This is a genomic window from Methylobacterium tarhaniae, assembly GCF_001043955.1.
Classification (GTDB): Bacteria; Pseudomonadota; Alphaproteobacteria; order Rhizobiales; family Beijerinckiaceae; genus Methylobacterium; species Methylobacterium tarhaniae.
Genome location: NZ_LABZ01000145.1, coordinates 1 through 57671 on the forward strand (window position 1 = coordinate 1; position 57671 = coordinate 57671).

The window sequence follows — 57671 nt, forward strand, 5'->3', positions numbered from 1 at the left end:
AAAACCTAAGCGCGGCGGTATTAATCCACCGTTAGCCTCGAGATTCAAGTTCAACCGATTATAACCTTGCGCACCGCCAATACCAGAACAGCAACAGAGTGAATAATTGCCTTTAACAGTTATTGTACCCGATACAGGACTGCTCTTGCCAATTATTATTACCGACCCTAACGACCCGCAGAAATTAATTTTAAGATCCAAGCCAGACTGCTGCTCATCGTAAACAATAATATTTCCGGACCCGCAATCACCTAACACTTCTATCCCGCAATCTAGGCGTGAACAAGCATGTACACGATGCACTTTGATCGACTTGAATACAGGCGCGCTCAGATCAGGCTGGAAGGGGGGAATGAGAGCAGCAATATCAGCCGGCAGCACATCCGACAGCATGCTTAAGACTGCGCCCGAGTTCATGTCAACGAACCTTGCGAGATTAAGCTCAAAACCTTCACATATATTTGTTGCGGGCTGAGTTGAAGTTGGACTTCGACGCATGATTGCCGCTCTTGCAATTTATCAACATCAAGCAACCTGCGTTTGCTCATCTGTCACCTGTCACTAAGTTTGGAGTAGGCCTGTCTACCATTTACCGCTTGGTCGAGATGCAAAACAGGAGGGTCAAACGCCAGTTCGCAGCATCAACGTTCCTCATTAAGAGCACCTATCTAAACCGCCTCTGCGCCAGCAGTTTCAATCACTTAGCGGGCGCGAAAACCGGTTGTGTTAGGAGTTCTAAGCATTCGCCCCCACAACTCCTGGCGAGCTCCGTCCGAGCGCTTGGTTCCCACCTTCCCTGTGTAACGGCAAAGCGTCGGCCCAGTCCAGAACAGAGGCGCGCGGTTGAGACACAAAGACATTGGCTATCATCCTCGTCTGCGCCCGAATGGTACGTTTCAACGGCTATATACCTGAGGCAGACGCCAGAGATCGAGCGGTCGCACCCCAAAATCCGAAGCACAACATTAGTACTATTTCCGGAGTCGAAGTTGCTAAGCCGGCTTCGAAAGATCGAGGTCAGACTTGTACTCTTCTTCGTCTCCAACGCAAGTAGCGTTCTCGATCGCGTCAATTAGCTCAACAACTTTTCGCGCCACAGCTCCGGTGAAATGGGCTTTCTCGATCAATTCGAGCAGAATTGCACGATGATCTTCTTTGTCGATAATCATTATTTTACCCTATTTAGTGGATGACAGCCAGCTTTCTTTCTGCTCCGCTACTATCTTTGACTAATATATAACCAGCCACCTCAACTGAAGGCGACGCCTGGAACGTACCAAACTGTACTAAGCCAGATCCCGTAGTTCTCAGCATCAGGCCAGCATTCTCGCCGACGGCTTCGATTGCGGGCGATGCTCCTTCTGAACTGCTACTAATCAGCAACCATTTAGAAGATTGGGCGTCACCTCGGAACGCCATGATAGGCCTTCCATTCGATCCAAGATAATCTATCCTATCGTTACTAAATATCTGCAGAACGGACCCAGCAGCATCGGTGACATCCGATCTGATCGCAGCGCCAAGTCGACCATCTGGAACGTACCATGCAACAGCATGCCCCTTAGCCATTCTCAACGCGTTCGCGGTACCTACCCGGCCATCCGTTCCTGTAATTGCGTCAGAACCGATTATTATGCCCGCGTTCCAGGTGTGCTTATTTTTTAATACGACAAGGGCAGCGTTGCTTGGATTTGCTGGCTTTCCACCGTAGGCATCATCTCCACCGGCTGCAAGCCAGACACCATAGACACCGTACGTCAATCGATAAGGATTAGAAGTGTAATCGTTACCTTTGTTTTTGGCAGCTACTTCAAGTCCATATGACTGAGTAGGGGACGTGGCCTCGTGTTGTACGTCAGCATAAAGAGCCCATCCAGGACGCCTGCGACTGCCATCTACCACAACGAACCCACCTACTCCCACCGAAGCAGCGTTGCTTAAATCATCGCTATCCGAAACCCGGGACATACCAACCACGGCTAAACCGCCACGATCCTGCATGACAGCAAATTGTGCATCTCTGGGCGCCCAAGAAGCTCCAAATGATCCATTCGGAAGCCAAGTAGAGTTGCCACCAGCACGACTGGTTGGCATTTCTGCTGCCGCCCCAACGAAGACCCGACCGGGAAATCTTGTAGTTGTTGGTATTTTACCATCAACATCAGACCAGAACGGCGCGCGTTCAGCACTCTGCGATCGAGAGTCACGTGCTTTAACGGAAATTGGAACGCTTATAGATCCTCCCACAAGACCGGAAATAAATGTGCGTCGTGACCCAGGCATAACTTGACCCTAAGATTGCGCCAGATATCTGTTGTATTCACCAACATAATACTCATAGCCTTCTCTATGCGCGGTTAGCAAGTCGCGCATCGCCTCTGCTTCTTCAGTCGAGGCTTTACCGGAGAGTATATCAGAAATTCGGTGAGGCTTCGGACCGTGAAAATGAACGATACGCGCGTCCTTATTAATACCCTGGAAGGGGCGCCAATTCATAGTTGCTGGCAATACGTCCCACTTACCTTCTAACGCCATATTAATAATTGTTTGATCGTATGAAAAATTCTTTTTATGATAGAAATTATGCTTTCGAGCTATGTCAATAATCATATCACGAGCAGCTTTAAAGCCGGTTTTATTAATGATCATTACCCCGCTGTTAAACGTAGACCCAGGTTTTACAACTATTCCCTCTGCGACTGTCTCCCCACATGCGGCGACGATCGGCGGCTTTGGATTCATATTCTCAACATCGCCAGTAAACATAACGTCGCAATCCGTGTACAAGAAAAATTCATCGTCAACGTGTTCAGGTGAGTACATGCGCAGATAGGCGCCGGCCGCATGCTCCGGAGTGAACGGTGTACCAGCATTTGCATTCGTGGTTTCGGCAGAGAACAGTTCTTGTCGAAATGGAACACAGGTTCTTATAATTTTAACGCCATTCGATCTAAGCCAGCTTAAAATCGGCCTTTCTCCATTTCCATCAAATAGACAAATAGGCTCTAACTTAGTTTTTTCTCGCGCTGAAATAACCGCAACTTTTATCATGTCGCGAAACCATTCCGCCGATCTTTCATCAAAACTGAATACCCATTGCCTAATTTCTAAGTTATTCATTCGATTTCTCGCGCTTGCCGCAGAGACTACTGTCTGGCGGTAGTTGAATGATAGAACAGTTCCTTGCCGGAGTGCAAGCAGTGCCTTTGTGGCGATCAGCCCCCACGGGGTGGCCCGAGTGGAATGTTAGTGGACAGTGGGCTGGCGTCACAGACGAAATCACGGCCAGATGAGACGGGGCAAACCGCGTGCCGAAGATGTGAGTAACGGGAAGGCCGGACGGATACAAGAGCTTACTCCAGGATCAACTACTGCTCGGTCTGGAAGTGCTCTGGTCGAATGGGAAAAGCTGATTGTCCTGCACGAACACCCCGCGGACGCCGGCTTCGGCAAGGACGTTGGCCCAGCAGGCCTCGGATGATTAGCCGTTGTGTTCGTCGATGTGCTTCAAGATATTTCATCACGAGCTTCTGATGTCCTTAGTGTCAGTCGGAAATGCCTCCCCCTAATTGACAACTCCACGCTAAAAATCGTGTTACAATCACACCATGGACTATTTCTCACGAAGGCCGTGTCCTACGCGGTCGAATAAGGGTCCTAGAAAATAGTCGATTGGTGTTTGCTCGCCAGTCGTTATCACGACCTCGGCCGGCATGCCGGGCTTTAGTTTGTCCTTAATCTCGGTCGGAATAGCGGCGGAGCGAACGGTCACCTCACCTTGGAAATAGATATTCTGTGGATTTTGCGGGTCCGTCAGCCGGTCGTAGGAAACGGATCTCAACTGCCCGTGCATGTAAGGCACGCGGCGCGAGTGATAGCTCGGAAAACGAACTTCCGCCTGCAGCCCCTCCGAGACGGAGTCGATGTCGGCAGGCGAGATCTGCACCGTCACGGTCAGTTGGTCGCCCGTTGGGGCGATCTCGAGCAAGGGGTCACCCGGCCGCACGACTGCGCCGAGAGTGAAGACCTTGAGCGCCTGGACGATACCGGTGCGCGGCGCCCGCACCTCCACCCGCGTGAGGACGTCTTGCGCCACCCGCTCCTTCTCGTTGAGGTCCGACAGTGTCTTGCGCACATCGATGATGTCGGTCGAGACCTGCTGCAAGAACTGCTTCTGCGCTTGGATGATCGTGAGCTTGGTTTCCTGGACCGCCTGCGCACCCTTTTTCGAGTCGGAGGCGGCGCGGTCAATGACGCCCAGCAGGCGGTACCGCTCACGCTCGAGGGGCGTGACGCGCGACACCGGAACGAGTTGCTTGGCCAGCAGCTCGTTCAGTCCGCGGAGTTCCCGATCGATCGTCACTAATTGCTGCTTGGCGACCTCGCCATCGTTGGCGAGCGCCCGCAACTCCTGCTCCGTCTGGGCGATCTTGGCATTGAGCACGTCGATCTGCGAGCGCAGATAGACCTGCCGCTCGCGCATGTTGCGGGTCTGGTCCTCGAGTGCCCGCACAACGGCGGGGTCGCTGCGCTGCGCAGCAAGCTCGTCCGGCAAGGTGATCGCGAAGGTCTGATCGCGCTCGGCGAGAAGACGCGCCTCCTGGATGCGGGCGGCGATCAGCTGACCGCGTAGGGTGTCCAGCGACGCCTTCGCCTGCGTGTCGTCCATCCGCATCAGGAGCTGCCCCTCCTGGACGGAATCCCCATCCCGGACGAGGATATCCCGGACGATGCCGCCTTCGAGGTGCTGAACGGTCTTCTTGTTGGTTTGCGCGACGATCACGCCGGGGGCGATCGCCGCGCTCTCAAGCTTGGCGATCGTCGCCCAGCCGGCGCCGCCCCCGAAGGCGACGAGAATCAGCCCGTAGGCGGCCAGGACAGGTTTGCGCCAGTCCGTCGCGATCGGGGGAGCAGAGACGTGTACCAGGGAAGTCATCGCCCAATCTCGTCAGGAGGTTTGTGCCAGGCTGGGACGTAGCATCGGCGCCGGTCGGTCCGCCTTGGGCTCGCTCGGGGTGGGTTGCGGCGTGAGAACCTCGTCGCGTGTACCGAAGCGCGACACCGTTCCGTCCTTCAGCACCAGGATGTAGTCCGCCAGCGTCAGCACGTTCGCCTTGTGGGTGATCAGCACGCAGGTCGTCCCACGACCCTTCAGGACCTCCAGCGCCTGCGCCAGAGCCGCCTCACCCACCGCGTCCAGGTTCGAGTTCGGCTCGTCCAGAACCACCAGCGCCGGGTCCCCGTAGATCGCCCGCGCCAGACCGATCCGCTGCCGCTGTCCGCCCGACAGCGCGCTCCCGCCCTCCCCCACATCCGTGTCGTAGCCCCGCGGCAGCTGCTGGATCACCTCGTGCACCCCCGCCAGCTGCGCCGCCGCCAGCACCGCCGCATCGTCCACCGGACCGAACCGCGCGATGTTCTGCGCGATCGTCCCCGACAACAGCTCCACGCTCTGTGGCAGGTAGCCGAGATGCTGACCCAGCGCATCCGCCTCCCAGTGCTGCAGCTCCGACCCGTCCAGCCGCACCGCCCCCAGCGACGGCGCCCAGATCCCGATCAGGCAGCGCACCAGCGTCGACTTGCCCGCCCCGCTCGGACCCACCACCGCCGTCACCGTCCCGGCCGGTAGCGAGAAGCTGACCTGGCTCAGGATGAAGTGCGGCGTCCCCGGTGCCGTCACCGCCAGCCCCTCGACATCCACCCGCCCCTCCGGACGCGGCAGCGCCATCCGAGGACCGACGCTCTCCGCCGCACGGAACAGCGCCTGCAGCCGACCATAGGATTGGCGCGCCCGAAGGAAGACCGGCCACTGGCTGGAGGCCGACTGGACGACGCCGATGCAGGCGCCGCCGATGAACATCACGGCGAACATGACCCCGCCGGAGACCTGCCCCTGGATGGCGAGGTAGGCCGACAGCGCGACGAGGCCGAACGACGTGAATTGCTGCCAGAACTTCAGGACGGTGGCGATCGCCTTCGACAAATGGGCGGCCGCGAGCTGCCAGCCGAGGGCCTGGCCATGGGCCGCGAGCCATTGCACCCGAAAGCCTGGAACCATCGCCATGACGTGCAGGACCTCGGCCTCGCGCGAGGCGGTGTCCAGCAGCCGCTGGCTCTGCGCCGCGTGCTGCGAGGCCCGGTCGAGATTCGCGCGGTTGAGGAACTCGTTGAGCAGCGCGAGCACCAGCACGACGACGATCGCCGCCATCATGGCGAGGCCGAGCCACACGTGCAGCGAGAAGGCGACGACCACGTAGATCGGGATCCAGGGCAGGTCGAAGAGCGGGGCGATGGCCTGGCTCGCCGTGAACTGCCGGACCGTCTCCAGGTCGCGGAAGGCGTGCATGGTGTCGAGGCGGCGCGTCTCCAGGGTCTCGGCATAGACCAGGTCGTAGAGGTCGCCGGCCACCTCGCGGTCGAGCGCGATGCCCATGCGACGCAGGGCCGAGTCCCGGCAGGCGCTCAGCAGCGCCGTTGCGGCACAGGCGAGCAGGAGCAGGACCGTCAGAGAGATCAGCGTGTTGATGCTGCGCGTCGACAGCACGCGGTCGAAGACCTGCATCGTATAGATGACGGTGGCGAAGCTCAGGAGGTTGAGGAGGAGGCTGAACAGGCACAGATGCACCAGGGCCGGCCTCACGGCCTGAATCCCGCGGTCCAGGGGCGTGTCGCCCTTGTGTGGCCCGCGCCGTTTCGCTTTGCCCCGTGTCAAATCCGCTCTCCTCACCGGTACGCCTCACGCTCCACCCCCAGGGTGGCTCTTCTCAGCGATCCGTAACCTCGTGCCAACGGCAAGCATCCGGTGCGATGCAAGTCGCGGCCCACTCGGCGCATTGTTTCTATCTTGTGGTGCAGGTCCGGCGGTCTTCGGCGCGGCCTCCTATCATACATCATTTTATGACATGACCAAGGAGCCAACGGCTCGACTTGAGGTGATCCGGCCACACCGGTCCGGCACGACGGAAGCTCCCTCCCGCTGGACGGTCACCGCATCGCGCCGCCATCAGAGGGAGAGGATCAGCTGCCGCCACGATTCCCGCCCTTCCGCGCGGGCGAGACGTCGTTCGGCGATGATCGCCGGACCATACCGGCTCAGCGCGTCGCGGCGACGTCGGTCGCCCAGCAACCGGCAGATCGCGTCGGCCAGGGCGTCCGCGTCGAAGAAGTCGACGACCTCGGCCTCGTCGCCGGTCCGGATCAGTTCCCGCGTCGGGGTCGTGTCCGAGATCGCCATCGGACATCCCAGCGCCATCGCCTCGAGGGCCGACCACGACAGGACGAACGGGTAGGTCAGGTAGGTGTGAACGCTCGTCCGGCGCAGGAGCTCGACGTAGCGCGGACGGTCCAGCAACCCGAGGAAGTGGACGCGCCTCGAATCGAGGCCGTGCCCGACCTCCGCCAGCAAGGTCTCCTTCCAGGTCCGGCCGTCACCGGGCGGCGGGCCGTATCCGCCCTGCTCGGAGCCGATGATGCGGATATCCGCCGCCGGGTTCTGTCGCAGGATTCGGGGCACGGCCCTCATGAAGGTGTGGAAGCCGCGATGGGGCTCGAGATGCCGCGCCGCGAAGGTCACGACGTTCTCCTCACGCGCTGGAACGGGGCGACCGATGCCGCCCGCCTCGGATGTCGGGGGCACGATGCCCTCGTGGATGATCCGGATGCGCTGGTGCAGGAAGGCCGGAAACGTGAAGCGCTGCCAGATCGTCGGCGCGACACCGATTTCCGCATCCTCCAGGCTCGCGAGGGTGATGGCATTGCGGGCCCGCATCCGGTGCAGGATCTCGGGCGTCGCGGGCGGGAATTCTGGGTCGAAGTTCACCTCTCCGCCCTCGCGGAGGTAGTAGTATTCGCAGTAGCAGACCAGCTTTGCCCGCGGGAACAGGTCCTTGAGGTAGAGAGCCTCGCCCCAGCCCGGATGGGCCACGATGACGTCGGGCACGAACCCGTCGTAGCTGAGCGCGCGGGCCGCCGCCGCCGCCCCGGCCGCCATCGCGGCGCGCGTGGTCAGGTCGTCGAGCACCATGTCGCCGGTATGCTCGATCAGGGCCGGCGTGTACTGGCGGTACCGCAACCCCCGACGACGGTAGGGGTTCATGCCGATCCCGGCGAGCTCCACATCGCCCCGCTCCTCGAGCGCTTCGAGCACGGCGACGAGCTGGGACGGGAACGTCTGATGGACGAGGAGAACACGCAACGCCATCGGTCCCGCGTCCTCAAGACTCACGGATGAGATCGGCGAAGGCATCGTCCTGGCTCGTCTCCGACGCCAGCGCGACCGCCCAGAGGTCGTAGCGAAGCCCGCGCCGGACGAGCACTTTCGGAAATCCCGCCTCGAGCAGCAGCCGGACCAGCCGCTCGGCGGTGAATGCGGTCCGATGCGCCATCAAGTCGAAGCCGGAGCGGATCGATGCGCGATGACCGAAGAGCATGTCGAGCGCGGTGATCGGCCCTGCCGGCGAATGATAGGCGGGAGCTTCGAGCTGCCCATTGACCACGAGCCCCGCCACCGCAGCGAGGTCGGGTGTCGTGATCAACGCGTAGCCGTCCCGATCCAGAACCCGACGGAATTCGCGAAACGCCACGGGCACCTCGTGATCGTGGAGGTGCTCGATGTTGTGCGCCGACCATACCGCGCCGACCGTCCCGTCGCCGAAGGCCGAGAGGTCCGTCATCGAGCCGACGAGATCCGGCTTGGTCCTGGGATCGAGGTCCATCCGGATCTCCTGCCAGCTCCCGTCCCGGAACGCCGGGTGCAGCTTCTCGGGCGCGTAAGTTCCGCAGCCGACATGCAGGACGGTGCGGCGCGTTCGCGATGAATCCGGATCTCGCTGCGCACTCAAACCATGTTCCTCCCGGGCGGGCCACACCGGCCGCCACAGCGATAAGCAAGTCTGTGGCCCAGCAAGATGTCCCAAATCAGGCCGCCTCGACGACGGCGTGGAACATGCCGGGCCAAATGACGGCCGTAAACGAAGGAAGGCCGGGCACGAGGCCCGGCCTTCTTTCCCGTCGCGGGAATGCACTCAGAAGCTGTGCGTGTGGTCGATGATCTTGATCGTCTCGGCCGAGTGGTTGGCACCCTCGAGCGACTTGGCGATGTTGATCACCAGGTCCTCGCGCGACATCCCGTGCGAGAGCTCCTTGGTCCAGTTCTCGAGACCGCCCTGGTCCGGCGCCCGTCCCAGCATGTTGTTGTACATGAGCGAGACGAAGGCCGAGTCGGAGAGGTTGCCCGACTGTGCCTGGAACTCGGGGCTGGTGAGGAAGCTGTGGGCGATGTCCTGCAGGCTCATGCCGTTGTCGTGCGCGGCCCACCAGTTGTGGAGGCCGTCGGCATCGGCGTCGCGGTTCAGCACCGCGTCGTACATCCGCGCGATCACCGCTTGGTCCGTGCTGGCGGCGTTGATCATCACGCTGCCGTCACCGAACTTGATGTACTCGGCGTGGTTGATCGTCGTCGTCGAGTTGGACGCGGCGTTGAACACCGTGACCTTGTCGAGATCGATCTGCGTGGTGAAATTGGACTTGCTGCCGGCGAAGTTGACGACGTCGAAGCCTGCGCCGCCCGAAACGGTCTGCGAGCCGTCCGGAATGACGTTGAAGGTGTGGGGCGTGTAGTCCTGCCCGGCTCCTGAGACGGTGGAGAGCAGCACGCTGCCGGCGTTCGTCGCAGCGCCTTCGATCGAGGCCGTGAAGCTGATCAAGACGTCGGCCCGTGACAACGAGCCGTTGTTCAGAGCGCTCGTCCAGTCCTGCAGGCCCGGACCGTCAGGATCGCGCTCCAGGAGGTTATGATACAAGTTGGTGACGAAGGTCGTGTTGTCGACGCCCGGCCCGAAGCCCTTCGTCTGGGCTTCGGTCGAATTGAGGAACGAGGATCCGACCTGCTGCAGCGACAGCTGCCCGCTGTTATACGCGTCCCACCAGCTGTAGATGCCGTTGGAATCGGCCGTGCGGTCGAGCACCGCCTCGTACATGCGGGCGATGATGGCCTCGTCCGCCGTCGAGGCCTTGACGAAGGTCGACCCGTTGCTGAACTGGACGACGTTGACGTTGGCGAGGGTCGAGACGTGGCCTTGGCCGTCGTCGAGGACGATGCGGTTGTTGCCGTCGACGCTGACGGCGTAGCCGTCATGCGAGTTCGACGCGACGAACCCGGACCTGCCGGTCGACGGCGTCGGGGCCGAGGTCAGGACGACGTTGTTGCCGGACCCGAGGTCGGCATTGACCGTTCCCTGACCGACGATGAGGGTGTCGTCGCCGCGTCCGGTCGAGACGGTGGCATTGCTGGACTGTGAGGCATTGATGATCGCCGCGCCGCCGCCGACCGCGTTGACGGCCATCGCGCCGGTGCCGCCGTTGACCACGGTCGTGCCGGAACCGGTCGTCAGGACCTGGGCGCTACCGGAGCCGAGGGAGACCTCGGTGTTGCCGGATCCGGTGGAGGCGAACTTGAGGTCGCCCGTGCTCGCCTCGACCTTCACCGTACCCGGGGTCTCGGCGAGGATCGTCCCGGCACCCGAGCCGAGCACGACGTTGGCGTCGCCGGCCTTCGCGTTCACCGCGAGCGTGCCGGAGCCACCGACAACGGTGGTGCCGCCCGTGCTCGCCGCCGTGATCGTCGCATTGCCACCGCCCGTCGCGACCGTCGTCGGACCGGAGCCGCCCAACTCGACGTTCATCGACGTATCGTCGGTGACGGCGATGAACCGCTCCTGGTCGCTATTCGACGTGCCGAACACGGTCGAACCGCCGGAATACGTCACGATCGACGATTGCGACGAGTTGGCGATGTTCGTCGGCGCGCTCGAGACGAAGCTCGCCACCGGAGCGGTCGAGATCTCGTTTCCGGCCAGCACCTCGCGCTGCGTCGCCGGCGCATCGCCCGGGTTCGCACCAGTCTGAAACTTCGAGATCACCTTGTTGAGCGCGGCCTGAACCGCAGCGGACGCGGTCGCGCTGGCTGATGCGCTTGGTGTCTCCTGCAAGATTGTAGTCAACACCTGGGCCACAGGTGCGTTATATGCGTCAGCCACGGTATCGCCCCTTGATTATATTATGTTGAACTAATGATTACATCGCCGCCGCAATGCGCGGCGCGCGGAAGATGCGGGCCGGCTTGCGTTGGTGGATCTGAGCGGCCGGCTGAGGAGCGGCCACCGCAACGCGCGGCGCTTCGGGCGCCGGCTTGCGCGCCTTGACCTCGGTGAGCTGCAGCCGCAGGGCGACCAGATGCTCGCGGCCCGTCGGCCCGCGCAGGTCCACCGGGGCCAGCGTCGGGCCGAAATGCGTGCCGTCGCTGAAGCGCGCCTCGACGACGAGGGAGTATTTCTCGGCATCCGCGCCGATCAGGCTGAATGTCACGCCGTTGATGGCCCGCGCCTTCATGCGGGTGCCGACATACTCGCCGACGATGACGTCGGGCATGCGGCCGAGGCCGAGAAGCGCGCAGCCATAGGCGATGTCGACATTGGCCGGACGCTTCGGCCATTGCAGCGAGAAGCCCTCGATGCGAGCCGTACCGTTCGGGTCGCCGAGCCACTCGCCGCCGCCGACGAACAGGTCGCCGCGCCGCTCGACGTGACCGGCCAGCCGCAGGGAAACGGCACGACCGCCGTCATCCTCGTCGTTTTGCGCCGCAACATCGGGCGCCACCGCGAGGGCCGGCCGCCGCGCCGGCGCGGCGAGCGCCGGCACTTCGCGATCCAGCCGGTCCAGTTCCAGGGTCACGGCGTCCGGCTGGTCGCAGCCCTCACCCAGGATGGTGATCAGCACGAGCGCGTCGCTCTCCGCCGTGATGACGCACAGATCTCCGGGCTGACGCAGCACTCCGGCGACAGCATTCGGACTGAAGAGCGTCTTCACGACCTGTGCGTTGTCCGGGTCGACCGACACGATGACGCGCGGCGCAGAGTAAGAGATCGCCGTCGCAACGTAGCGCAGCGCGAACATGCCGCGCGCAACACTCATCGTTCGCACGGAGACCTGCCCGCGCGCTGAGACGGCGCTCTTCACTGGAAGACCCCTTGGTTGCCGGTCTTGGTTACTCGGCTGTTAATCTTGAAGATCTAATCCATCGGAAGCGGTCCCGCGTCAAGCGTCGCCCGGCGTCGAATCGAAGGTTTTTTCGGTCGTGTCCGAGGCGCACTACCGAGGATGGTTAAAACGGGCGGTGTCCGGACTGTTTCCTGCCAGGAGAGGCGACGGCGCCACACTGGTTGTGCTAAGACCAGTGGATCACGATCACTCGCCTCCTGACTCGGCCCTCTCCTGGTGAACTGCGATGTCCGGCACAGTGCGCGCCCTGCAGCACAAAGATCCCGCACTTATTCATCCTTTAATTGAATATCCTGGGATCGGCGACAAGTTGATCATGCCGATCGTAGCCGTCGAAGCGAGGGCTCTGGCCCAGCATTACCCCCTCGTTTGGCGCCGCACCGGTGATGTGTGTGAATTGGCCGCCCTCGTCAGTCTTTCTGCACCGCACAAAACGAGCCTGGACGAAGACATGACGCGGGGGATCCCTCTGCCGTTGCTAATGGGAGCTTATCCCTTGTCTGTAGCACCCGGGGTTTTTCCGGATTCGCGAGGTGTCGTGCTGATCGAGGAGACTGTCGCCGCGTCCTCTCGACCCGGAATGCCGGTGTTCTTGGACAACGGTGCACCATCCGCCGAGGCAGCTCATCGCCTGCGCGCGCTCGAAGTCTTCGCCAGTGACTACGCCCGCACGGCAGTTTATTCCCGCGTGCTCGCTGAGCGGGAATTGCTGGTCGACTGGCCGCTCCGCCTTCAGATCGGGGACGAGGGGGTCGAGATCGAGGGGCTTTGCGTCCTCGCCCATCCTCTCGCCCGCGGCGAAGCCTTGCAGGCCCTGGTGGCCGAGCACGGGTTCCCGTTCGCCGAGCTGGTGACGCTGCACGATCTCTCGTTGTTCAACATGCAGCGGCTCGTCGACCGCCACCGACGGACACGTCCCGAACGCGCCGGCGCCGCCGCGTCCGGAGCGCGCGACGCATGAGCCTGCCCCTCGTTCCCTTCCAGCCTGATCGCCTGCAGAACCTGCGCTGGAGCTTCCCGTCGCAGTACGGGTTCGCCCGCGACCTGCTCTTCGTTCCCCTGATCCCGACGGAAGTCCTCCGCGTCGCCCGCGAGTACCCGATCGGCTTCCACCGCACGGAACAAGGCTGCGAGGTGGTCGCCTATCTCGGGGACGCGGACGGACGGGCGAATCGCTTCGTCGACGCGCAAGGGCGTTGGACGGGCGGCTACGTCCCGTTCTGGCTGCGCGTGCGGCCCTTCATGCTCGGGGCATCCGGCGCGAGCGTCCTGCTCGACCCCGCTCTCGTCGGCGTCGCCGGCACCTACGCGTTCACGGAGGATGGAAGCGCCTTCAGCGCCGAGGCGGAGGACGTCGCCCGCCAGCTCGACCGCGTCCAGCGCGGGGCCGCCGCCCTCTCGGCGGCGGTGGCCCTCCTCCTGGAGACGGAGGTCGCCCAGGCAGCAGCCGGGGGTCCCCGGGCCGGCCTTGCCTTCGTCCCGGCCGCACGGCCGGCCGAGGTGCTGTCGAGCGACATGGCGGGATGGTACGCACGCGATCCCCGGGCCGTCGAGCTGGCGATCGCGGCATCCTTCTCGACCGCCTTCCTCCCGGCGACCGCCGAATCACCCGTGACCCTCGACACGGCGCATGCGCCGACGGAGGCGACCCTACGTCAGGCCGCCGTGGCACCGCTCTACGTCCCGACCGCTCTCCCCGCCGACCTCGACTGGCTCGACACCGGCGAGAAGATCGCGTTCTGACGCCACGCACCCACTTTCGAGGGAGGGCGTCCCCGTCGCGGACGCCCTTCTCTCGATTCAGGCTCCGCCGACAGGACGATGGCCTCGCGTGTGATCGCGCGACACATCGCCTCGAACCGCGCTTGGGCGGCGCGTTGGGGCGGCAAGCGAAAGGCCGTGACGCACATTCCACGCGACGCTGCGCGCCCGCCGGCGCTGACGAATTCTACTGTATCGTCGACACAAAACCTGTATCAGGACGCGCCAGTGCGCGAGCGTGTTTCGGCGTGTTTCAGCGTGTTTCGCAGAACGACGAGAGGTGTGCGGGCCGCGACCATCGGACAAATCGGTAAGGGTCTAGTCAATGACTAACATCATCAGTCGCATCAAAGCCAGAAACCGCTCGTCGCGGCCTTCTTCACGAGCGTCCGTCGATGGGATCATCGGGACAAACGTCGTCGGCTGGGCCCTCGATACGCGCGATCCCCGCAACAAGATCATGATCGAGGCGGTGTCGCCGGCGGGCGAGACCGCACGGGCGCTGGCGGATAATTTCCGGAAGGACCTGCTCGAGTCCGGGATCGGCGACGGCTATCACGGCTTCCAGATCAGCGTCGCGGGATGGGAGGGCGACCTCTCGGCCATCTCGGTCCGGCGCGTCGATACGGGCGAAGTCCTCGGGCGAACCCCGTTGCCGGTGCTGCGGCCCACGGCCCAGGACGGAGCCGCTTCGTCGCGATGGATCGGCTACGTCGACTACGTCGACGAGAACGCGGTCGTCGGATGGGCGATCGACCGCGAATTGCCCAACCTTCCCGTCGCGATCGAGGTCTGCACGGAGACCGGCTTGCGCACGACCGGCCTCGCCGACATCTACCGGGAGGATGTCGAGCGCCTGGGCCACGGCAACGGCCGGCACGGCTTCCACATCGAGCTGCCGCGGCTCGGTCAGCGCAGCCGCATCACCGTGAACTTCGCATCCTCCGGCGCCTCCCTCACCGAACACCCGATCGACGTGAATCCCGAGGCGGCGCTGCTGACCGGGCGGGTGCCGTCCGCCCTCCGGCGGGCGATGGAGCGAGCCGCGTTCGAGATCGACGCGCGCTCCAAGGATTTGAACGGGTCACGACCCGGGGCATGAGACGCCGCGGCGACGCGCATCCGAGATACCAGTCAGGCGAGCGAACTTCATGACAATCCGGCAAGGCCTAACGGCCGACATGCTTGTCGAGGTGGCCGATCGGAAGAACGATCCCGAGGGCCTCATCACCAAGTACGTGCAGTTCGAGAGCTTCCGGCTCCTGCGCGAGCGCCACCTCCACGACATGTCGGGCACCCTGCAGGATCGGCTCAAGGTCCTGATGTGGTACCTCATCGACTACGTGGCGCATCGCAGCGCCAAGTACGAGATGCCCCTCTCGGCCGAGCAGATCCGGTTCCTCAACCAGCCGATGCCGATCGCGGGCGCGTCCCCGGCCGTGACCGTCGCCCTCTACAACTTCGTCGCGCGCGAACTGCCGAGCCACATCCGCCTCGACCAGCCCGACATCCTCAAGGAAGCGCTGTTCTGGTGGTGCACGCAGAAGGCGCCGATCTCGAAGCTCGACCGCTTCCTCGTCACCGACGAGCAGACGGCTCTGCTGCGCCTCGAAGAGAAGTGGCAAGGCCAGGAATACGCCTTCAACTACTTCATGGCGCGCAGCTTCGAGAACGACAAGGAGCTGCTCGGCCTCGATGGCGGCCGCACGGCCGACCGGGCGGCCTATTTCTATTACCTGCTGCTCAAGAGCTACACGCAGCCTCACATTCAGCGCCTGCTGCCGCAGGACACCATCCGCCGGGTGATGCGGCTCGACCAGGGCGGCGCCACGACCTTCGACCGCGTGCTGGCACAGCTCGCGCTGCCGCCCGGATCGGGAATCTCCGACGGCAAGGCCCTGCGCGAGCGCGGCGAGGCGTTGCTGCGCCAGGCCGAGATCGCGCCGCGGCACGGACCGGATCGCAGCGCGCCCTCGCGGGGATGCGGCGAGTACCTGATCCAGCGGCGTGACCTGTCGGGACCGCGCGAGGCCGGCCTGGCGCTGATCGGCCCGCTGCACCAGACCTCGGGCCTGGGCCAGGCGACCCGGCTATCCTACGAGATCCTCACCACGGCCGAGGCGGTGAAGCCGACCGCCCTGCCCTTCGGCCTCGACAACCCGGCGCCGGTCGGCTTCGCCACCGACCTCGCCATGGTGCCGTTCGACCGGCCGCGCGAGATCAATCTCATCCACCTCAATGCCGAGTCGATCCCGCTCGTCTTCGCCTTCGAGCAGGGCGAGATCCTGTCGGACGCCTACAATATCGGCTACTTCTTCTGGGAGCTCGACAAGCTGCCGAAGTGCCAGCGGCTCGGCCTCGAGCTGGTCGACGAGATCTGGGTCTCGTCCGAGTACAATCGCGAGATCTACGCCCGCAACACGTCGAAGCCGGTGATCAACGTCGGCATGGCGGTGGAGTCGCTGCCGGACGTGAAGCCGGCCTCCTTGAGCCAGTACGGGATCCCGGACGGCGGGACGGTGTTCCTGACCACGTTCGATTCGTTCTCTTTCATCGAGCGCAAGAACCCGATCGCCACCATCGAGGCGTTCCTCGCCGCGTTCCCGGACAAGCGCGAGAACGCGACCCTCATCGTCAAGACGCAGAACAGGACCCGCGTGCCCGACCCCTACCAGGTCGAGCTCTGGAAGCGCATCGATCAGCTGATCAAGCAGGATCCGCGGATCATCCTGATGAACGAGACGCTGCGCTACGGCGATCTGCTCGCCCTCAAGAAGGCCTGCGACTGCTACGTCTCGCTGCACCGGTCGGAGGGCTGGGGATTCGGCATGATCGAGGCGATGCAGCTCGGCTGCCCCGTCATCGCCACGGCCTATGGCGGCAACATGGATTTCTGCACCCCCGCGACGGCCTACCTCGTCGACTACGAGCTCGTGGGCGTGCGGACCGAGGAATACATCTTCGTCGAGCGCGGCAGCCAATGGGCGGATCCGAGCGTCGCGCAGGCGGCGGCGGCCATGCGTCAGGTCGCGACCGACAAGGCGGCCGCGCGGGCCAAGGGGCAGGAGGCGGCCCGGTTCGTCGCGGCGCATTTCAGCGTCCCGGCGATCGCCCGGCGCTACGGCCGGCGCCTGCAGGAGATCCGCGCCCGGGGAGCCGGGTCGGCCACCCTGCAGCGGGCCGTCTAGACCATCGCCCGATCGTGGTGCGGTCGGGCCACACTCTTGGTGCTTGATTTCGGTGCATTGTCTGCGACGAACCGGTATCCGTCTCGCCTGACGTCGCTCCAGGGCCGGGCGGTCGGTTCTCCTCTCCGGAGAATCCGGGCTCGGGGAGCGCGAAGAGATGGTATCTGGATGGTGCGCTGCGGCGCGGTCGCCCCGTTCGCGGCCGGTCCGGCCTGAGGGCATCGGAACACTCGACCGTATGGGGGGCGCGAGCGATCGGCGCCCCTGCTGAGATCGGCAGGAAAGTGAAGGTTATGGCAAAGAAGCGTGCTCTCATCACCGGCATCACGGGCCAGGACGGCGCCTATCTGGCCCAGCTGCTGCTCGAGAAGGGTTACGACGTCTTCGGTGTCGTACGGCGCTCCAGCCACGCGGGCGTCTTCGATCATCGCCTCAAGTGGCTCGGCATCGCATCCGACGTGCAGATCTTCGACGGCAACCTCACGGACCTGTCGAGCCTGCTGCGCATCGTCGAGGAGACGACGCCGGACGAGGTCTACAACCTCGCCGCCCAGTCCTTCGTGGCGGCGTCCTGGCAGCAGCCGCTGCTGACCGGCCAGGTCACGGGCCTCGGTGCCGCCGCCGTGCTCGAGAGCATCCGGACCCGGCAGCCGCAGGCCCGCTTCTACCAGGCCTCGACCTCCGAGATGTTCGGCCTGATCCAGGAGCCGATGCAGAGCGAGACGACGCCGTTCTATCCCCGCTCGCCCTACGGCATCGCGAAGCTCTACGCGCACTGGATGACGGTGAACTACCGCGAGAGCTTCGGCCTGCACGCGTCGAGCGGCATCCTGTTCAACCACGAGAGCCCGCTGCGCGGCACCGAGTTCGTGACCCGCAAGGTCACGGACGGCGTCGCCCGGATCAAGCTCGGCCTGGCCAAGGAGCTGCGCCTCGGCAACATCGACGTGAAGCGCGACTGGGGCCACGCCAAGGACTATGTCCGCGCAATGTGGCTGATGCTGCAACAGGAGACGCCGGACGATTACGTGATCGCGACCGGCCGGACGACGACGGTGCGCGACATGTGCGCGATCGCCTTCGACCATGTCGGCCTCAACCCGGACGATCACATCGTCATCGACCCGGCCCTGTTCCGGCCGGCCGAGGTCGAGGTGCTGCTCGGCAATCCCGGGAAGGCCAAGCGCGTGCTCGGCTGGAGCGCCGAGATCCCGCTCGAGACGATGATCCGGGAGATGGTCGACGCGGATCTGGCGCGCCTGCGCGTCGCCGTCTGAGACCGCGGCGCCCTCGAACGGACTCGTTCGACGGCGCTGGCTGAGCCCGAACAGGTCGGCGCCGATGCGCCGGACGCCTTCGCAGCGGCACGTCGCTGCGAAGGCGCGGCGTTCTATGCTGCGAAGAGTTCGGGCCGGCGCAGCTGCAGGGCCTGGAGCAGGACCAGGGTCTTCATGTCGCGCAGCTCGCCCGCCGCCGCGAGCCGGGCGAGCGCGTCGAGGCCGATCTCCTCGACGATCAGCCGCTCGCCCTCGGCCGCGAGGCCACCGCCCTCGGCGATCCGGTCGCCCTCGCTGTAGGGCGCCAGGTAGAGCCAGATCCGCTCCGAGGAGACGCTCGGCATCGCGTAGGCCTCGACCACCAGTTCGAGCGAGGACAGGCGCACGCCGGCCTCCTCCAGCGCCTCCTCCACGGCCGTGGCTTCGGGCGACTTCCGGTCGAGTCCGCCGGCGGGCACCTCGGCGATCGGCTCGGTCTCGCCCCAGTACAGCACGCCGACCCGGTCCTGGCGCACCAGCAGCGCGCAGCGCCGCTCCGGGTCGTAGGGCAGCACCCCGGCCGCGGCGCCGTGGTGCTCGAAGGCGCGATCGACGGTATCCCCGTGCGCGGTCCGGATCGTCGCGATCCCGAAGGTGTTCCAGCCCTGGTGCAGGACGCGCAGGCGGAAATGCTCGTTGTCGGTCATGCGCTCCCTCTGCACGCGGGCGTCCCGGGCCGCAAGCCGCCCGTCACGCCGGGAGGACGGTGATCTTCGCGGCCGGAATGCCCAGGGCCGAGAGCCTCGTCGCCGCCTCCCCGGTATCGACCAGCACGATGTCGATCGCGTGCTCGAAGGCCAGGATCAGGCGATCGGCGCGGGCGGGCCAGCCGGCGGGGTCCTGGTACACCGCGATTCGCGTCCCCTTGGCCCGCCACTCGGCCAGGAACGGCAACAGGCGCTCGGTCGTCACGAGGAGGGTGTCGAAGCCCGCCAGCGCGCCGCGGACGCTCCGCCATTCGGGATCGTCCGGGGGCGGCAGGTCGAAGCTCTGGCCGAAATAGCGGAAGGCCCCCGCCCCGCTCTCCGGCCAGTCCAGAAGCTCGAGATGCGTCGCACCGGACGGCACGGCGACCAGGCCGGGACCGCGTCCCCCGAGGACGAGGTGGATGTCGGCCGGTGCGCTCCCGGTCGCGCGCAGGAAGCGCGCGGCGGTCCTGACCGCTTCTCCCGGATCGTCCGCCGTGGCGACGGCCAGGCAGGGCCGGTCGGGACGGCGCGCCAGGTTCGAGAGCGGGGCGCCGCCGATCTCCCGGCGCAGCGCCTCGACGATCCCGCGGGCATCGGGCAGGGTCCGCAGCTGCCAGTGCCAGCGCTGCGGCGGCTCCCAGCGCGAGACCTCCTGGCGGCACGTGGCGAGCGTGGCGCGCAGGGCCTCGAGCGCGCGGCCCGGCGCCGGAGCGCCGTCGGGCCGGGCGAGCGCCACGATCGCCGCGCCGGCCGCGGGATCGCCCGGCGGATCCGCGGCGTCGGAGGCCGGCAGCCGGTGGCCGGCTACGGCGGCCGCCGCGATCCCGGTGGCGAGGAGGACAAGGTGGGCTTCCCCCTCCCCTTCCGCGGGCCGGACCGCGATGGAATCGCCCGCCTCGAGACGCAGGACGGCCGCTCCTCCCGCCGCATCCGCGGCGGCCTCGAGGTGGCGCAGGGCGGTCTGCAGCACCTTGGCCCGAGTGAGCGCGGCGACGACGGCACGCTCGCCCCACAGGAGATAGGGAGGAAGCGATGCGTGCTCGGGCTCGGCGAGGGTGCGCCACAGCAAGGCGGCGAGTTCCGTCCCGGGCACCGGCTCGGCCGGTGCCATGGCATCGGTGAACCGCGTGATCACCTCGTCCACCAGCCCGTAGCGGGGATGATGCTGCTGCTCGGCGGCGAGCAGCACCCGCGCGGCGAACAGGTCCGGGTGGCGTCGCCGCAGGCTTTCGAGGAGCAGGGGCCGCTGCCGGGCCGCGTTGCGCACCATGCTCTCGGGCCGGTAGCGGTAATCGAGGCCCATGCCGGGCACGCAGCGGCCGCGAAAGCCGCGCGACCAGGCTCCGAGCCAGAAGTCCCAATCTTCGAAGCCGTCGCGCAACGTCTCGTCGTAGCGCAGGCCGGCATCGAACACCCGGCGGTGGACCAGGGAGCTCGCATCCATGAAGCTGCCCTGGAACACGACGTGGAGCGGAGAGACCGGCACCGCGGCATGTCCCGAGAGGGTGATGCCGAACTTGTTGATCTGGGGAAAGACCCAGCTCACCGTCGCGTCCCGCGCGAGCACGTCGTAGCCCCGCGCCAGCGCGCCTGCGGCCAGGCGGTTATCGGCATCGAGCATGGCGATCGCCGTGAGGTCGGGCCATTGTGCCAGGGCGGCGTCGATCCCGGCATTGCGGGCGGCGCTGAGGCCGCGATTCTCGGTGCGCAGGTAGATCACGCGCGGATCGGACAGGGCGGAGGCGAGGCCGAGGGCATGGGTGTCCGGCAGGGGGCAGCCGTCGTTGACGATGACGACGCGGCAGGCGACCTCGCCGTCCTGGTCGAGCGCCGAGGCGACCGCCTCGACCAGGAATTGCGGCTGGCGGAAGACCGGGATGACGACGGCGATGCGAGGACCGGTCGTCGGCGCGCCGCTACGGGCCGGGCGAGGCGTCCTCACAAGTAGGCCTGCAGCTGAGCGATCACGATCCAGACCGCGTCGTCGGTGTCCTGGGCCGGCGGCTCCGAGGCGATCAGCAGGTCGCGCGGCTCGGCGAGCGGCTCGGCGAACAGGATCGAGACCTCCTGGAGGGTCTCGCCGTCGAGCGTCACCTGCCGCCAGAGCGCCGGGTCGGGCTCGGCCTCCGGGGCAAGCCCGGGCTCGTCGACCCCGAACCAGGCCGCGTGGGTGCGCGGCACGCCCGCCTGCACCCGGGCCCGCAGCAGGACGCCGCGCGCGCCGGCCGGGCAGCCGCCGGGAATGCGTCCCTGCCGGCCGGCGCGGCAGAGGGCGGCGTCGTGCCTGCTCATGAAGATGGCGTCCGGGACCGTCCCTTCCGGCGGCGGCGGCTCGGAGACGATTCCGGCCAGGACCTCGCGCGGGACGGCGCGAAGCGCGAAGGGCGCCGGCACCAGCTCGGCCGGGTCCGGCGTGACGGTCCCGGGCGGGTGCGGCGGCGTGGTGCCGGGCAGAGCCGAGAAGATTCTGAGCGCCAGGGAATGGGGAGCGACGCTCTCGCCGGTCGCCTCGTCGCTGAGCTGCGCCGGGACGAGCGCCTGGTGGCCGCCGAGGGCGAGGTTGGCGCAGCCGATATCCGCCGAGGCCGAATCGACCACCAGCGCGAGCGTGCGCGTCATCCCGTCGAGCGCGCGCGGCAGCCCCAGGCGGACCCAGCCGTCCTCCCGCGGGCTCGCCACCCGCCACTGGGCGAGCGTAGCACCGTCCTCGAGGGCGACGAGCCGGACCCGGAGCGGGGCGAGGGGCCGCTCGCTCGCCGCCACGGCGAGCGCGACCCCCGCCACGCCCGTGCTCGCGACGGGCAGCAGCTGGCGCAGAGCCGCCCCCGGCGTGAGCTCGATCTGGGTCTCGAAATCCGGGTCGCCCGTGGCGAAGACGCAGACGAGGCGCGCGAGCCCGACATCGCCGATGAAGCGGTCGAGGTCCGCGCGGATCGTCGCCAGGGTCTCGACCTCGCCCCGCAGGACCGCGACCTGGCGGGCATAGCTGCTCGCGACCTCGGCCAGGGCCTCCGCCTCGGCGGCGAGGCGCGCGAGGAGGACGCGCATCAGCGCCGCCGCCTCCCCATCGACCTGCATCACCGCCGGCAGGTCGGCCGCGCCCTGCCGCACGAGCCAATCCCGAACCTGCTGCATGAGCGCGAGGCTCGCCGCGGTCGCGAACAGCCCGAGACAGGCGGAGGGCGGGAGCGACGTCGTCAGTTCGCGCCCGTCCCCGCCCCGGTAGACCAGCCGGTCCTGGACGAGGCCGACGACCTCGATCCGCACCACGCCGGCCGGCACCTCGGCCTCGCGCCACGGCACGTCGCCGGCGACCAGGGCACACAGGACGGGCAAGGGACGGTACGGCGGGAGATGGGGCGTCACGGACACGCTTCCTCGGGGGGGCCGGCCGACGCCACCGCCGCTAGGCGCGGAGGCGGCACCGGGCTTCCGGTCATGCGACATCGCCCGCGGCGAAGCGAGACCCGCTTCGTCGGGCCGCGGGTTCGGGGCGGGTGAGAGAGGGCGATCCTCACGACGCATAGGCTCCCGCGCGGCCGGTCGGCACGGCGTCCATGACGCGCCGCCACAGGTCACGGCACTCCGCGCTGGTCACGCCCCGCCAGTCGACCTCGCTCGGGGCCCGCCCCTCGGCGATACTCTGGCCGATGCTGCGCCGCCCGGTGAGCTGACCGTTCCAGAGAGCGGAGGCGAGGTCCGGCAGGTCCGCGCGCAGGAGGCGCAGCTCGGGCGCCTCGCGCCCGAGGCGGCGCGGCGGGACGTCGGTCGGAACGATCAGGAAGGGCTTCTCCGCCTCCCGCACCGCCTCGACGGTCGTGCGCAAGGCCCAGCGGTCGGCGGCGTCGCACTTCGTCGGGATGATGACGAGGTCGGCCGCCTCGACCGCGGCCCGTCCCATCGCGCTGTACCCCGCCGGGGTGTCGATGAGGCAGAAATCGATGCCGTGGCGGCGGGCGGCGCCGACCAGGTCGGTCAGGCGCGCGGTCGAATCGATCGTCACCACGGCGGGCTGAGCCAGCGCCCGCCGCGAGGCCCAGGCGAAGGCGGTGTTCTGGCCCTCGTCGGTGTCGATGAGGACGACCCGCAGCCGCGCATGGGCGAACAGCGACGCGAGCAGGATGCTGACGGTGCTCTTGCCGGCGCCGCCCTTATGTGCGGCCACGGTCAGGACGTGCATGGCGGTTCGGAGCGTTGTCCGATGAAACGAGGCCGCCCGATCGGAGCCCGCCGCCACGCCGTCACGGCTCGGCCCGCGCCGCCGCCCGCCGGGCCTGGATGCGGCGCTGGAGCGAGGCCTTCGCGTTCTCGGAGATCTCCTGCTCGCTCGCGCTCAGCGGGTCGCAGACGGCGTGCAGGCGCGTCCGGTCGTCCTCGCCGCTCTCCGGGCCCTCGGCGATGATCTTGCGCCAAGCGCACGCGATGATCTCGGAGCGCGGCAGCGGCGGGCACCCATCGACGTAGCAGGACGCGAGGGTGCGACGGCTGTCGAGATCGCCCGCGATGGCGTTCATCGTCAGGGCAGCCGTATCGTCCTCGGCGCGCCGGGCCTGGAAGGCGTGGTTGATGATGTAGCCGGTGCCGACGACCGAGAGCAGCGCCGCGCACAAGGCCAGCACGTTGATCACGATGTTCGCGGATCGCGAGTCGACATTCATCACGCAAACCTGACCTGGATCAGAGTGGCCACCGCGACGGCCGGCCCCGCGAAGGATTGCGCCTCGTCACCGCTCTCGCACGGCGGATACTCTTCTGCACGAGGCCTTGTCCTGGTGCAAGCCGGCGGACCGGCCGGGACAGGACTGAGCGGCACCCCGACCGGCCGGTCGGCCCGAGGGCGGGCGACCGGCCGGAACGCAGCGCGCGATCGCGCGCGAGAGGCCGGCCGGCCTCGGCTCACCACTCGTCAAGCTTCACGACCTCCTACCGGTCAGGCTTCATGATTCCCTAATTTCCAAGATCGTTTTCGAGACGTTAGCAGCAAACATTCGTTCAGTTTACGGCATGTGAAGTTTACATTCTCATTTAGATCTAATTCATATTGCCATTTGGTGAGGTTAATCAGATCCTGAGTTGGGGTTTTATTCAGGATGTGGCCTGGTGCCATTCGCTTAACTTTAGATCTCAACCTGTTGGACAGCCGATACCGGCATTTTGCTCTCAACTTCTTCGGAGCAGAACGATGTCGAACCCCACCACCTGGTCCACCCTCGCGAATGTCCTGTCGGCCAAGACCATCGCGCCGGCCACGGCCGATCAGGCGATGTGGAACCTCCAGAACGGCGCGGTCGGCCTCAACGCGACGAACGCCTGGAAGCAGGCGACCGGCGCCGGCGTGAACATCGGGATCTTCGACGACAACGGGCAGCACGCGACGGCGGTGTCGGGCCTCCTCGGCGCCAGGCCGTCGGCCACCGCGCCGATCGGCGTGGCCTACGAGGCCAGCCTGACGGGCTTCCAGGTGATCGGCGTCTCCGGCAGCAAGGTCGCCGCCGCCATGGCGAACGCCGTCAACTTCGACGTCACCAACAATTCCTGGGGCTGGGACGCCGCTCTCTACGTCAACCGCGCGCAGGCCGCCTGGTCGCCGTTCTTCGCCGCCCTGTCGAACGCCGCCGAGCACGGCCGCGGCGGGTTGGGCACCACGCAGGTCGTGGCGGCGGGCAACAGCCGGGCGACCGGCGGCGACACCAACCTGTCGAACTTCTCCAACGACCGTCACGTCGTCACCGTCGCGGCGGTGACCTCCGAGGGCTCCGTCGCGAGCTACTCGAATGGCGGCGCCTCGGTGCTGGTCGCGGCCCCCTCGAGCGGCGGCGCACGCTCCCTCACCACCACCGACCTCGCCGGCACCGCCGGCTACTCGGCAGGCGACACCACGACCCTGTTCGGCGGCACCTCGGCCGCCGCCCCGCAGATCAGCGGCGTGGCCGCCCTGATGCTGCAGGCCAACCCGAATCTCGGCTGGCGCGACGTGAAGACCATCCTGGCCTACGCCGCCGAGCAGCCTGGTGCCATCGCCACGACCACGAACGGCGCGGACCACTGGAACGGCGGCGGCCTGAAATTCTCCAACGATACCGGCTTCGGCGTCGTCGATGCCCGCACCGCCGTGCGCCTGGCCGAGACCTGGACCGGCCAGAACACCTCGGCGAACGAACTCAACCTCAGCGTCACGGCGTCCCAGACGAAGACCCTGAGCGCGGGATCGAGCATCAGCTACACCTTCACCGTCGGCCAGGCGATCAACGTCGAGACCGCCGAGATCACCCTGCAGGGCACGCACGCCAAGGTCGGCGACCTCACGGTGCAGCTGGTCTCGCCGGACGGCACGGTCAGCACGCTGCTCGACCATGACGGCGGCAACACGGCCTTCCAGTCCTTCACCTTCAACTCGAACGCATTCCTGAGCGAGGGCGGCGCGGGGCAGTGGACCCTGCAGATCAGCGAGGGGGCGGGCGCCGCCACCGGAACCTTCACCGGCGCTACGCTCGCGCTGCACGGCGCCGACGCCGCCCTGGCCAACGACGTCTTCGTGTTCACGGACGCCTACGGCACGCTGGGCTCAGGACGGGACGTGATCCACGCCAATTCGGGCCACGCGGTGATCAACGCCGCCGCGACGACGACCAACGACGTCATCGACCTGCATGCCGGCGCGACCTCGACGATCGCCGGGCACGCGATGACGCTCAGCGCCGACAGCGTCGTCACGACGGCCTATGCCGGCGACGGCAACGTCACGCTCATCGCGAACGAACACGGCAACACGCTGGTCGGCGGCCACGGCGCCACCACCTTCGTCGGCGGGGCGGCCAACGACGTCTTCGTGAGCGGCAGCGGCAACAGCGTCGTCACCGGCGGCGGCGGCCAGGACCGGGTCGTGGAGGCGGGCAACTACAAGGATTGGAGCTTCCTCAAGCAGGCCGACAATTCCTGGCACCTGTCCCGCGGCGACAAGACCGACGTCATCAGCGGCGTCGAGCAGGTGCAGTTCAACGACAAAACCGTCCTGATCGACACCCAGGGCAACGCCAGCTCGGCGGCCCTGCTCTACGGGGCGGCGTTCGACCGGGCGCCCGATATCGGGGGGCTCGTCAACTGGACGAACGTGCTCGATACCGGCGCGAGCCTCAAGTTCGTGGCGGATCATTTCATCAATTCGCAGGAATTCATCCAGAACTACGGCACCACCAGCAGCAACGTCGCCTTCGTGACCGACCTCTACGAGAATGCCCTGCACCGGGCGCCGGACGCGCCGGGTCTCGCCGACTGGACGGAGGCTCTGGATCACAACGCGCTCAACCGGGCGGAAGTGCTGATCGGCTTCGCCCTCAGCCCGGAGAACCAGAACAACCACAGCGACACGTTCCACCACGGCCTCGTCCTGGCCTGAGGCCCGAAACGACCGGGCATGGAGGGCCCGTCCAGGGCCCTCCCGCCATCCCTCGCGGTACGGTCCATCCTCCGATCCCCGGCGGCCCGCGACGCTCCCGGTCTCCGCGGCACCGAGCCCCGGAGAGCGGGAGCGTCGCGGCTTTTGCCGGTCCGGTCCCGCGCGCGACGGGCCGGGCGCGCTCCTCGAGGAGGTCTCGGGCCCGTGGGCTCGACCGTCCGTCGATGCTCACGCCGCCGCTTCCTGTGGCCGGCCCCCGCCGGCGCGGCCGCGGATCTCGGCGGCACCGGTCGAGGCGCTTCCCGCCCGGCTCGGCGCAGGCTGGTCGCGGCACGAGGTCGTCGTCGGACCGCGCGGTCGACCATCGGCCTGGATCGGTGAATCGGGTTGTCGAGGCCTTCGTGGCCGGCCCCCGTCAGCCGCTCGTGCCGGCCTCCGCCACCTGGAGGGACGCCAGGAGATCGAGCTGGATGTCGCCCTTCTCGGCGGCCGTCGGGAGGGCGTGCTTGTAGTGGTAGCGGCGCACCTTCATGCGGCCGCTTCCGAGTTCCTCGATCGTGTAGTGGCGAAGTCCTCCCGACTTGACCATGTCGTCGAACGCTTGCCGGCAATCCTTGCGAAACTGCGAGCGTCGCGCGTTGGTGTCGTCGGCTCCGAACAGATCGTAGGAGATCAGCGACGCCAGCATCGTCTCGTCGATGTAGACATGCGTCGGGTTGGAATCGATGAACGGCCAGAAGCTCTTCGCGTATTCGCTCTTGAGCGCGAACTGCACCTCCGCATTGAGCGAGACCATGGCACGGGTGCGGAAGGCAGTCATGACGGTCCGGCCCCAGCGGACCCTGACCTTGCTGTCGAGCCGCACGCCGTCCCATTCGACGCCGTCGATGACGCCCGTGATCTGGCCACGGCCGTGCGGCACCCGGCCCGCCGCGAGCCTGCGCATGACCTCATCGGGATCGCCGTCATAGATCGTCATCGTGATGCTGCGGAGTTCCTCCATGACGTGCACCATCGTCATGACGTTGTTGACGTGCTGCGTCTTGCCCATCGTCAGCAGCAGATCGCGCCAGGACACGACGCTCTCGATGACGTCGATATGCGTGGATACGCCGTCGAGCGTGCCGTTGCCGGGAGCGAGGGGGTTGCGAACCCGGCTGTTGGCGAGCTTACTCTTGAGCCGGAAGAGCGCGTAGATCATGTCGCGGTGGACGGAGCCGAGCTCGCCGCCCTTCACGAGCACGACGGAGTGCCCGGGAACATGAAAGACGCGCTCGATATTCGCGTTCACGGTGCCATAGCGCCGCGGCGCGAAAGCCGAGGTGCGCGTCAGCCGTGCCGGCACCGCGGAGGGATCCTTGCGACCACGCCGGTTGAGCCTCGTCCGCTTGTCGCGCGCGAGCCGCTTCTCTTCCGCCTCGGTCAGCTTCCGATCGTTGTCCAGCTGGTTTTGCATGGCCCCTCCGGCGCCGACAGAGAACACCGAGTCACGAACAGAATTCAAGCGGCAGGAATCGCAGCCCCATGAAATGTGGCGAGTCGAGCCTGTTCAAAACCTGTGTGCGGCCTGTGGAGTTGTGGATAATCTCCAGACTAGCGGGAATCGCGGCCCCGGAATCCGGAACCGCAACCCCAGGACCGGGAACCGCAGCCCCGCGAACCGGAATGGCGGCCCCGCGAACGGCTTGCAAGTTATTGGAATCATTAGGGTGACTCCGTAGACTGTTAAATCGACAAAGAATCGACGAATAGTCGACAGGCTTATCCACAGCCACCTGTCGAAGGCCGCGCTCCATGACAGGCGGCACTTGGGCTGCCGAAGGGTGGCGGATCCGTGGATTTCGAGGAAAACCGCTTTTCACACAAAGGCTAAGACCGGAATCAAAGCCCCACGCACCCGAAGTCGGAGTGGCGACGGCCTCGCATATCGGGGGCGCTTCAAGCTGAAAAGACGCGGTCTGTCAGATCGTTGGCCGGGAAACGCAGCCCCACGACCAGTTCGGCAAGCCGGTGGCGCACCGATCCCGCTGAGACGAGGCGGTCTTCTTGATGACTCAATCGGTTAGGACCACGACGCGTGGACAGGCATCTCGGGAGCGACACGGCATCGAGCCGCGATTGGCGGAACGGCAGCCCCACGAACGGCGCGTGACCCCACACTTCCCCGGTGGATGGATCCGCCGCACAGGAACCGGGACAAGTCCGATCGGTTGCTGGACTCGCTGACGGGAATCGGAAATTCAAGATTCGGCGGGGAGGCAGGGCGGAACGAGAAGACGGGAATTGCTCCCCCACGAAGGGATCGCGGACCGATGGAGACGTGGTCTTCCCGCCGCATCGGGGGATTGGGGGTCGTCCCTGCGAGGAAAGCCCAGGGCTGGCGGCGTCCACGAGCGAGGCGCGGCCGGACCGAAGGTCCGTCGGATCATCCGATCTCGCGGTGACGGCGTAAGTCATTGATGATGCTGGTGGCGCGCGGGAGCAGCAGCCCCACGATCATCGCAGGAGGCGATGGCAAGGATCCGGCTGCGCCGGACGCGAACCGAGACGGCCCCGCGGCTCCCCGAGCGGCGATCTGAGGCAGCGTGGTGCATCGGGAATGACAGCCCCACCACCCGCGAGCAACGTCGTGGCCACCATGCCGATCGGTGCACGGAATGGTCTCGCGAGAGATGACGCCGGACCCGAGCCGATAGTCGTAAAGCATTGTCAGGTCATGATTTTGTTCGGAACGACAGCCCCACGAACCGCCCCTCCCGACTGTGAGCGCACCGCATGGCAGCTTTCGGATGCGGCACAGCCGGCACCCTGCCAGGCGCGACCGCCGTTCTTGTCCGCCGAGAGGGGGCTGGCACATTCGGAAGCGTGCGACCGGCCCGCGGGCGGGAATGATGGCCCCACAACCTGCCACCCGGACCGGCTCTCGGGATAAGCCGTTGCTATCATTGACATTATCTGGGAGCGGGAGCCCCACGAATGCTCCTGGACGCTGGCGCGTCCGCTACCGGGCATGACGCAGACCGTCCGCTCACGTTGCTCAGGCGAGGAGATCGGAAATGCCCCCCACAGACGGAGAGAGCGGGAATGGCAGCCCCAGGAATAGCGGCCCCATGAACCCACGCCTATGAACCCTTGCCCCGCCTCCGCGCGTCCGGCAGCGCGAGCGTCGGACGGCCCTTTTTCCGGAAGCGAATCCATTGGCAGCCGATTCCGGGAGGGGCGGAATAGCAGCCCCACGAAGGACCGTCGGCGCCGCCTTGCCGACGCGGTCAGACGCGCGCTGGGGCCCGCTCCCGGACGCCCGCGCATAGGGGCCTCTGCCCTGCCGCCGATCGCCGGACGCGACACGGCGCCCGCTATATTATTAGTGAATGGATAGTAATATTTATGAATTGGAACCTGTTTCGAACTGGTTCCATCGAACAGCCGGCTCGAACGATCTCACCGTTCAGAACCACCCCTTCAGCTTGAAGTAGACCGCCGGCGCGAGCGCACTTGCGGCGATCACCGCGAGCCCGAACGGATAGCCGAATGTCCAATCCAGCTCCGGCATGTGCTTGAAGTTCATGCCGTAGACCGAGGCCATCAGGGTCGGCGGGATGCCGATGACCGAGACCACGGTCAGCACCCGGAAGGTGTTGTTCTGCTCCATGTTGATGAGGCCCAGGGTGGCGTCGAGCAGGAACTGGACGGTCTCGGACAGGCGCGTCTCGAACTCGTCGAGGGAGGCGACGTCAAGGCGCAGGCTCTCGAAGCGGGCCTTCTCCTCGGGCTTCAGCCAGGCTTCGGCCTCGCCGGCGACGTAAGGGAGGATGCGGCCGAGGCCGAGCAGCGAGGCGCGCAGCTTCGCCAGCGCCTTGCCGCGCCGGCCGATGGCGCGCAGGAGGCGCCGCAGGGCGAGGTCGCGCCGTTTCGGCGCCGCCCCCTCGCGCCGTCCGTTGCCGTTGGCGCTGGTGTCGAAGGTGAAGATCCGGGTCGAGAGCGAATCGAGCTCGTCGCTCATCGTCTCAAGGGTATCGGCCATGCGGTCGATCAGTTCCTCGTTGAGCGCCAGGAACGTCTCGACGCTGGAGGCCGGCCCGTCCCGCTCGGCCTGACGCGCCTTCACGGTGTCGAAGGCGGCGAGCGGCTGGAATCGGACGGTGAGAAGCCGCTCCGGCGTCAGCACGAAGCCGAGGGGGCGCAAGGTGAGGTCGTCGTCGCGGAACGAGACCATCGGGGTGCTGAGATAGAACGCGTCCTTGCGCCGGTTGAGCCGGCGCGAGTTCTGCACCTCGCTGAGGGCCGCCCGGGACGGGACCCGGAGCCCGGTCGCGGCCTCCGCCAGCGCGGTCTCGGCCTCGCTCGGATTCTCGAGATCGAGCCAGGTGCCGTGGCTCGGCAGGGGTTGGGCCGTGCAGGCGTGCCCCTCGGCGACCACACCCTCGGCACCGTGCAGGGTCATCATGGCAGGGTCACCATGGCAGCGTGTTCATGACCGGATGGGCTCCTGCGCGACGGGGACCCCGTCCGATTGTGCCGCGTACGCCACAGGCCAGCGCCTTGACTCGGTCGCGCGGCCCGATTATCTCCACGCCTGCCTTAGCACTCACCTCACGAGAGTGCTAATGCCCGGGTTGGGCCGGTGGCTTCGGCGCCAGCACCAACCGCAATGCGTTCTGCGAAGCAAGAGGGCAGCACATGCAATTCCGTCCGCTGCACGACCGTGTCGTCGTCCGTCGCATCGAGAGCGAGGAGAAGACCAAGGGCGGCATCATCATCCCGGACACCGCCAAGGAGAAGCCGCAAGAGGGCGAGATCGTCGCCGTCGGCCCCGGCGCCCGCGACGAGTCCGGCAAGCTGAACCCCCTCGACGTCAAGGCCGGCGACCGCGTCCTGTTCGGCAAGTGGTCCGGCACCGAGGTCAAGATCGACGGCAAGGACCTCCTCATCATGAAGGAGTCCGACATCATGGGCGTGCTGGCGTAATCGCCACCCCCTGATCGCCCTGCAAGCCTGACGGCGGCGCCCCGACCGGGAGCTGACGCCGGACGGCTTTCCCCTGCAACACCGATCTGAAGTGAGGATTCACCATGGCAGCGAAAGACGTTCGTTTCGCCTCCGACGCCCGCGAGAAGATGCTGCGCGGCGTCGACATCCTGGCGGATGCCGTGAAGGTCACGCTCGGCCCGAAGGGCCGCAACGTCGTGATCGAGAAGAGCTTCGGCGCTCCCCGGATCACCAAGGACGGCGTGACCGTCGCCAAGGAGATCGAGCTCGCCGACAAGTTCGAGAACATGGGCGCCCAGATGGTGCGCGAAGTGGCCTCGAAGACCAACGACATCGCGGGTGACGGCACCACCACCGCGACCGTGCTGGCCCAGGCCATCGTCCGCGAGGGCGCCAAGTACGTCGCCGCCGGCATGAACCCGATGGACCTGAAGCGCGGCATCGACCTCGCCACCCAGGCCGCCGTGAAGGACATCCAGAGCCGCGCCAAGAAGGTGTCGGCCTCGGAGGAGATCGCCCAGGTCGGCACGATCTCGGCCAACGGCGACAAGGACATCGGCGAGATGATCGCCCATGCCATGCAGAAGGTCGGCAACGAGGGCGTCATCACGGTCGAGGAGGCGAAGACCGCCGAGACCGAGCTCGACGTCGTCGAGGGCATGCAGTTCGACCGCGGCTATCTCTCCCCGTACTTCATCACGAATGCGGAGAAGATGATCGCCGAGCTCGAGGACCCCTACATCCTCATCCACGAGAAGAAGCTGTCGTCGCTCCAGGCGATGCTGCCGGTGCTCGAGGCCGTCGTTCAGACCGGCAAGCCGCTGCTGATCGTCGCCGAGGACATCGAGGGCGAGGCCCTGGCCACCCTGGTGGTCAACAAGCTGCGCGGCGGCCTGAAGGTCGCGGCCGTGAAGGCGCCGGGCTTCGGTGACCGTCGCAAGGCCATGCTCGAGGATATCGCGATCCTGACCCAGGGTCAGATGATCGCCGAGGACCTCGGCATCAAGCTCGAGAACGTGACCCTCCCGATGCTCGGCCGCGCCAAGCGCGTCCGCATCGAGAAGGAGAACACCACGATCATCGACGGCGCCGGCGAGAAGGCCGACATCGAGGCCCGCGTCCAGCAGATCAAGGCGCAGATCGAGGAGACCACCTCGGACTACGACCGCGAGAAGCTCCAGGAGCGTCTGGCCAAGCTCGCGGGCGGCGTCGCGGTGATCCGCGTCGGCGGCGCGACCGAGGTCGAGGTCAAGGAGAAGAAGGACCGCGTCGACGACGCCCTCCACGCCACCCGCGCGGCGGTCGAGGAAGGCATCGTTCCCGGCGGCGGCACCGCGCTCCTGCGCGCCAAGAAGGCCGTGGCGGCCCTGTCGAGCGACAACGCCGACGTCCAGGCCGGCATCAAGATCGTCCTGAAGGCCCTTGAGGCCCCGATCCGCCAGATCGCCAGCAATGCCGGCGTCGAGGGCTCGATCGTGGTCGGCAAGATCGCCGACAAGGGCGACTCGGAGACCTACGGCTTCAACGCCCAGACCGAGGACTACGTCGACATGATCCAGGCCGGCATCGTCGACCCGGCCAAGGTCGTGCGCACCGCCCTGCAGGACGCCGCCTCGGTGGCCGGCCTGCTGGTGACGACCGAGGCGATGGTCGCCGACGCGCCGAAGAAGGACTCCCCGGCTCCGGCGATGCCGGGCGGCGGCATGGGCGGCATGGACTTCTAAGTCCGAGCTATCCAGTCCTGAGAAGACGGAAGGGGGTCGCCGCGAGGCGGCCCCTTTCCTTTTGCGCTCCACCGACGAGACCGGCTTGCCGGTTTGGCAAGCAAGCGTACAATATGACTATTGTAGTCATGGGAGAGCGTCATGCGCGAGATCCAGCTTCGGGACGCCAAGGCGGCCCTGTCGGCCGTCGTCGACGATGCCGTTCGTGGAGAGCCAAGCGTCATCACGCGCCACGGCAGACCTGAAGCCGTCGTGCTGTCGTTCGCTGAATGGCAGCGACTCTCGACTGTGCCGAACTTCGGCAGGCTCCTCGCATCATCGGGACTGCGCGACGGCGATCTGCCCGAGAGAGACCGGACACCTCTCCGTGACATCGACTTCTGATGTATCTCCTCGACACCAACATCCTGTCGGAAGGAGCGCCGACGAAAGAGCAGGGTCTTGGGTTTGGTGATTTCGCCGACTGGCTGGAAGCTGCCGCGGATCACCTCTGGTTGTCGGTCGTGACGATTGCCGAGATCGCGGCCGGAATCGAGCGCTCGGTGATCAGGGGCGAAGCGCGAAAGGCGGCACGGTTGCGCGCTTGGCTCGAGATCGTGGAACATCTCTACGGCCCCCGCATCCTGCCGCTCGGTCGCGACGCGGCACGCCTGTCGGGAATCCTGTCGGCACGTGCTCGGATGGCGGGAGCTTCACCAGGTCTTGCCGATGCCGCGATCGCTGCGACGGCCGAACTGCACGGGTTGCGCGTGCTGACCCGCAACGCGAAGGACTTCGCGCCGATGGGTGTTCCCTTCATCAATCCCTACGAGTCGGGCCTGCCGCCGGTTCCCAACGGGCCATGAGCCAGTCCTCTTTGCGGCCGACATCGAGCCGAATGAACCGCCTGTCGATCTCCACGCCGGTCGCCTCGCGCGTCGTGATTGGGGCGTGACCCAACGGGATGGCGTGCCGGCGAGCCATGGCCTCACCCCAGCTCCAGCCTCCCCTGCCGCTCCCCGAGCGCCACACCCTCATGCGCCAGAAGCCACTGCTTGCGGTGGAGCCCGCCGCCATAGCCGGTGAGAGCCGCATTCGCCCCGATCACCCGGTGGCACGGCACCACGAGGCCGACCGGGTTGGCGCCGTTGGCGAGCCCCACCGCCCGCACCGCCTTGTCGCGGCCGAGGCTTCGCGCGAGGGCGCCGTAGCTCATCGTGGTGCCGGCCGGAATGTCGCGGAGCGCGGCCCAGACCCCGCGCTGGAAGGCGGTGCCGTTGGTCCGCACTGCGAGCCGGTCGATCGCGCGGAGATCGCCAGCGAAATAGGCGTCGATCGGCCCCGCGAGCGCCGGCGGCACGGCGGCGTCCTGCAGGGTGAAGGCGGTGCCGTAATGCAGCCGCAGCAGGCGCCGCATCCGCTCCTCGTGGTCCGACCAGTCGAGGGCGCGCAAGGCACCGTCCTCCTCGAAGACCAGCAGCATCGTACCGATCGGCGTCGGCAGGGTTCCGAGGAGGAAGGGGGGCGGCGCGGGCATGGCCACCCGAACTTAACGCGGGCGCGGGGCCGCCGCGACGGACGCGGCGGCCCGTCCACCGCTCAGTCGAGCCAGCCCTTCAGCTCGCGGGCGACGACGTGCTCGATCACCCGCATGCCCTCCGGGCCGTCGTTGAGGCAGGGCAGGTAGGCGAAGTGCTCGCCGCCGCCTTCCTCGAAATAGTGCCGGTTCTCGCCATCCAACTCCTCCAGGGTCTCGAGGCAATCGGCGGTGAAGCCCGGCGCCACGATGGCGAGGCGCTTCACGCCCTGCGCCGCCAGCTCCTTCACGGTCTCGTCGGTATAGGGCTTCAGCCATTCCTCGTTGCCGAAGCGCGACTGGAAGGTCGTGCGCATCCGCTCCGGCGAGTAGCCGAGCGCCTCGCGGATCAGGCGGCCGGTCTTCACGCATTGGCAGTGATAGGGATCGCCCTTCATCAGGTACGATTTCGGCACGCCGTGGAACGAGGTGAGGATGACCTCGGGCTCGAAGTCGAGGGCGGCGAGGTCGCGGCGGATCGCGCTCGCCACCGCCTCGATATAGACCGGGTCGTCGTGGTAGGGCGGCGAGACCCGCACGGTCGGCTGCCAGCGCATCTTCATCAGCGCCCGGAACGCCTGGTCGCAGGCGGTGGCCGAGGTCGCGGCGGCGTATTGCGGATAGAGCGGCACCAGCAGGATCCGGTCGCAGCCCTGGTCGAGGAGCGCCTGGATGCGCTTGTCGACCTCGGGCTTGCCGTAGCGCATGGCCCAGTCGACCACGACACGGTCCCCCATCGCCGCCTGGAGCTTCTCGGCCTGGCCGCGGGTGATGGTCTTGAGCGGGCCCTCGTCGCGCTCGTTGTTCCAGACCGAGGCGTAGTCGCGTCCCTTCGGGCCCGGGCGCTTGGTCAGGATCACCAGGTTGAGGAGCGGCCACCAGATGGCGCGCGGCACCTCGATCACCCGCCGGTCGGAGAGGAATTCCTTGAGGTAGCGGCGCATCGGCCAGTAGCTCGTGCCCTCGGGCGTGCCGAGATTCATCAGGAGCACGCCGATCCGGCCCCAGCGCACGGCCGGGTGACCGGCCGGCAGAGCGCCGGCGCCGGTCTGGCCCACGGGAGTGGCGCCGCGGGCGAGCGCGGCGTTCGGGGTCACCTCGTTCATGATCGTCCGGTCTGCTTGTCGGCCCGGAGGATGGCGCGCCCGGGCCCGTCTGTCTTCGCGTCGGGTGGCCGCCTACATAGCGCAAAGGCCGCCCGAACCAACGTGTCGTGACGCAGCACCGCGGCGCGCCGCGACGGCCCCCGGTCCGAAGGGCCTTCGGCTGCGATTCAGACATTCAACGGTCAAGGTGACCGTGAGACAATGGTGTCTCACCCTGGGCGTTCTCGAGCCCGCCGGAGCCCCGCATGACCTCGCTCAGCCGCCGCCAGACCCTCGCCTTCGGCCTCGGAGCCGGCCTCGCCGGCCTGGCGGGCGGGCCTGCCGACGCGCGGGCGCCGGACATCGACTTCACCCTGGTCCTCGTCAACGACATCTACCGGATGGGTCCGGTCGACGGCCGCGGCGGTTTCCCGAAACTGGCCGCCGTGGTCAAGGCCGAGCGGGCGCAGGGCCGGCCGGTCCTGGTCTGCCATGCCGGGGACACCCTCTCGCCGTCGCTGATGTCGGGCATCGACAAGGGCCGCCACATCATCGAGCTGACCAACCTCATCAAGCCCGACGTGTTCGTGCCGGGCAACCACGAGTTCGATTTCGGCCAGGACATCTACCTGGAGCGGATGCGGGCCGCGAACTTTCCGGTCTTCGCCGCCAACCTGCGCCGGCCCGACGGCGCGCCGGTGCCGGGCACCAGCGACTCGACGATCCTGACCATCGGCGGGATCACGCTCGGGGTGGTCGGCATCGCCCTGCCGGAGACCCCGGCCAAGTCGCAATCGGGCGATTGGGTGTTCGGTCCCGCCGTCGCCACGCTCGCCCGCGAGGCGGCGTCGTTGCGGGCGGCGGGCGCCGAGATGGTGCTGGCGGTCTGCCACACCGACCGGGCGACCGACGAGGCCCTGGTGGCGAGCCGCCACGCCGACATCGTGCTCTCGGGCCACGACCACGACCTGGCCTTGCGCTACGACGGCCGCACGGTCTTCGCCGAATCCGGCCACGACGCCGAATATGTCACCGCCATCGACGTGAAGGCGGAAGGGACCGGCCGGGCGCTGACCTGGACCGCCGCCTTCCGCATCCACGACACCGCCGAGGTCGAGCCGGACCCTGAGGTGCTGGCGGTGGTCCAGCGCCTGGAGGGCGACCTCGCCCGCGAACTCGACGTGCCCCTCGGCCGGGTGACCAATCCCCTCGACACCCGCATCGAGACGGTGCGCCGGGGCGAGGCCGCCTTCGGCGACCTGGTGGCGGATGCCCTGCGCCACGCCGCCGGGGCCGAGATCGGCCTGATGAACGGGGGCGGCATCCGCGGCAACCGGACCTATCCGGCCGACAGTGAGCTGACCCGCCGCGACGTGCTGACCGAAATGCCCTTCGGCAACACCTCGGTGCTGGTGAAGATCACCGGCGCCCAGGTGCTGGCGGCCCTGGAGAACGGGTTCTCGGAGCTCGGCCGCTCCGCCGGGCGCTTCCCGCAGGTGTCGGGTCTCACCGTCACGGTCGATGCCGCGGCGCCGGTCGGCAAGCGGGTCGCCGAGATCCGCGTCGGCGACGCAGCCCTCGACCCGGCCCGGACCTACACGGTGGCGGCCAACAACTTCATGCTGGCCGGCGGCAACGATTACGGGATGCTGGCCGAGGGGCGGACCCTGGTCGGCGCCACCGACGGCACGCTCGTCGCCAACGTGGTGATGTCCTACATCCGCGCCAACGCGCCGCTGACGATCGAGACGGGGCGCATCACCATCCGCCGCCCCTGAGGTTCGATGCCGACAGACGATTCCGTGGCGGGCGCCCTCGCCCGCTTCCGCGCCACCGGGTCTCCCTGGCTCGCCCTGCCGTTCTTCCGGGACGGCAGCGCCGAGCGGGTGGCGGCGGCGGTCGATGCCCGCCGGGAGGCCGGCGCCCGGGTGCTGCCGGCGCCGGAGAACATCTTCAACGCGCTCACGCTGACGCCGCTCGACCAGGTGCGGGCGGTGATCCTCGGCCAGGACCCCTATCCGACCCCGGGCGACGCCCACGGCCTCGCCTTCTCCTATGTCGGCGGGCGCCGGCTGCCGGCCTCGCTCAAGGTGATCCTCGCCGAGATGGCGGAGGAGACCGGCTCCGCGGTGCCGCAATCCGGCGATCTCAGCCCGTGGGTGCGGCAGGGCGTGCTGCTCCTCAATGCGGCGCTGACCGTCGAGGCGGGGAAGTCCGGCGCCCATATGAAGCTCGGCTGGTCGGACCTCACCGACCAGGCGGTGGCGGCGGTCTCGGCCGAGCGCCCGGCGGTCGCCTTCCTGCTCTGGGGAGCGCCGGCCCGCCAGCGCGCCGCCCTGATCGACCGGGCCAAGCACCTGGTGCTGGAGGCAGGCCACCCCTCGCCCCTCAACCGCAAGGCGGATTTCCGCGGCAGCCGGCCATTCGGGCAGGCGAATGCGTGGCTGGAGGAGAAGGGGCTGGCGCCGATCGACTGGCGCTTGACGTAGATTGTTGATCCCGGTCCAGCAACAGTTCTGACATCCTCCATCGTCATCCCGGGGCCGCGCAGCGGAACCCGGGATGACGATGGGAAGCGACGTCTTATACCAACGGCCTAAGATGCTGACGCATCAAATTCGATCTCGGGCAAGCCCGAGATCGACGAGTCCGTTGGACCATCTCGAATGTTCGACAACAAGCCCAGAAGTCCGGGACCTTGGACTCGACGGAAATTCGAGAACGGAACCGAAGGTCGTTTTCTTTCGACCGTTGGTATTATCTCCCCTCCCCCGCCACGAAGGCCAGCGTCCTGCGATGCGCCTCCTCGTCGGTGAACTGCTCCGGCGGCGACTTCATCAGCCAGCTCGACGGGCCGACCAGCGCCCCGCCGATCCCGCGCTCCCGCGCCAGGGCGGCGCAGCGCACCGCGTCGATGACGATGCCGGCGGAGTTCGGCGAGTCCCAGACTTCGAGCTTCAGTTCGAGGTTCAGCGGCACCCCGCCGAAGGCCGTGCCCTCCAGGCGGATATGGGCCCACTTCCGGTCGCTCAGCCAGGGCACGTAGTCGCTCGGTCCCACGTGGATGTCGTCCGGCGGCAGGGCGGTCTCGAGCTGGCTCTGCACCGATTGCGTCTTCGAGATCTTCTTCGATTCGAGCCGCTCGCGCTCCAGCATGTTGCGGAAATCGGCATTGCCGCCGAAATTGAGCTGGTAGGTACGCTCCAGCTTGACGCCGCGCTCGCGGAACAGATGGGCCAGCGCGCGGTGCACGATGGTGGCGCCGACCTGGCTCTTGATGTCGTCGCCGATGAGCGGCAGCCCGGCCGCCTCGAAGCGCTGGCGCCATTCGGGATGCGAGGCGATGAAGACCGGGATGCAGTTGACGAAGGCGCAGCCCGCCGCCAGCGCGGCCTCGGCGTAGAACTCGGTGGCGGCTTGCGAGCCGACCGGCAGGTAGGAGACCAGCACCTCGGCCCCGGCGCGCCGGAGGCTGGCGGCGACGTCCACCGGCCGGGCGGCCGATTCCGGCACGACCGCCTCGAGATAGCGGCCGAGCCCGTCGAGGGTCGGGCCGCGCTCCACCGTGACCCCGGTCGGCGCAACGGCGGCGAAGCGCGTGGTGTTGTTGGGGGGCGCCAGGATCGCCTCGGCGAGGTCGCGGCCGACCTTGGCCTCCGACACGTCGAAGGCGGCCACCACCGTCACGTCCGCCACCCGGTAGCCGCCGAGATCGGGGCTCATCAGGCCCGGCACCGCCTCGCCCGGGCCGGCCTCCCGGTAATAGGTCAGGCCCTGCACGAAGGAGGAGGCGCAGTTGCCGACGCCCGCGATCGCGACCCGCACGCTCTTCTGGCCCACCGCCCGTACTCCTCGCAACCGGTACTCTCACCCACTAAGTAGAACACTCTGGCGGAGTATCGATCCCCGATCGAGCGTGGCCGTCCCGGCCGACGGGCCCTAAGGTGCGCCGGCAACGGGAGGAGACCGCATGGAGATCTTCGACGGGCCGGAGGCCCTGAAGGTGGCGATCGGGCAGGAGATCGGGGTCGGCGAGTGGATCACCGTCGACCAGGCGATGATCGACCGCTTCGCCGACGCGACGGACGACCACCAGTGGATCCATGTCGACCCGGAGCGGGCGGCGCGGGAATCGCCCTATGGCGCCACGGTGGCGCATGGCTACCTCACCCTGTCGCTGGTCCCGCGCTTCATCGCCGGGGTTCGACGCCTGGAGGGTCTGCGGCTGAGCTTGAATTACGGCCTCGACCGGGTGCGCTTCCCGGCGCCGGTGGTGGTGAATGCGCGCCTGCGCGGCCGGGTGCGGGTGGCCGCCGCCCTCGACGTCCCGCCCCGGGGCCTGCGCACCACCTACGGTGTGACGGTGGAGATCGAGGGCGCCGAGAAGCCGGCCTGCCTCGCCGAGGCGGTGGTGCTGCATCACTGGTGAAACCGGTGAACCGTGCGGTTCCTGACGGATTGTCCGGGGGAGATGCAGCGAGGCTGTCGGGATGACCTTGGAGACGGAGCGGCGCGCCCTTCAGCGCGTGGTGGCTGTGGCGGGGCTCGTGCCGGTCTTGGGCGGGCTCTACGGCGTCTTGTTCGGCCAGGCCGGCCTCGGCGGCGGCCCCTTCGACGTCTCGACCGACAGCCACTTCCGCTACCTGTCGGGATTGCTGCTCGGGATCGGCCTGCTGTTCTGGTCGACGATTCCGGGCATCGAGACGAAGACGTCGCTGTTCCGCTTCCTGACGATGGTGGTGGTGCTGGGCGGCTTGAGCCGGCTCCTCGGCCTGTGGCTCACCGGCGTGCCGTCCCTCACCATGCTGGCGGCGCTCGGCATGGAGCTGGTGGTCACGCCGTTGCTCTGCCTGTGGCAGATCCGGGTGGCGAACCGGGCGGGGGAGACGGTTCTGTAAGTCGAGGCGGCCGGCGACCGCGCATCAACCCTCCCCCCATGGAACTCGGGCTTGCCCGAGTTCCACATCCCCTGTGCCCAACTCGGGCAAGCCCGCGTTCCACATCCCCTATGCCCAACTCGGGCAAGCCCGAGTTCCACATCCCTGTGCCCTAGTCGGGCATGCCCGACTTGGGACGGGGGAGGGTTCAGCCACGGCGCGCCTCTCAATCCACCCGCGTCCACATCTGCTTCTTGCAGATCAGCCCGCCGAGCACGCAGCCCGACAGTTCCAGCACGTTCGGCCCCTTCATGGCGAGCTTGCCCGAATAGGTCTTGCCGTCGCGAAAATTGTAGAGCGAGCCCTCCCAGCCTTCGCCGGCCGGGTGCATGTCGCGGGTGAGCGCCACGCCGACGAGGCTGCGGCCGCGCAAGGATGCGTCGGGGTTGTGGACGTCCTTGGTCTCGCCGGCCAGCACCTTGGCGATCGTGCCGCAATAGGCGGCGGCGCAGCGGCTGATGCGGATCTGCGAATCGCCCGCAGGCGTGAGCCACAGGCCGACGGGCTGGGGACCCGCCTGCGCGCGGGCGAGCGCCGGCGCGCAGGTGAGGATCAGGGCGGCGAGCAGGACGGGACGCAACGGCGCGGGCTCCGGAGACACGAATCACGAGTCCCCCGACCTAGCGCCTTCCCGGCCGTCCCGCCATGCGCCCTTCCCGCCATGCGCCCTTCCCGTCATGTGCCCTTCCCGTCATGCAGCCCGGCGCCCGCGTCAGGCGACGAGCTCCGGGAACGGCACGATGGTGGATTTCACCGTCTTCATCGCCATCGCGTCCTTCACCGCCTGCGACACGCCTTCCTGCGTGAAGGGATAGACCGTCTGCATCTCCAGCCACGGATACTTGTCCCGGGCGCGGTAGAGCATGTCGACGCCGAGCGGCAGGTCGTTGCCGGTGAAGGCCCAGGAGCCGAGGACGTTCAGGTCCTTGGAGCAGATCCGGTGCCAGGACGTCTCGATCTTCCCCGCATCGGTGAACTGGCCCATCTCCACGTAGGTGCCGCCGTCGCGCAGGAACTCGATCCCCTCGGGACCGGCGGTCGGGTGACCGGAGCAATCCATGACGAGGTCGGCGCCGAAGCCGCCGACGATCTCGCGCACCGCCGCGATGCGGGCCTCGGGCGTCGTGACCTTGGTGATGTCGACCGTGGCCTCGGCGCCGAACTTGCGGGCGAGCGCGAGGCGCGGCTCCTCCGGCGCGCCGACGCAGATCACCCGGCCGGCGCCCATCTCCTGGGCGGCCGCCACCGCCAGGATGCCGATCGGGCCGGAGCCCTGGATCACCACGGTGTCGCCCCACTTGAAGCCGCCGGCCCGGGTCGCCCGGTTGAAGGCGCGGATGCAGGAGGTCAGGGGCTCGGAGAGGGCACCGAGGCGCAGCGACATGTCGTCGGGCAACTTGTAGACCTTGGTGCCCGGCAGCATCTCCAAGTCGACATAGACGTACTCGGCCCAGCCGCCCCACAGGTGCGGCGCCTTGTCGAAGCCGAGATAGCGCCCGTAATAGACCGGTGTCAGGCACTTGTTGGCCTGCTCCGGGTAGTGGACGCAGTAATAGCAGTGCCCGCAGGGCATCAGCGGCGGGATCATCACCTTGGAGCCGACCTGGAGCGGCTTCTCCATGAAGTCGGCGGTGAACTCCTCGCCCTTCTCGACGATGACGCCGCCGATCTCGTGGCCGAGCGTGAAGGGCCACGGCAGGGGCTTGGGCCAATGGCCCTTGAGGATGTGCTGGTCGGTGCCGCAGACGCCGCAGGCGCCGACCTTGATCAGGGCGGCCTTGCGCGGCACCTTCGGCCAGGGCACCGATTGGATGACGGGTTCCGCTCCCGGGCCCGCGAACGTGGCCACGCGGATCTCAGGCTTGCTCATCGGCGCTTCCTCGATTGGCTGTTTTGGCGCGGCGCGGGACCGCGGGCCGGGTCTTTGCCCGGCCGCCCCTACCCTAGCATCGAATTCGGATTGTGCATCCCAATCGGGCGCGATCGATCCCGGAGGGGCACGATGGCCCAGGTGAACGCGGGGGAGACGAAGGCCGGGGAGACGAATGCGGCAGAGGTGACGGACAGTCGCGGCTGGATCGATGCCGTCCTCGACCGGATCGAGCCGCCGCCGCTCTCGTCCTGGGCCTATGCCCTGCGGATCTGGCTCGCCATGATGCTGGCGCTCTATGCCGGGTTCTGGCTCGAGCTCGAGAGCGCGTCCTCGGCCGCCGTCACGGTGGCGATCCTGGCCCAGCCCCGGCGGGGGCAGGCGCTGTCGAAGGCGGCCTACCGCTTCCTCGGAACGCTCATCGGCTTCGCGGTCGCGATCCTGTTCACCGCCCTGTTCGGGCAGGACCGGGTCGAGATGCTGGTCGCCTTCGCGACCTGGATGGGGCTGTGCGTCTTCGTCGCCAACTATCTCCAGGGCACGAAGGCCTACGGCGCCATGCTGTCGGGCTACACGGTGGCGATCATCGCCATCAACAACATCGACGCGCCGCAATCGGTGTTCGAGTCCGGCGTCGCCCGCGTCGCCGCGATCACCCTCGGCATCCTGTCGATCACCTTCATCAACGACGCGCTCGGCGCCCCTTACGTCTTCCCCGAGCTCAGCGCCGGCATGGCCAAGGCCCGCGACGCGGTGCGCGACTTCGTCCGCCGGGCCGTCCGGGACGGCGATCCGGGCCCGGAGGACGCCGCCGACGCGATGCGCCTGGTGGCCGCGCCCCGCGACGCGATCGGGGTGGTCGGGACGGAGTTCCACGACGGCGAGAACCGGGCGGCGGGGGCGCGGAGCGCGGTGGCGTCCCTGTTCGCCTCGGTGGCCGCCGCCCGCTCCTTCGCGCTGGCGGTCTCGCGCTCCGGCGATCCGGACGACCTGCGGGCCAAAGTGCTCGCCGGCCTCGACGGCGACCGGAACGCCCTGCCCGACCTGATGGCGCGCCTCGACGCGCTGGCGGCGCGCGGCGCGGCGGATCCGGATTCGGTGCTGCTGCACCGGCGGGCCGTCGACCTGCTGCGCCAGGACCGGCTGGCGGAGGATGGGATCGCGGCGCTGGAGACCGGCCGCGAACCGTGGCGCGACATGCGGCTGCCGGTGCATCGCGACTTCCCCGACGCCTTGCGCAACGCCGCCCGGGTGGTCATCACGATCGCGATCAGCGCCGCGTTCTTCGTGCTGAGCGGCTGGCCGGCGACCTCTTCGGCGCTGCTCCAGGTCTCGGCCTTCGCGGCGCTCGCCTCGATCAACCCGAACCCGACCGGCTTCGCCGCCGGGGCGCTCTGGGGCCTGCCGCTCGCCGCGGCCTGCGCCGGGATCGTCGAGTTCGTCGTGCTCGACGGCGGCCAGGGCTTCCCGCTGCTCGCCATCGCGATGGCGCCGGTGATCGTCGCCGCCTCCCTGCTCAGCCTGCGGCCGTCGACGGCAAGCCTCGGCTTCATCCTGCTGGTGTTCTTCCCGGTGGTGCTCGCACCGGCGAACCCGCAGCCCTACAACCCGGAATCCTACCTCAACACCTCCGTGCTGTTCTGCCTGTCGGGGCTGATCCTGTTCCTGGTGATCCGGATCGTGCTGCCGACCACCAATGCCCAGCGCCGGCGCTGGTCGCTCCAGGCCGCCCGGTCCGACGTGATCGAGGCCCTGTCGGGCGAGCCGCAGGAGGCCGACGAGCGGATCTATCTCGATGCGGACCGGGTGGTGCAGTTCGCCGGCTGGGCCGGCACCGCGGGCGCGGTGCGCCGGGCCACCTTGCGGCACGCCTTCGCGCTCGCCGCCCTCGACACCGCCGCCGCCGGGGCGCAAGCTGGCCTGAACCGGCTCGCCGGGGTATCAGCCTATGACGCTGCGGTGCACGAGGCCAGGTCCGCGCTGCGACGGGCCGACGCGGCGGCGTTGCGCGAGGCGGGGGCCGCCCTCCTCGCCGCCGCCCGCGCCGCGCCGGCCGAATCGCGCCGCATCGCAACACGGGTCGTGGCCGACCTCGCCGCCGCGTCCTATGTCGTCGAGGGGCAGGCCCGGGTGCTGCGGCGCCTCGACCTCCGGGGGGCCCGCTAGGCGATGTTTCACGAGCTGACGATCGGCGGGGTGCTGGTCTCCCCCTTCGTCGTCTACGCGGCCCTCGCGCTGGCGATCCTGCTCTGCCTGCGGCCGCTCCTGCGCCTGATGCGCTTCGAGCGCGTCTTCGCCAACCCGCCGCTGGCCGAGGCGGGGATCTACGTGTGCATCCTGGCGCTCTTGATCGTTCTGGTGTGAGGAGAGTGGCGTGGCGGTGAAGCGGACGACCCGGGGCCGGCGTGCCTTGCGGATCCTGGCGACCCTCGTGGTGCTGGTGCTCGCCGCGACCGCCGCCCTGATCGTCTGGCAATATTACGTCACCGCCCCCTGGACCCGGGACGGGCGGGTGCGGGTGCAGGTGGCCAACGTCGCCCCCCAGGTCTCGGGCCAGATCACCGAGCTGCGCGTGGTCGACAACCAGCGCGTCCGCAAGGGCGACGTGCTCTACGTGATCGACCCGTTCGACTTCAAGGTCGCGCTCGATTCCGCCAAGGCCGACGTCGAGAACCGCGCGGCCGACCTCCAGGTCAAGCGCGCCCAGGCCGCGCGGCGCGAGGCCCTGACCACGGTCTCGACCTCGATCGAGGAGAAGCAGCAATATGCCGGCATCGCCAAGCAGGCGGAGGCCGCCTTCGCCTCGGCCCAGGCGCAGGCGGCGCAGGCCGAGATCAACCTGAAGCGCACGGAGGTGCGGAGCCCCGTCAACGGCTACGTCACCAACCTGCTCCTGCGGGTGGGCGATTTCGCCACCACGGGCAGCCCCAACGTCTCGGTCATCGACGCCGATTCCTACTGGATCGACGGCTATTTCGAGGAGACCAAGATGGACCACATCCGTGTCGGCGCTCCGGCGATCGCGGCCCTGATGGGCTATGCCGAGCCGATCCGCGGCCGGATCGACAGCATCACCCGGGGCATCAGCACCCCGAACGCCGCGGCGAGCACGCAGGGGCTTCCCAGCGTCGACCCGGTCTATACCTGGGTCCGCCTCGCCCAGCGGGTGCCGGTGCGCATCCGCATCGAGCAGGTGCCGGCCCATGTCGCCCTGGTGGCCGGCATGACCGCGACGGTCTCGGTCGGCGCCTATGCCGGGCCCGGCGACCGCCTGCGCGACGTGTTCCTCGCCTTCGTCGACCGCCTCGGTCCCAAGCGGCCGCAGGGCGGCGGCGTCGCGCCGGCCGGCGTCACCACCACGGTCGAGGGCTCGCACGACGTTTCGACCCTGCCGGCCCCCGACCCGAAGGCGGGCCCGGGCGCCGAGGAGATCGCGCCGGGCATCGCGCCCGGCATCGACGAGGCGCCGGAGGCCGCCAAGGATCTTCCGGCCAAGGATCTTCCGGCCAAAGATGCCTCGCCCAAGGATGCTCCCTCCAAGGACACGCCAGCCAGGGAGCCGCGCGGCTCGCATCGCAATCAGGGCAACGGCCGCAGCGCACGGGATTGACACGCTCCCGCTTCGCACGGCACAGGAGAGGGGCTTCACCGCGCGCGGGCGTGGCGGAATTGGTAGACGCAGCGGACTCAAAATCCGCCGTCCTCACGGATATGTCGGTTCGAGTCCGACCGCCCGCACCACTCGTCCCGGACGATCCGCGGATTGTTCAGCGTGGCGCCTGGCCACCCGTCGACGGATTCGATCGCCCCCTTCGCCGTCCTGCTGACCTGGTGGCCGCCTCCCAGAGCCTATTCGATTAGTCTCTGCAAATCTGAACCCCTCCTGGCATTCCGGGGCCGCGCAGCGGGGGGTGATGCTGTCGAGCAAGTCAAACAGCCTCTCTTCGGCCACCAGGGGGGACGTGTCGTTCGTCCTCGCCGCTCGGCGCATCGACGGCAGCGCCCGTGCGATGCCGGGCAGGAGGGAGAGCGCCCGGGTCGAGGCGGCCAGCGATGTTCCATCACGGCAGAAGCGGATGCCGCTGCTATCATGGGCCGTCATGATCCGCCGGCCGGCTTGCGGTGCTCGCGGAATGCCGCCGTGATGGTCCGCAAGGTCTCCTTCGTTCGCGCATCGGACAGCGACGAGTGCAGAACGATGTTGTGGGAGGGCAGCGGCGGCAGGCCGAGTTGATCGCCGACCTCCACGGAATCCGACGGTGCGAGCCGGCACGGGAACGGCGCGACCGCGAGGCCCGCCGAAATGGCCGCGGCGTTGGCGGTCGTGCCGCCGACGAAGACCTCCATCCAGGGAATGCCGGCGCGATCGAGCAGGCGCGTCGCCTCGTCGCGCACGGCACAGCAGGGCGAGAGCGTGGCGATCGGCAAGGGTTCGCCCGCATGATGCACGAAACCCGGCGCGGCGAACCAGCCGAAATGCTCCGGCCCGAGGACCTCGCCGTCGCGCCGGTCGTCGTCGCTGCGGATGATCACGGCGTCGAGAGCCCCGCCGTCGAAGGCTTCCATCAGCGCCCAGGAGGTGTCGAGAAGGACCTCGATCGTGAGGGCCGGGTCGAGGGATTTCAGGCGCGCGAGCAGGGTCGGCACCTCCGGCCCCATCACGTGGCTGGCGATGCCGAGCCGGAAGCGGCGGCGCGTGACCGTCAGCCCGGCGACGGCCCGCTCATGCGCGGCCAGGAACTCCCGCGCCGGCGCGATGAAGGTCTCGCCCTGCGCCGACAGCCGCACCTGCCGGGGCGTCCGCTCGATGAGCCTGTGGCCGAGCCTGTCCTCCAGCCGCTTCAGCTTCACGCTGACCGCGCCCTGCGTCGTGCCCAGCGCTTCCGCCGCGCGGGTGAAGCTCCGGTGCTCCGCCACCAGCACGAAGGCGCGGACGGCATCGACATCCAACGTCAGCACGGCGGCGATCCATCATGATTCGTTGTCACTGAAATAGACTGGCATCACGTTGTGTCGTGGTCCAGCCGGAGACATCGTGCGCGGCACCGTCACCCTCGTTGCCGCACCGGGGACGTCCGCGACGAGGGTCCGTCGTGCGACGATGGCCTTTCCGCGCGGCAACCGATCGTCGAGAGGTTGTCCATGTCCGTCCGTCGAACGCCGCGCAACGTCATCGCCCTCGCGGCCGTCTGCCTGTCCGCCCTCATGCTGGGGCTGGAGATCTCCAGCATCCCGGCGATCCTGCCGACCCTGGAGCAGGTGCTTCCGGCCGATTTCCGGGAGCTGCAATGGATCATGAACGCCTACACCATCGCCATGACGACGTGGCTGATGGCGATGGGAGCCCTGGCCGACCGCTTCGGCCGCAAGCGCGTCTTCCTCGCCGGGATCGCGGTGTTCGGGGCCGCCTCCCTCGTCTGCGGCCTGGCCGAGGGCGCAGCGGTGCTCATCGCCGCCCGCTTCCTCCAGGGCACCAGCGCCGCGGCGATGCTGGCCTGCCAGATCGCCGTGCTCTCGCACCAGTTCCGTGACGGCCCGGACCGCGGCCTGGCGTTCGGCTGGTGGGGCATCGTCTTCGGCCTCGGCCTCGGCTTCGGTCCGCTCGTCGGCGGCGCCATCGTCGCCGTCTCGACCTGGCACTGGGTCTTCCTCATCCACGCCGTCCTCGCGGTCGGCACGATGCTCCTCGCCCGGGCCGGCGTGGAGGAATCCGCCGATCCCCACGCGGTGCGGATCGACCTCGCCGGCATGGTCACGCTGTCGGTCGCGGTGTTCTGCCTCGTCTTCCTCATCACCCGGGGGCAGGCCCTCTCGCCGGACGATCCGGCCGGCCTCGTCACGGCCGCCATCGGCGCGCTCAGCTCGGCCCTGTTCGTCGCCGTCGAGACCCGGACGGCCCGGCCGATGTTCGACTTTCGCGCCTTCCGCATCCGGCGCTTCTCGGGCGCCCTCATCGGCGCGAGCGGCATGAATTTCAGCTTCTGGCCGTTCGTGATCTACCTGCCGATCCACTTCCAGGCGGGGCTCGGGCTCGACAGCGTCGGGGCCGGCCTGGCGCTTCTCGCCTACACGCTGCCGACCCTGTTCGTCCCACCTCTCGCGGAGGCTTTGCTGCGGCGCCACGGTCCGCACCGCATCATCCCGCTCGGCCTCTTCACCATCGGCCTCGGCTTCGTGCTGATGCGCACCGCCACGGCGGCCGATCCGGCGAGCTGGGCCGCCATGCTGCCCGGCTGCCTCCTCGCCGGGATCGGCCTCGGGCTCACCAACACGCCGGTCACCAACACCGCGACCGCCGCGCTTCCGGCCGAGCGGGCCGGCATGGCCTCGGGGATGGACATGAGCGCCCGGATGATCTCGCTCGCGATCAACATCGCCCTGATGGGCGTCATCCTGGTGCAGGGCATTCGCGCCGGCCTCGCGCGCCTGCTGCCGCAGGCCGAGGCCACCCTCCTCGACCGCCTGGCCGAGACGATCGCCGCCGGCAACCTGGCGGCCGGGGAGCCCGGCGGGATCGAGCTGGGCGCTACCGCGGCGCGCGACGCGCTGCTGCAGGGCTTCGGCTGGGTGATGCTCTACGGCGCCTTCTGCGCCTGGGCCATGGCGGCGCTCAGCCTCGTCGTGTTCGGCCACAGGACGGTCCTGGTCGAGGCCGAGGGCCGCGCCTGACGGATCGCCGCGGCGTGGGGGGCGGTCCCGGAGGCGGGCTCACGCCTCCGGGACGGCCAGCGCCCGTTCGAGAATCGGGATCACCCGCGCATCCCCCATCTGCGCCACGTTGAAGCGCATCCGCGACCCGGCCGTGTGCGAGACGCTGAACACGTCGCCGGGGGCGAGCACCACGCCCTCGCGCAGGGCGGCCCTCGCCACGGCGGCGGCGTCGCGGTCTCCGGGCAGGGTGCACCAGAGATAGAACCCGCCCCGCGGCATCAGCCAGGGCCGGATGCCGAGCCCGGCCAGCCGCTCGGCGGCCTCGCGCCGGGCCCGGTCGAGGCGCCGGCGCAACGCGTCGAGGTGCTTCCGGTACTGCCCGTCGCCGAGCGCGCCGGCGACCAGCTCGGCCGCGACCGGGCTGACCCCGCCGAAGCTCGTCGCCACCTGGAGATCGATCAGCGCCTCGATCCACTCCGCCTTCGCCACGACGTAGCCGCAGCGGATCGACGCCGAGAGGGTCTTGGAGAAGCTGCCGATCCGGATCACCCGCTCGAGCCCGTCGAGGGCGGCGAGCCGCGGCGACGGCTCGGGCTCGAAGGGAGCGAAGATGTCGTCCTCGACGATTCTGACGTCGTGGGCGGCCGCCGCATTGAGCAGCCGGTGGGCGACGGCCGGCGCGAGGGTGGCGCCGGTCGGGTTGTGGAGGGCCGAGTTGGTGACGTAGAGCCGCGGCCGGTGCGTGGCCGCGGCTTGCGCGAACAGCTCGGGGTCCGGCCCCGCCTCCGTGTAGGGCACGCCGACCACCTTGGCCCGGTGGGCGCGCAGCAGCGCCTGGAAGTTGAAGTAGCAGGGGTCGTCGACCAGCACCGTGTCGCCCGGCCGCACCAGGAGGCGGCAGATCAGGTCGATCGCCTGCGTGCCCGAGCCGGTGAGCAGGACCTGGTCCGGGCCGACGGCCAGCCCCTCGCCGGCGCATTGCCGCGCCAGCAGCCGGCGCAAGGGAAGCGGCCCGCGGGTGGCGCCGTAATCGGTGAGCACCGCATCCTCGGCCCGGGCGAGGCCGCGGGCGGCGCGGCGGAGCGCCGCCACCGGCATCCAGGCCGCCGGCAACCAGCCGCAGCCGGGCTTCGGGATCTCGGGCTCGCCGTCGAGGGATTGCCGGGAGACCCAGAGCGGATCGACCGCCCGGTCGAGCCGCGGGCCGATCTCGGCGAGCGTCGGCGGGGCGGGGGACGCGGCGTAGAAGCCGGATCCGGGCCGGGAGCGCACCACCCCCTCCGCCGCCAGGCGCTCATAGGCCTCGACCACCGTCGAGGGCGAGACGCCCAGGGCGGTGGCGAGCCCGCGGATCGACGGCAGCCTCTCGCCCGGCGCCAGCCCGCGCGCGGCGATCCGTCCCTGGATCGCCGCCATCACCGCCGCCGTCCGCCCGCCTTCGGCCATCGCCTTCATCCCCGACAGTGTGGCTGGGGCGACCCATACAGTTCGGTCTGACCGTATGGGACCGTGCCTTCTGGGGATAGCCCGGCGGCCATATGTCCTTCGCCGGATTCAGAGCTGTTCGAGAGACGAACGATGCAGCGGTCGGCGGACGGGTGGGGCAGCGGGCTCCTCGGGGTGGTCATCTTCAGCGGCTCGCTGCCGGCGACGCGGGTGGCGGTGGGCGGCTTCTCGCCGCTGTTCCTCACCTCGGCCCGGGCGGTGATCGCGGCCCTCCTGGGAGCCGCCCTGCTGTGGGGCCTGCGGCAGGCGCGGCCGGCCCGGTCCGATCTGGCGTCGCTCGCCATCGTGGCGGTCGGCGTGGTGGTCGGCTTCCCGCTCCTCACCGCGCTGGCGCTGCAGCACGTCACCTCGGCCCACTCGATCGTGTTCATCGGCCTCTTGCCGCTCGCCACCGCCCTGTTCGGGGTTTTGCGCGGCGGTGAGCGGCCGCGGGCGGCGTTCTGGTTGTTCTCCCTCCTCGGCAGCGCCGCGGTCGCGGGATTCGCGCTCCTCCAGGGCGGCTCGGCCTCGCTCGCCGGCGATCTCCTGATGCTCGCCGCGATCCTGCTCTGCGGGCTCGGCTACGCGGAGGGCGCGGCCCTGTCGCGCCGTCTCGGCGGCTGGCAGGTGATCTCCTGGGCCCTGGTCCTCGCCCTGCCGGCGATGCTGGTCCTCGCCCTGGCGACCCGGCCGGCGGGCGTGGCGCAGGTCGGCGCTCCGGCCTGGCTCGGTCTCGCCTACGTCTCGGTGTTCAGCATGCTGGTCGGTTTCGTGTTCTGGTATCGCGGCCTGGCACGGGGCGGCATCGCCGGCGTGGGCCAGCTCCAGCTGCTCCAGCCCTTCCTCGGCCTGGCGCTGGCGGGGCTCCTCCTCGGAGAGCCGGTCGCCCCGTCGATGATCGCGGTGACGGGCCTCGTCGTGCTGTGCGTCGCCGGCGCCAAACGGTTCGCGTGATTCGCCCCATCCTGGGCCAGGCCCTGACGGCGACGGTTGACGGTGCGTTTACGGCGTCGTGCGCATCTTACGCACCATGCGTCGTGGCATCGTAGCGTTCTCAGCCTTCACGCTCTTCGGCCTGGGGCTCACCGGATGCGCGCTCAATCGGTTTGAGCAGCGCGAACCCTGGCGGAATCAGGCCGAAGAGGTCTGCCTCGCCCAGAAACTCGTTCGTCCGAGCGAGGACATCCAGCCGATCAAGGAGATCGACGGGCCGGGCGTCTGCGGCATGGTGCATCCGTTCCGGGTCACCCGGCTCGCCGGGGGCACGGTGGTGCTCAAGCAGCGCATGACCCTGGCCTGCCCGATCATCCCGGAGGTCGAGGCCTGGCTCGCCGGCACGGTGCAGCCTGCGGCGCAGATCTATTTCGGCCAGCCGGTGGTCGAGATCAATTCCGGATCCTATGCCTGCCGCGGCCGCAACAACCAGGTCGGCGCCAAGCTCTCGGAGCATTCGTTCGGCAACGCCGTCGACGTGATGTCCTTCCGCTTCGCCGACGGCTACGTGGTGACGGTGAAGGGCGGCTGGCGCGGCACCGAGGCCGAGCAGGGCTTCCTGCGGGAGGTCTTCCTCGGCGCCTGCAACCACTTCACGACGGTGCTGGCGCCGGGATCGAACATCTACCACTACGACCACCTGCATCTCGACCTGGCGCGGCACGATCCCCGGGGCCTGCGCCGCATCTGCAAGCCGCTGATCAAGTACGAGTCGCAGCTGCCGCCCCCCGGCACGCCGCTCTCGCCGATCCGCAGGAAGCCGCCGGCCTGGCAGCCCGCTCCGGACCCGGCACCGATCGACGTCGAGCAGGACGATCCCTACGGCATGACGCCGATGAGCGCCCGGGAGACCGGCTCCCGGGTCGCCCGCGCGCCGTCATCCTCCCCTGCGCCCTCCCCGGCTGCGCGACCCGCGCCGGTCCACGCCTACGCGCCGCCGCCCTCGCCGCGTCCGGCCCTCGCCGCGGAGCCCCGCGCCCTGCCGGAGCCGATGCCGATCGGCAGCCCGACCTGGTCGTCGGGGCCGATCTACTGAGCGTCCCTCAGGCCGTTGCGCCGCCGAGATCCGCCACCACGGCGCGGCGCGCCGCCGCGTCCTCGGCCAGGCGATGGACGTGCATCTCGGTCGCGCCGCGGGCCCGGGCGCGGGTGAGCCAGCCGCGGGCGAGGCGCTCGCGCGGGCTCTCGCCCGCCGCCGCCACGGCCACCAGCTCGGCGGTGCCGTCTCCGTCGCGGCGCACCGCGATCACCACGGCCTCCCCGACCTCGGCCGGATCGTCGTTGAGGGTGTGGATCCCCACCACGTAGCGGCGGCCGGAGCGGCCACGCCAGGCGCTCAGCGGCAGGGCCGGGGTACCCCGCAGGCTCGTGGCCGTCCTCAGGCGCTCCTCACGCACGTCCATTCTCCTCGCGCGGTCGTTCTGGATGTCCCGCATCGCCACCGACCAGGACAGGGCTCGTTTGTTCGCCATTTGTTCCAGCCTAGTTCCGATTCCGGAGGTCCGTCAAGCGCGAACGATCGGAGTTCGGGAGATCTGGAGAGGGAGGGCGCCGGGTTCAAGGCCAGGGTTCCGGCAAGGGCCCGCGAAGGGGCCCGCGAAGGGGCGCGGCGGCCGGGAAACCCTGCCGCCGCGCGCGCTCACCGGCGGTGATGCCAGCCGTGATGGCCCCAGCCGCCACCCCAGCCGACGCGGCGCCACCCGCCGCCATAGCCCCACGGACGGTGCCAGCCCGCCCGGTGCCAGCCACCATAGCCCCAGGGCCGATAGCCCCAAGGCCGGTGCCAGCCGACGCGGCGCCAGCCATAGCCCCAGCGCGGGCCGACCACGACCGGCCGGTAGCCGACGACCGGGGCGTAGTAGACCCGGGGTCCCCAGACGTTCGGGCGGCACCAGCCGCGCCAGTTCCGATGGAAACCGGGGCCGCAGCCGTCGCGCGCCTCTGCGGTCGACGGCGTCCCGACGAGGGCGCCGAGAGACAGGATCGCGGCGCCCGCAGCCATTTTCCAACGCATCATGGCCTCCTGTTGTGAGGCCCATGAAATGCACGAGGCGGCGCGATCGTTTCGAGATTACGAAGAGTTCATGTTCCGATGCGCGCAACCCGTCTACGGCTGTGCTTGCGCGGCGTCGGGGAAGGTATGGAATCCGGATGCCTCGCGGCGGCGGGACGGATCGTCTCGCCCCGTCCCGCTCGGACACCTCATGCCGCAGCCCTTGCGAACGGACGAGTTCGAACGGGCTCGCCAAGCCCCACCGAGCCTTGCGCGCCAGGCGCCGATGCGAAGGCGCGGCGATATCGGAACGAGGTCCGGGATGGGGCCGGGTTCACGCCCCGACGATCGGCATGACCCGAAGGATCACGTTTCCTGTGCCCGCACCGCCCTGCGCGCCTCGCCGGGCTGCCCCGCCTCGCGCACCAGGGCATCCGAGGCGGTCTCGATCCGCTCCTGCAGCTCGGCATAGAACCTGTCCCGGGGCAGGCCCGGCGGGATCACGGGCAGGAACTCGATCACCGCCGTGCCCGGCCGGTAGGTGAGGCGGCGGCGGCCCCAGAACACGCCGGTATTGAGCGCGACGGGCAGGCACGGCACGCCGAGCCGGTCGTACATGTGGACGACGCCGTACTTGTAGGCCGGAGGCGCTCCGGGTGCGCGCCGGGTCCCCTCGGGGAAGATGATCAGGCGCCGGCCATCGGCCATCGCGGCGGCGGCCTCCTCGTTCATCAGCGCCAGGGCGCGGGAGCCCTTCGAGCGGTCGATCGCCACCATCTCGCCGCGCGCGAGGTACCATCCGAACAGCGGCAGCCACATCAGCTCGCGCTTGAGGATGTAGGTGAAGTCGTCGAGCACCGTGACGAGGGCCAGGGTTTCGAGGGCGGACTGGTGCTTGGCCGCCACCAGGACCGCCCCGGCCGGGCGGTGCTCCAGCCCGCGGAACTCGACCCGCAGGCCCACGATGGCGTCGAGCAGCCTCAAGGTCACCCGGCCCCAGGTCTGGGCCAGCCATACCACGCTGCGCCGGGTGGCCAGAGCCGGCAGGCCGCCGATCAGGAACGCGATGGTGACGAGATAGAAGGCGAGGGTGAACAGGATCGAGCGGGCGAGCGGCATGACGGGCGGTACAACGAACCTCCGGGCCGGCGCGGGCGCGCCGCCCGCGTGATGCGGATGGCTCCTCCTTAGAGCATTTCGGCGCCCGCGTAACGGCGATTGCCGGAGCGCTCCGATCGACCTCACGGAAACAGTGCCGGCCAGGGCCGCGGGGCGGATGCCGGAGTGGAAAAAACGTGCTTTAAGCCACGGCGGACCCGCTCGAGATGCGGGAAAACCGTCGGCCCGGAAAGCCGGACCTTCCAGGGAGGATGCCATGACCACGCTCACGCGCCGCCGCGCGCTCCATCTCGCCGTCGCCGGCGCCGTCGCGGGCCCGGCGGTGTTGCGCATCACCCGGGCGCACGCGGCCGAGTTCAGCCTGAAGGCCGCCAACAACACCCCGATCAGCCACCCCCTCACGGTCTACATGACCAAGGCGGCGGACGGGATCCGCGAAGAGACCGGCGGCAAGGTCGACATCAAGCTGTTTCCCAACAACCAGCTCGGCGGCGACACCGACATGCTGAGCCAGCTGCGCTCCGGCGCGCTGGAATTCTTCACCCTCTCGCCGCTGATCCTCGCCACCCTGGTGCCGGCCGCCTCGATCAGCGGCGTCGGCTTCGCCTGGTCGTCCTACGACAAGCTGTGGCCGGCGATGGACGGCGATTTCGGCGCCCATGTGCGGGCGCAGATCGAGAAGTCGGGCCTGTTCGCCTTCGACCGCATCTGGGAGAACGGCTTCCGCCAGACCACCTCGTCGACCCGGCCGATCCTGAAGCCGGAGGACTTCAAGGGCTTCAAGATCCGGGTCCCGCCGAGCCCGATGTGGACCTCGATGTTCAAGGCCTTCGACGCCGCCCCGATGACGATCAACTTCGCGGAGGTGTACTCGGCGCTGCAGACCAGGATCGCCGAGGGCCAGGAGAACCCGCTGACCCTGATCGACAGCGCCAAGCTCTACGAGGTGCAGAAGTACCTCTCGAAGACCAACCACATGTGGGACGGCTTCTGGCTCCTGTCGAACGGCAAGGTCTGGCGCGGCCTGCCGCAGGACGTGAAGACCGTGATCGCCAAGCACTTCAACACGCAAGCCGTGGCGCAGCGGGCGGACATGGCCCAGCGCGCCGGCACGACCGAGCAGGACCTGAAGGCCCGCGGCCTCGCCATCCACGACGTCGACACCAAGGCGTTCCAGGCCAAGTTGCAATCCGCCGGCTTCTACAAGGAGTGGAAGGGCAAGTTCGGCGACGACGCCTGGGCGCTCCTCGAGAAGCACACCGGCCCGATCTCCTGATCGCGGCGACGCGTTCGGGGGCTCAGGCTCAGACTTAGGCTCCGGCGGCGCAGGCCGCCGGGGCCGCGGCGGGGGCTGTCGGGACGGCGCGGCCGAACAGGTACCCCTGCGCCTCGGTGAACCCCTCCTCGTGCACCACCGCGAGCTGGGCCGGCGTCTCGACGCCCTCCGCCACCGTCTCGATGCCGAGGCGCCGCCCAAGCTCGGCGACGACGCCGACGATCGCCCGGCATTCCGGCCGCCCGACCGCGTCGCGCACGAACGACGCATCGAGCTTGATGCGATCGAACGGGAAGGCGCGCAGCCGGGAGAGGGACGAGAAGCCGACGCCGAAATCATCGAGGGAGATGCGCACGCCCATGGCGTGGAGCAGGTGCAGGTCGTCGACGATACCGTCGGTGATGTTGGTCAGCACCGTCTCGGTGATCTCGAGCTCGAGGCGCCGGGGGGGCAGGCCGGTGCGGGCGAGGATCTCGCTCACCGCCTGCGGCAGGCTGCCGTCGCCGAGCTGGCGCACCGAGACGTTGACGCAGAGCCGGGCCGGCTCGGGCCAGGCGGCGGCGTCACGGCAGGCCTGGTCGAGCACCCACAGCCCGAGCACCCGGATCAGGTCCGACTTCTCGGCGAGGGGGATGAAGCGCCGGGGGGAGATCGGGCCGCGCTCCGGGTGTGTCCAGCGCAGGAGCGCCTCCCGGGCGTTGACCGCGCCGTGGGCCAGGCCGATGATCGGCTGGTAGGCGACCGCGAGCTGTCCGGCCGCGATGGCGTGCCGCAGGTCCTGCTCCAGACGCTCCTCGTCGCTGCGCTCGGTCTCCAGCTCCGGGGTGAAGGGCCGCCAGGCGGCCTTGCCGGCGCCCTTGGCGGCGTAGAGGGCGCAATCGGCCCGGCGCAGCATGGCGTCGGGCGTGGTGCCGCCCTCCTCCGCGAAGGCGATGCCGATGCTGGCCGTCACGCGGCGCGGCCGCTGGCCCTCGATCGCGTAGGGTCGGGCGAGCTCGATGAGCAGCCCCTCGGCGAGGGACACCGCCAGATCGCCGGCGCTGCCGGGAAGCAGCAGGGCGAACTCGTCGCCGCCGAACCGGGCGGCGAGGCCCGCCTCCGGCAGCGCCCGCAGCAGGCGTTCGGCCACCTGCCGCAGGAGCGCGTCGCCCGCCTGATGTCCGAGATCGTCGTTGACCGCCTTGAAGCCGTCCAGGTCGAGGAACAGCAGGGCGGTGCCGGCGGGACACGCCTCGTCGGCGGCGTCCTCGTGCAGGCGCCGCCACAGCGTCGCCCGGTTGGCGAGACCGGTCAGGGCGTCGTGGTGGGCGAGCCGGGTGATCTCCCGTTCGGCCTGGCGCTGGCGCGTGACGTCCTCGAAGGTGACGACGAGGGCCCCGGCCGGGATGCCCCGACGCACTACGGCGATCGCGCGGCCGTCCGGCATCTCCGCCACCACGGTCTCGCCGCTGCCGAGCACCGCTTCGTGCCCGGCCAGCAGCGCGGCGCCCGTCTGGCCATCGGCCTCCGGTCCCGCGAAGACGAGGGCCCAGAGCGCCTCGATCGGAGTCCCGATCAGGTCGCGCCCGGCGGCGGCCGTGAACATCT

General features: G+C 68.3%; 48 protein-coding genes, 1 tRNA gene and 1 pseudogene (1 of these 50 running past the window's edge). 23 read left to right on the forward strand and 27 right to left on the reverse strand.

The window, feature by feature from the left end; translation table 11 throughout:
* The 8 genes from VQ03_RS34330 to VQ03_RS20100 form a co-directional block, all read right to left on the reverse strand.
* Positions 1-417: hypothetical protein (locus VQ03_RS34330; RefSeq protein WP_208605527.1), on the reverse strand; the 417-nt coding region annotated here is incomplete at its 3' end.
* Between the two features lie 765 nt (positions 418-1182).
* The gene (locus tag VQ03_RS33165) at positions 1183-2001 is read right to left on the reverse strand and encodes a hypothetical protein (protein WP_157064178.1); all 819 of its coding nucleotides are present in this window, start codon (positions 1999-2001) and stop codon (positions 1183-1185) included.
* Positions 2002-2292: 291 nt separating this feature from the next.
* A complete protein-coding gene (locus VQ03_RS33170) occupies positions 2293-3120 on the reverse strand; it encodes a glycosyltransferase (protein WP_157064179.1) in 828 nt (275 codons plus the stop codon).
* A 493-nt stretch (positions 3121-3613) separates the two neighbouring features.
* Positions 3614-4936: an HlyD family type I secretion periplasmic adaptor subunit gene (locus tag VQ03_RS20080; protein ID WP_048452677.1), complete on the reverse strand. Its 1323-nt coding sequence runs from the start codon at positions 4934-4936 to the stop codon at positions 3614-3616.
* 12 nt (positions 4937-4948) lie between these two features.
* Entirely contained in the window at positions 4949-6640 is a 1692-nt protein-coding gene (locus tag VQ03_RS20085) for a type I secretion system permease/ATPase (protein WP_053078668.1), read from the reverse strand.
* Positions 6641-7003: 363 nt separating this feature from the next.
* Positions 7004-8200: a glycosyltransferase gene (locus VQ03_RS20090; protein WP_053078669.1), complete on the reverse strand. Its 1197-nt coding sequence runs from the start codon at positions 8198-8200 to the stop codon at positions 7004-7006.
* Positions 8201-8213: 13 nt separating this feature from the next.
* Complete coding sequence (locus VQ03_RS20095) at positions 8214-9023, reverse strand: class I SAM-dependent methyltransferase (protein WP_342586470.1); 810 nt, start codon at positions 9021-9023, stop codon at positions 8214-8216.
* A complete protein-coding gene (locus VQ03_RS20100) occupies positions 9024-10562 on the reverse strand; it encodes a DUF4214 domain-containing protein (RefSeq protein WP_157064180.1) in 1539 nt (512 codons plus the stop codon).
* Here VQ03_RS20100 and VQ03_RS33175 point away from each other — a divergent pair.
* Positions 10537-10905: a hypothetical protein gene (locus VQ03_RS33175; protein ID WP_157064181.1), complete on the forward strand. Its 369-nt coding sequence runs from the start codon at positions 10537-10539 to the stop codon at positions 10903-10905. The two genes, VQ03_RS20100 and VQ03_RS33175, sit on opposite strands and share 26 nt — an antisense overlap.
* A gap of 168 nt (positions 10906-11073) precedes the next feature.
* Here the strand turns inward: VQ03_RS33175 and VQ03_RS20105 are convergent, their stop codons facing one another.
* A complete protein-coding gene (locus VQ03_RS20105; protein ID WP_048452680.1) occupies positions 11074-11952 on the reverse strand; it encodes a hypothetical protein in 879 nt (292 codons plus the stop codon).
* Between the two features lie 331 nt (positions 11953-12283).
* Between VQ03_RS20105 and VQ03_RS32105 the strand changes: the two genes are divergently transcribed.
* From VQ03_RS32105 to VQ03_RS20130, 5 genes are all read left to right on the forward strand, one after another.
* A complete protein-coding gene (locus VQ03_RS32105) occupies positions 12284-13018 on the forward strand; it encodes a SapC family protein (protein WP_083468117.1) in 735 nt (244 codons plus the stop codon).
* Positions 13015-13800 (forward strand): SapC family protein, encoded by a 786-nt coding sequence (locus VQ03_RS20115; RefSeq protein WP_048452682.1) that lies wholly within the window; start codon positions 13015-13017, stop codon positions 13798-13800. The genes VQ03_RS32105 and VQ03_RS20115 overlap by 4 nt, the downstream gene beginning before the upstream one ends.
* A gap of 478 nt (positions 13801-14278) precedes the next feature.
* On the forward strand, positions 14279-14920 hold the full coding sequence (locus VQ03_RS20120; protein ID WP_048452683.1) for a hypothetical protein: 642 nt from the start codon (positions 14279-14281) through the stop codon (positions 14918-14920).
* A 91-nt stretch (positions 14921-15011) separates the two neighbouring features.
* Positions 15012-17006, forward strand: a complete 1995-nt coding sequence (locus tag VQ03_RS20125) for a glycosyltransferase family 4 protein (protein WP_245292145.1) — start codon at positions 15012-15014, stop codon at positions 17004-17006.
* Positions 17007-17299: 293 nt separating this feature from the next.
* The gene (locus VQ03_RS20130; RefSeq protein ID WP_048452685.1) at positions 17300-18283 is read left to right on the forward strand and encodes a GDP-mannose 4,6-dehydratase; all 984 of its coding nucleotides are present in this window, start codon (positions 17300-17302) and stop codon (positions 18281-18283) included.
* Between the two features lie 113 nt (positions 18284-18396).
* Here VQ03_RS20130 and VQ03_RS20135 read toward each other — a convergent pair whose 3' ends face one another.
* The 5 genes from VQ03_RS20135 to VQ03_RS20155 all read right to left on the reverse strand — a co-directional run bounded on the left by VQ03_RS20135 (position 18397) and on the right by VQ03_RS20155 (position 23669).
* Positions 18397-18969: an NUDIX domain-containing protein gene (locus tag VQ03_RS20135; RefSeq protein WP_048452686.1), complete on the reverse strand. Its 573-nt coding sequence runs from the start codon at positions 18967-18969 to the stop codon at positions 18397-18399.
* A 43-nt stretch (positions 18970-19012) separates the two neighbouring features.
* Positions 19013-20953, reverse strand: a complete 1941-nt coding sequence (locus VQ03_RS33180) for a glycosyltransferase family A protein (protein ID WP_048452687.1) — start codon at positions 20951-20953, stop codon at positions 19013-19015.
* On the reverse strand, positions 20950-22377 hold the full coding sequence (locus tag VQ03_RS33860; protein ID WP_048452688.1) for a DUF6212 domain-containing protein: 1428 nt from the start codon (positions 22375-22377) through the stop codon (positions 20950-20952). The genes VQ03_RS33180 and VQ03_RS33860 overlap by 4 nt, the downstream gene beginning before the upstream one ends.
* A gap of 148 nt (positions 22378-22525) precedes the next feature.
* A complete protein-coding gene (locus VQ03_RS20150) occupies positions 22526-23191 on the reverse strand; it encodes a ParA family protein (protein ID WP_048452689.1) in 666 nt (221 codons plus the stop codon).
* 61 nt (positions 23192-23252) lie between these two features.
* A complete protein-coding gene (locus tag VQ03_RS20155; RefSeq protein WP_048452690.1) occupies positions 23253-23669 on the reverse strand; it encodes a hypothetical protein in 417 nt (138 codons plus the stop codon).
* A 524-nt stretch (positions 23670-24193) separates the two neighbouring features.
* On the opposite strand from VQ03_RS20155, the gene VQ03_RS20160 reads away from it, so the two are divergent.
* Complete coding sequence (locus VQ03_RS20160; protein WP_053078670.1) at positions 24194-26407, forward strand: DUF4214 domain-containing protein; 2214 nt, start codon at positions 24194-24196, stop codon at positions 26405-26407.
* A 415-nt stretch (positions 26408-26822) separates the two neighbouring features.
* Here the strand turns inward: VQ03_RS20160 and VQ03_RS20165 are convergent, their stop codons facing one another.
* Positions 26823-27863: a hypothetical protein gene (locus VQ03_RS20165; RefSeq protein WP_048452691.1), complete on the reverse strand. Its 1041-nt coding sequence runs from the start codon at positions 27861-27863 to the stop codon at positions 26823-26825.
* 1992 nt (positions 27864-29855) lie between these two features.
* Positions 29856-30854: a magnesium transporter CorA family protein gene (locus VQ03_RS20170; protein ID WP_048452692.1), complete on the reverse strand. Its 999-nt coding sequence runs from the start codon at positions 30852-30854 to the stop codon at positions 29856-29858.
* Positions 30855-31087: 233 nt separating this feature from the next.
* Between VQ03_RS20170 and groES the strand changes: the two genes are divergently transcribed.
* The 4 genes from groES (at position 31088) to VQ03_RS20190 (ending at position 33965) form a co-directional block, all read left to right on the forward strand.
* Positions 31088-31375 (forward strand): co-chaperone GroES, encoded by a 288-nt coding sequence (gene groES, locus VQ03_RS20175; protein WP_048433003.1) that lies wholly within the window; start codon positions 31088-31090, stop codon positions 31373-31375.
* Between the two features lie 104 nt (positions 31376-31479).
* Positions 31480-33120 carry a chaperonin GroEL gene (groL, locus tag VQ03_RS20180; protein WP_048452693.1) on the forward strand — a complete coding sequence of 547 codons (1641 nt, stop codon included), beginning with the start codon at positions 31480-31482 and terminating at the stop codon, positions 33118-33120.
* A gap of 141 nt (positions 33121-33261) precedes the next feature.
* Positions 33262-33504 carry a type II toxin-antitoxin system Phd/YefM family antitoxin gene (locus VQ03_RS20185; protein WP_048452694.1) on the forward strand — a complete coding sequence of 81 codons (243 nt, stop codon included), beginning with the start codon at positions 33262-33264 and terminating at the stop codon, positions 33502-33504.
* Positions 33504-33965: a PIN domain-containing protein gene (locus VQ03_RS20190; RefSeq protein WP_048452695.1), complete on the forward strand. Its 462-nt coding sequence runs from the start codon at positions 33504-33506 to the stop codon at positions 33963-33965. The genes VQ03_RS20185 and VQ03_RS20190 overlap by 1 nt, the downstream gene beginning before the upstream one ends.
* A 122-nt stretch (positions 33966-34087) precedes the next feature.
* Here VQ03_RS20190 and VQ03_RS20195 read toward each other — a convergent pair whose 3' ends face one another.
* Positions 34088-34636, reverse strand: a complete 549-nt coding sequence (locus VQ03_RS20195; protein ID WP_048452696.1) for a methylated-DNA--[protein]-cysteine S-methyltransferase — start codon at positions 34634-34636, stop codon at positions 34088-34090.
* Positions 34637-34698: 62 nt separating this feature from the next.
* The gene (hemH, locus tag VQ03_RS20200) at positions 34699-35781 is read right to left on the reverse strand and encodes a ferrochelatase (RefSeq protein WP_048452697.1); all 1083 of its coding nucleotides are present in this window, start codon (positions 35779-35781) and stop codon (positions 34699-34701) included.
* 245 nt (positions 35782-36026) lie between these two features.
* On the opposite strand from hemH, the gene VQ03_RS20205 reads away from it, so the two are divergent.
* Together VQ03_RS20205 and ung are read left to right on the forward strand one after the other, a co-directional pair.
* Positions 36027-37538 (forward strand): bifunctional metallophosphatase/5'-nucleotidase, encoded by a 1512-nt coding sequence (locus VQ03_RS20205; protein WP_048452698.1) that lies wholly within the window; start codon positions 36027-36029, stop codon positions 37536-37538.
* Between the two features lie 6 nt (positions 37539-37544).
* Positions 37545-38249, forward strand: a complete 705-nt coding sequence (ung, locus tag VQ03_RS20210) for a uracil-DNA glycosylase (protein ID WP_048452699.1) — start codon at positions 37545-37547, stop codon at positions 38247-38249.
* 268 nt (positions 38250-38517) lie between these two features.
* On the opposite strand, the gene VQ03_RS20215 is transcribed toward ung, so the two are convergent.
* Entirely contained in the window at positions 38518-39600 is a 1083-nt protein-coding gene (locus tag VQ03_RS20215) for an inositol-3-phosphate synthase (protein WP_048452700.1), read from the reverse strand.
* Between the two features lie 130 nt (positions 39601-39730).
* On the opposite strand from VQ03_RS20215, the gene VQ03_RS20220 reads away from it, so the two are divergent.
* Complete coding sequence (locus VQ03_RS20220) at positions 39731-40189, forward strand: MaoC family dehydratase (RefSeq protein ID WP_048452701.1); 459 nt, start codon at positions 39731-39733, stop codon at positions 40187-40189.
* A 67-nt stretch (positions 40190-40256) separates the two neighbouring features.
* Positions 40257-40658 carry a DUF4345 domain-containing protein gene (locus VQ03_RS20225; RefSeq protein ID WP_048452716.1) on the forward strand — a complete coding sequence of 134 codons (402 nt, stop codon included), beginning with the start codon at positions 40257-40259 and terminating at the stop codon, positions 40656-40658.
* Positions 40659-40863: 205 nt separating this feature from the next.
* Here VQ03_RS20225 and VQ03_RS20230 read toward each other — a convergent pair whose 3' ends face one another.
* Positions 40864-41277, reverse strand: a complete 414-nt coding sequence (locus tag VQ03_RS20230) for a DUF2147 domain-containing protein (RefSeq protein ID WP_053078671.1) — start codon at positions 41275-41277, stop codon at positions 40864-40866.
* 132 nt (positions 41278-41409) lie between these two features.
* On the reverse strand, positions 41410-42567 hold the full coding sequence (locus VQ03_RS20235) for a zinc-binding dehydrogenase (RefSeq protein WP_048442159.1): 1158 nt from the start codon (positions 42565-42567) through the stop codon (positions 41410-41412).
* 132 nt (positions 42568-42699) lie between these two features.
* Here VQ03_RS20235 and VQ03_RS20240 point away from each other — a divergent pair, with 132 nt between their 5' ends.
* The 4 genes and pseudogenes from VQ03_RS20240 (at position 42700) to VQ03_RS20255 (ending at position 46308) form a co-directional block, all read left to right on the forward strand.
* The gene (locus VQ03_RS20240; protein ID WP_083468118.1) at positions 42700-44733 is read left to right on the forward strand and encodes an FUSC family protein; all 2034 of its coding nucleotides are present in this window, start codon (positions 42700-42702) and stop codon (positions 44731-44733) included.
* A 3-nt stretch (positions 44734-44736) separates the two neighbouring features.
* Positions 44737-44931 (forward strand): DUF1656 domain-containing protein, encoded by a 195-nt coding sequence (locus tag VQ03_RS20245; RefSeq protein WP_048452702.1) that lies wholly within the window; start codon positions 44737-44739, stop codon positions 44929-44931.
* Positions 44932-44941: 10 nt separating this feature from the next.
* Positions 44942-45814, forward strand: a pseudogene (locus VQ03_RS20250) (efflux RND transporter periplasmic adaptor subunit); the annotation flags it as partial.
* Positions 45815-46221: 407 nt separating this feature from the next.
* A tRNA-Leu gene (locus VQ03_RS20255) sits at positions 46222-46308 on the forward strand.
* Positions 46309-46665: 357 nt separating this feature from the next.
* On the opposite strand, the gene VQ03_RS20260 is transcribed toward VQ03_RS20255, so the two are convergent.
* On the reverse strand, positions 46666-47526 hold the full coding sequence (locus VQ03_RS20260) for a LysR family transcriptional regulator (RefSeq protein ID WP_208605528.1): 861 nt from the start codon (positions 47524-47526) through the stop codon (positions 46666-46668).
* 183 nt (positions 47527-47709) lie between these two features.
* Here VQ03_RS20260 and VQ03_RS20265 point away from each other — a divergent pair, with 183 nt between their 5' ends.
* Positions 47710-49236 (forward strand): MFS transporter, encoded by a 1527-nt coding sequence (locus VQ03_RS20265; RefSeq protein WP_048452704.1) that lies wholly within the window; start codon positions 47710-47712, stop codon positions 49234-49236.
* Positions 49237-49275: 39 nt separating this feature from the next.
* On the opposite strand, the gene VQ03_RS20270 is transcribed toward VQ03_RS20265, so the two are convergent.
* The gene (locus VQ03_RS20270) at positions 49276-50664 is read right to left on the reverse strand and encodes an aminotransferase-like domain-containing protein (protein ID WP_048452720.1); all 1389 of its coding nucleotides are present in this window, start codon (positions 50662-50664) and stop codon (positions 49276-49278) included.
* Positions 50665-50796: 132 nt separating this feature from the next.
* On the opposite strand from VQ03_RS20270, the gene VQ03_RS20275 reads away from it, so the two are divergent.
* Both VQ03_RS20275 and VQ03_RS20280 read left to right on the forward strand, forming a co-directional pair.
* Positions 50797-51657 (forward strand): DMT family transporter, encoded by an 861-nt coding sequence (locus tag VQ03_RS20275; protein WP_048452705.1) that lies wholly within the window; start codon positions 50797-50799, stop codon positions 51655-51657.
* A gap of 76 nt (positions 51658-51733) precedes the next feature.
* Complete coding sequence (locus tag VQ03_RS20280; RefSeq protein ID WP_048452721.1) at positions 51734-52732, forward strand: extensin-like domain-containing protein; 999 nt, start codon at positions 51734-51736, stop codon at positions 52730-52732.
* A 7-nt stretch (positions 52733-52739) separates the two neighbouring features.
* Here the strand turns inward: VQ03_RS20280 and VQ03_RS20285 are convergent, their stop codons facing one another.
* The 3 genes from VQ03_RS20285 to VQ03_RS20295 form a co-directional block, all read right to left on the reverse strand.
* Positions 52740-53168: a hypothetical protein gene (locus VQ03_RS20285; protein WP_048452706.1), complete on the reverse strand. Its 429-nt coding sequence runs from the start codon at positions 53166-53168 to the stop codon at positions 52740-52742.
* Between the two features lie 167 nt (positions 53169-53335).
* Positions 53336-53710, reverse strand: a complete 375-nt coding sequence (locus tag VQ03_RS20290; protein ID WP_053078673.1) for a GCG_CRPN prefix-to-repeats domain-containing protein — start codon at positions 53708-53710, stop codon at positions 53336-53338.
* Positions 53711-54055: 345 nt separating this feature from the next.
* Complete coding sequence (locus VQ03_RS20295; protein WP_048452708.1) at positions 54056-54808, reverse strand: lysophospholipid acyltransferase family protein; 753 nt, start codon at positions 54806-54808, stop codon at positions 54056-54058.
* A 256-nt stretch (positions 54809-55064) separates the two neighbouring features.
* On the opposite strand from VQ03_RS20295, the gene VQ03_RS20300 reads away from it, so the two are divergent.
* Entirely contained in the window at positions 55065-56084 is a 1020-nt protein-coding gene (locus VQ03_RS20300) for a TRAP transporter substrate-binding protein (protein ID WP_048452709.1), read from the forward strand.
* Positions 56085-56118: 34 nt separating this feature from the next.
* Here VQ03_RS20300 and VQ03_RS20305 read toward each other — a convergent pair whose 3' ends face one another.
* A protein-coding gene (locus VQ03_RS20305) for a putative bifunctional diguanylate cyclase/phosphodiesterase (protein ID WP_053078672.1) crosses the window boundary here: on the reverse strand, positions 56119-57671 show its 3' portion. 529 nt of this gene lie beyond the right edge of the window; only the last 1553 of its 2082 coding nucleotides appear in the window; its start codon lies beyond the right edge, outside the window — the gene reads right to left on this strand; its stop codon occupies positions 56119-56121.

What these genes read in the sequence shown, in the direction of transcription:
- VQ03_RS33165 (WP_157064178.1), bottom strand. Translation starts at nt 2,001, where the DNA reads ATGCAGGATCGTGGCGGTTTAGCCGTGGTTGGTATGTCCCGGGTTTCG.
- VQ03_RS33170 (WP_157064179.1), bottom strand. Translation starts at nt 3,120, where the DNA reads ATGAATAACTTAGAAATTAGGCAATGGGTATTCAGTTTTGATGAAAGA.
- VQ03_RS20080 (WP_048452677.1), bottom strand. Translation starts at nt 4,936, where the DNA reads ATGACTTCCCTGGTACACGTCTCTGCTCCCCCGATCGCGACGGACTGG.
- VQ03_RS20090 (WP_053078669.1), bottom strand. Translation starts at nt 8,200, where the DNA reads ATGGCGTTGCGTGTTCTCCTCGTCCATCAGACGTTCCCGTCCCAGCTC.
- VQ03_RS20105 (WP_048452680.1), bottom strand. Translation starts at nt 11,952, where the DNA reads ATGTTCGCGCTGCGCTACGTTGCGACGGCGATCTCTTACTCTGCGCCG.
- VQ03_RS32105 (WP_083468117.1), top strand. Translation starts at nt 12,284, where the DNA reads ATGTCCGGCACAGTGCGCGCCCTGCAGCACAAAGATCCCGCACTTATT.
- VQ03_RS20115 (WP_048452682.1), top strand. Translation starts at nt 13,015, where the DNA reads ATGAGCCTGCCCCTCGTTCCCTTCCAGCCTGATCGCCTGCAGAACCTG.
- VQ03_RS20120 (WP_048452683.1), top strand. Translation starts at nt 14,279, where the DNA reads ATGATCGAGGCGGTGTCGCCGGCGGGCGAGACCGCACGGGCGCTGGCG.
- VQ03_RS20130 (WP_048452685.1), top strand. Translation starts at nt 17,300, where the DNA reads ATGGCAAAGAAGCGTGCTCTCATCACCGGCATCACGGGCCAGGACGGC.
- VQ03_RS20135 (WP_048452686.1), bottom strand. Translation starts at nt 18,969, where the DNA reads ATGACCGACAACGAGCATTTCCGCCTGCGCGTCCTGCACCAGGGCTGG.
- VQ03_RS20150 (WP_048452689.1), bottom strand. Translation starts at nt 23,191, where the DNA reads ATGCACGTCCTGACCGTGGCCGCACATAAGGGCGGCGCCGGCAAGAGC.
- VQ03_RS20155 (WP_048452690.1), bottom strand. Translation starts at nt 23,669, where the DNA reads ATGAATGTCGACTCGCGATCCGCGAACATCGTGATCAACGTGCTGGCC.
- VQ03_RS20160 (WP_053078670.1), top strand. Translation starts at nt 24,194, where the DNA reads ATGTCGAACCCCACCACCTGGTCCACCCTCGCGAATGTCCTGTCGGCC.
- VQ03_RS20165 (WP_048452691.1), bottom strand. Translation starts at nt 27,863, where the DNA reads ATGCAAAACCAGCTGGACAACGATCGGAAGCTGACCGAGGCGGAAGAG.
- VQ03_RS20170 (WP_048452692.1), bottom strand. Translation starts at nt 30,854, where the DNA reads ATGATGACCCTGCACGGTGCCGAGGGTGTGGTCGCCGAGGGGCACGCC.
- groES (WP_048433003.1), top strand. Translation starts at nt 31,088, where the DNA reads ATGCAATTCCGTCCGCTGCACGACCGTGTCGTCGTCCGTCGCATCGAG.
- groL (WP_048452693.1), top strand. Translation starts at nt 31,480, where the DNA reads ATGGCAGCGAAAGACGTTCGTTTCGCCTCCGACGCCCGCGAGAAGATG.
- VQ03_RS20185 (WP_048452694.1), top strand. Translation starts at nt 33,262, where the DNA reads ATGCGCGAGATCCAGCTTCGGGACGCCAAGGCGGCCCTGTCGGCCGTC.
- VQ03_RS20190 (WP_048452695.1), top strand. Translation starts at nt 33,504, where the DNA reads ATGTATCTCCTCGACACCAACATCCTGTCGGAAGGAGCGCCGACGAAA.
- VQ03_RS20195 (WP_048452696.1), bottom strand. Translation starts at nt 34,636, where the DNA reads ATGCCCGCGCCGCCCCCCTTCCTCCTCGGAACCCTGCCGACGCCGATC.
- hemH (WP_048452697.1), bottom strand. Translation starts at nt 35,781, where the DNA reads ATGAACGAGGTGACCCCGAACGCCGCGCTCGCCCGCGGCGCCACTCCC.
- VQ03_RS20205 (WP_048452698.1), top strand. Translation starts at nt 36,027, where the DNA reads ATGACCTCGCTCAGCCGCCGCCAGACCCTCGCCTTCGGCCTCGGAGCC.
- ung (WP_048452699.1), top strand. Translation starts at nt 37,545, where the DNA reads ATGCCGACAGACGATTCCGTGGCGGGCGCCCTCGCCCGCTTCCGCGCC.
- VQ03_RS20220 (WP_048452701.1), top strand. Translation starts at nt 39,731, where the DNA reads ATGGAGATCTTCGACGGGCCGGAGGCCCTGAAGGTGGCGATCGGGCAG.
- VQ03_RS20235 (WP_048442159.1), bottom strand. Translation starts at nt 42,567, where the DNA reads ATGAGCAAGCCTGAGATCCGCGTGGCCACGTTCGCGGGCCCGGGAGCG.
- VQ03_RS20240 (WP_083468118.1), top strand. Translation starts at nt 42,700, where the DNA reads ATGGCCCAGGTGAACGCGGGGGAGACGAAGGCCGGGGAGACGAATGCG.
- VQ03_RS20245 (WP_048452702.1), top strand. Translation starts at nt 44,737, where the DNA reads ATGTTTCACGAGCTGACGATCGGCGGGGTGCTGGTCTCCCCCTTCGTC.
- VQ03_RS20265 (WP_048452704.1), top strand. Translation starts at nt 47,710, where the DNA reads ATGTCCGTCCGTCGAACGCCGCGCAACGTCATCGCCCTCGCGGCCGTC.
- VQ03_RS20270 (WP_048452720.1), bottom strand. Translation starts at nt 50,664, where the DNA reads ATGGCCGAAGGCGGGCGGACGGCGGCGGTGATGGCGGCGATCCAGGGA.
- VQ03_RS20275 (WP_048452705.1), top strand. Translation starts at nt 50,797, where the DNA reads ATGCAGCGGTCGGCGGACGGGTGGGGCAGCGGGCTCCTCGGGGTGGTC.
- VQ03_RS20280 (WP_048452721.1), top strand. Translation starts at nt 51,734, where the DNA reads ATGCGTCGTGGCATCGTAGCGTTCTCAGCCTTCACGCTCTTCGGCCTG.
- VQ03_RS20285 (WP_048452706.1), bottom strand. Translation starts at nt 53,168, where the DNA reads ATGGCGAACAAACGAGCCCTGTCCTGGTCGGTGGCGATGCGGGACATC.
- VQ03_RS20290 (WP_053078673.1), bottom strand. Translation starts at nt 53,710, where the DNA reads ATGCGTTGGAAAATGGCTGCGGGCGCCGCGATCCTGTCTCTCGGCGCC.
- VQ03_RS20295 (WP_048452708.1), bottom strand. Translation starts at nt 54,808, where the DNA reads ATGCCGCTCGCCCGCTCGATCCTGTTCACCCTCGCCTTCTATCTCGTC.
- VQ03_RS20300 (WP_048452709.1), top strand. Translation starts at nt 55,065, where the DNA reads ATGACCACGCTCACGCGCCGCCGCGCGCTCCATCTCGCCGTCGCCGGC.